Annotated in this window: 50 protein-coding genes (1 of these 50 only partly in view); 24 read left to right on the top strand and 26 right to left on the bottom strand. The window is 71.7% G+C overall.

What is annotated here, in order from left to right; all coding sequences use genetic code 11:
• From G3A44_RS16225 to G3A44_RS16200, 6 genes are all read left to right on the top strand, one after another.
• On the top strand, positions 1-962 hold the 3' portion of the coding sequence (locus tag G3A44_RS16225; protein WP_163458820.1) for a CmpA/NrtA family ABC transporter substrate-binding protein. The gene continues 301 nt to the left of window position 1, outside the view; 962 of the gene's 1,263 nt are visible here — the last part of the coding sequence; its start codon lies off the left edge, out of view; it ends in the stop codon at positions 960-962.
• 33 nt (positions 963-995) lie between these two features.
• A complete protein-coding gene (gene ntrB, locus G3A44_RS16220) occupies positions 996-1,892 on the top strand; it encodes a nitrate ABC transporter permease (protein ID WP_163458790.1) in 897 nt (298 codons plus the stop codon).
• A gap of 234 nt (positions 1,893-2,126) precedes the next feature.
• Complete coding sequence (locus G3A44_RS16215; RefSeq protein ID WP_163458789.1) at positions 2,127-2,927, top strand: ABC transporter ATP-binding protein; 801 nt, start codon at positions 2,127-2,129, stop codon at positions 2,925-2,927.
• A 380-nt stretch (positions 2,928-3,307) separates the two neighbouring features.
• Complete coding sequence (locus G3A44_RS16210) at positions 3,308-5,440, top strand: ATP-binding protein (protein ID WP_163458788.1); 2,133 nt, start codon at positions 3,308-3,310, stop codon at positions 5,438-5,440.
• A gap of 46 nt (positions 5,441-5,486) precedes the next feature.
• Entirely contained in the window at positions 5,487-5,855 is a 369-nt protein-coding gene (locus tag G3A44_RS16205; RefSeq protein ID WP_163458787.1) for a response regulator, read from the top strand.
• 6 nt (positions 5,856-5,861) lie between these two features.
• Complete coding sequence (locus G3A44_RS16200; RefSeq protein ID WP_163458786.1) at positions 5,862-6,320, top strand: chemotaxis protein CheX; 459 nt, start codon at positions 5,862-5,864, stop codon at positions 6,318-6,320.
• Positions 6,321-6,344: 24 nt separating this feature from the next.
• Here the strand turns inward: G3A44_RS16200 and G3A44_RS16195 are convergent, their stop codons facing one another.
• Both G3A44_RS16195 and G3A44_RS16190 read right to left on the bottom strand, forming a co-directional pair.
• Positions 6,345-7,703 carry a type IV pili methyl-accepting chemotaxis transducer N-terminal domain-containing protein gene (locus G3A44_RS16195; RefSeq protein ID WP_163458785.1) on the bottom strand — a complete coding sequence of 453 codons (1,359 nt, stop codon included), beginning with the start codon at positions 7,701-7,703 and terminating at the stop codon, positions 6,345-6,347.
• Positions 7,704-7,775: 72 nt separating this feature from the next.
• On the bottom strand, positions 7,776-9,065 hold the full coding sequence (locus G3A44_RS16190; protein WP_163458784.1) for a type IV pili methyl-accepting chemotaxis transducer N-terminal domain-containing protein: 1,290 nt from the start codon (positions 9,063-9,065) through the stop codon (positions 7,776-7,778).
• Between the two features lie 328 nt (positions 9,066-9,393).
• Here G3A44_RS16190 and G3A44_RS16185 point away from each other — a divergent pair, with 328 nt between their 5' ends.
• Entirely contained in the window at positions 9,394-10,662 is a 1,269-nt protein-coding gene (locus G3A44_RS16185; RefSeq protein ID WP_163458783.1) for an MFS transporter, read from the top strand.
• Between the two features lie 10 nt (positions 10,663-10,672).
• Here the strand turns inward: G3A44_RS16185 and G3A44_RS16180 are convergent, their stop codons facing one another.
• Positions 10,673-12,388 carry a bifunctional protein-serine/threonine kinase/phosphatase gene (locus G3A44_RS16180; protein ID WP_163458782.1) on the bottom strand — a complete coding sequence of 572 codons (1,716 nt, stop codon included), beginning with the start codon at positions 12,386-12,388 and terminating at the stop codon, positions 10,673-10,675.
• Positions 12,389-12,786: 398 nt separating this feature from the next.
• Here G3A44_RS16180 and G3A44_RS16175 point away from each other — a divergent pair, with 398 nt between their 5' ends.
• The 4 genes from G3A44_RS16175 (at position 12,787) to ybiB (ending at position 19,022) form a co-directional block, all read left to right on the top strand.
• Positions 12,787-14,112 (top strand): NAD(P)/FAD-dependent oxidoreductase, encoded by a 1,326-nt coding sequence (locus G3A44_RS16175; RefSeq protein ID WP_163458781.1) that lies wholly within the window; start codon positions 12,787-12,789, stop codon positions 14,110-14,112.
• Positions 14,113-14,242: 130 nt separating this feature from the next.
• On the top strand, positions 14,243-15,070 hold the full coding sequence (locus tag G3A44_RS16170; RefSeq protein WP_239061923.1) for a type IV pili methyl-accepting chemotaxis transducer N-terminal domain-containing protein: 828 nt from the start codon (positions 14,243-14,245) through the stop codon (positions 15,068-15,070).
• Between the two features lie 40 nt (positions 15,071-15,110).
• Positions 15,111-17,987 carry a nitrate reductase gene (locus G3A44_RS16165; protein WP_163458780.1) on the top strand — a complete coding sequence of 959 codons (2,877 nt, stop codon included), beginning with the start codon at positions 15,111-15,113 and terminating at the stop codon, positions 17,985-17,987.
• Between the two features lie 108 nt (positions 17,988-18,095).
• Positions 18,096-19,022: a DNA-binding protein YbiB gene (gene ybiB, locus G3A44_RS16160; RefSeq protein ID WP_163458779.1), complete on the top strand. Its 927-nt coding sequence runs from the start codon at positions 18,096-18,098 to the stop codon at positions 19,020-19,022.
• 53 nt (positions 19,023-19,075) lie between these two features.
• On the opposite strand, the gene G3A44_RS16155 is transcribed toward ybiB, so the two are convergent.
• The 7 genes from G3A44_RS16155 to G3A44_RS16125 form a co-directional block, all read right to left on the bottom strand.
• The gene (locus G3A44_RS16155; protein WP_163458778.1) at positions 19,076-20,116 is read right to left on the bottom strand and encodes a hypothetical protein; all 1,041 of its coding nucleotides are present in this window, start codon (positions 20,114-20,116) and stop codon (positions 19,076-19,078) included.
• A complete protein-coding gene (locus G3A44_RS16150) occupies positions 20,113-21,240 on the bottom strand; it encodes an ABC transporter substrate-binding protein (RefSeq protein WP_163458777.1) in 1,128 nt (375 codons plus the stop codon). Before G3A44_RS16150 ends, G3A44_RS16155 begins: the two co-directional genes overlap by 4 nt.
• A 344-nt stretch (positions 21,241-21,584) precedes the next feature.
• Entirely contained in the window at positions 21,585-21,797 is a 213-nt protein-coding gene (locus tag G3A44_RS16145) for a zinc-finger domain-containing protein (protein WP_163458776.1), read from the bottom strand.
• Positions 21,798-21,829: 32 nt separating this feature from the next.
• Positions 21,830-22,747 (bottom strand): branched-chain amino acid transaminase, encoded by a 918-nt coding sequence (locus G3A44_RS16140; protein WP_203561442.1) that lies wholly within the window; start codon positions 22,745-22,747, stop codon positions 21,830-21,832.
• Between the two features lie 172 nt (positions 22,748-22,919).
• Positions 22,920-23,357 carry a hypothetical protein gene (locus G3A44_RS16135; protein ID WP_163458774.1) on the bottom strand — a complete coding sequence of 146 codons (438 nt, stop codon included), beginning with the start codon at positions 23,355-23,357 and terminating at the stop codon, positions 22,920-22,922.
• A gap of 193 nt (positions 23,358-23,550) precedes the next feature.
• Complete coding sequence (gene radA / locus G3A44_RS16130) at positions 23,551-24,924, bottom strand: DNA repair protein RadA (RefSeq protein WP_163458773.1); 1,374 nt, start codon at positions 24,922-24,924, stop codon at positions 23,551-23,553.
• A 28-nt stretch (positions 24,925-24,952) separates the two neighbouring features.
• Positions 24,953-25,339, bottom strand: coding sequence for a winged helix-turn-helix transcriptional regulator (locus tag G3A44_RS16125; protein ID WP_163458772.1), 387 nt, complete (start codon positions 25,337-25,339; stop codon positions 24,953-24,955).
• Between the two features lie 110 nt (positions 25,340-25,449).
• On the opposite strand from G3A44_RS16125, the gene G3A44_RS16120 reads away from it, so the two are divergent.
• Positions 25,450-25,953 carry a hypothetical protein gene (locus tag G3A44_RS16120; protein ID WP_163458771.1) on the top strand — a complete coding sequence of 168 codons (504 nt, stop codon included), beginning with the start codon at positions 25,450-25,452 and terminating at the stop codon, positions 25,951-25,953.
• A gap of 61 nt (positions 25,954-26,014) precedes the next feature.
• On the top strand, positions 26,015-26,650 hold the full coding sequence (gene rhtB / locus G3A44_RS16115) for a homoserine/homoserine lactone efflux protein (RefSeq protein ID WP_163458770.1): 636 nt from the start codon (positions 26,015-26,017) through the stop codon (positions 26,648-26,650).
• 46 nt (positions 26,651-26,696) lie between these two features.
• Here the strand turns inward: rhtB and G3A44_RS16110 are convergent, their stop codons facing one another.
• The 3 genes from G3A44_RS16110 to G3A44_RS16100 form a co-directional block, all read right to left on the bottom strand.
• Positions 26,697-26,918 carry an HP1242/YdcH family protein gene (locus G3A44_RS16110; RefSeq protein ID WP_163458769.1) on the bottom strand — a complete coding sequence of 74 codons (222 nt, stop codon included), beginning with the start codon at positions 26,916-26,918 and terminating at the stop codon, positions 26,697-26,699.
• A 137-nt stretch (positions 26,919-27,055) separates the two neighbouring features.
• A complete protein-coding gene (locus G3A44_RS16105) occupies positions 27,056-27,865 on the bottom strand; it encodes a DUF4397 domain-containing protein (protein ID WP_163458768.1) in 810 nt (269 codons plus the stop codon).
• 71 nt (positions 27,866-27,936) lie between these two features.
• Positions 27,937-28,158, bottom strand: coding sequence for a DUF2061 domain-containing protein (locus tag G3A44_RS16100; protein WP_163458767.1), 222 nt, complete (start codon positions 28,156-28,158; stop codon positions 27,937-27,939).
• Positions 28,159-28,320: 162 nt separating this feature from the next.
• Between G3A44_RS16100 and G3A44_RS16095 the strand changes: the two genes are divergently transcribed.
• Both G3A44_RS16095 and G3A44_RS16090 read left to right on the top strand, forming a co-directional pair.
• Complete coding sequence (locus G3A44_RS16095; protein ID WP_163458766.1) at positions 28,321-29,019, top strand: Crp/Fnr family transcriptional regulator; 699 nt, start codon at positions 28,321-28,323, stop codon at positions 29,017-29,019.
• 121 nt (positions 29,020-29,140) lie between these two features.
• Positions 29,141-29,335, top strand: a complete 195-nt coding sequence (locus G3A44_RS16090) for a YgaP family membrane protein (RefSeq protein ID WP_163458765.1) — start codon at positions 29,141-29,143, stop codon at positions 29,333-29,335.
• Positions 29,336-29,354: 19 nt separating this feature from the next.
• Here G3A44_RS16090 and G3A44_RS16085 read toward each other — a convergent pair whose 3' ends face one another.
• The 4 genes from G3A44_RS16085 to G3A44_RS24125 all read right to left on the bottom strand — a co-directional run bounded on the left by G3A44_RS16085 (position 29,355) and on the right by G3A44_RS24125 (position 33,804).
• On the bottom strand, positions 29,355-31,481 hold the full coding sequence (locus G3A44_RS16085; protein WP_239061922.1) for a peptidase domain-containing ABC transporter: 2,127 nt from the start codon (positions 31,479-31,481) through the stop codon (positions 29,355-29,357).
• Complete coding sequence (locus tag G3A44_RS16080; RefSeq protein WP_163458764.1) at positions 31,478-32,725, bottom strand: HlyD family secretion protein; 1,248 nt, start codon at positions 32,723-32,725, stop codon at positions 31,478-31,480. The genes G3A44_RS16085 and G3A44_RS16080 overlap by 4 nt, the downstream gene beginning before the upstream one ends.
• Positions 32,726-32,812: 87 nt before the next feature.
• The gene (locus G3A44_RS16075) at positions 32,813-32,980 is read right to left on the bottom strand and encodes a hypothetical protein (RefSeq protein WP_163458763.1); all 168 of its coding nucleotides are present in this window, start codon (positions 32,978-32,980) and stop codon (positions 32,813-32,815) included.
• A 95-nt stretch (positions 32,981-33,075) separates the two neighbouring features.
• Complete coding sequence (locus G3A44_RS24125) at positions 33,076-33,804, bottom strand: helix-turn-helix transcriptional regulator (RefSeq protein WP_163458762.1); 729 nt, start codon at positions 33,802-33,804, stop codon at positions 33,076-33,078.
• 95 nt (positions 33,805-33,899) lie between these two features.
• Here G3A44_RS24125 and G3A44_RS16065 point away from each other — a divergent pair, with 95 nt between their 5' ends.
• Both G3A44_RS16065 and G3A44_RS16060 read left to right on the top strand, forming a co-directional pair.
• Positions 33,900-34,319, top strand: coding sequence for a DUF4902 domain-containing protein (locus tag G3A44_RS16065; protein WP_163458761.1), 420 nt, complete (start codon positions 33,900-33,902; stop codon positions 34,317-34,319).
• 33 nt (positions 34,320-34,352) lie between these two features.
• Positions 34,353-35,306: a Rossmann-like and DUF2520 domain-containing protein gene (locus tag G3A44_RS16060; protein ID WP_163458760.1), complete on the top strand. Its 954-nt coding sequence runs from the start codon at positions 34,353-34,355 to the stop codon at positions 35,304-35,306.
• A 28-nt stretch (positions 35,307-35,334) separates the two neighbouring features.
• On the opposite strand, the gene metK is transcribed toward G3A44_RS16060, so the two are convergent.
• On the bottom strand, positions 35,335-36,516 hold the full coding sequence (gene metK / locus G3A44_RS16055; RefSeq protein WP_163458759.1) for a methionine adenosyltransferase: 1,182 nt from the start codon (positions 36,514-36,516) through the stop codon (positions 35,335-35,337).
• A gap of 202 nt (positions 36,517-36,718) precedes the next feature.
• Between metK and G3A44_RS16050 the strand changes: the two genes are divergently transcribed.
• From G3A44_RS16050 to G3A44_RS16030, 5 genes are read left to right on the top strand one after another with little or no spacing between them, the layout of a single operon-like run.
• Positions 36,719-37,594: a lysophospholipid acyltransferase family protein gene (locus G3A44_RS16050; protein ID WP_163458758.1), complete on the top strand. Its 876-nt coding sequence runs from the start codon at positions 36,719-36,721 to the stop codon at positions 37,592-37,594.
• Entirely contained in the window at positions 37,591-38,505 is a 915-nt protein-coding gene (locus G3A44_RS16045) for a lysophospholipid acyltransferase family protein (RefSeq protein WP_163458757.1), read from the top strand. Before G3A44_RS16050 ends, G3A44_RS16045 begins: the two co-directional genes overlap by 4 nt.
• A gap of 31 nt (positions 38,506-38,536) precedes the next feature.
• Positions 38,537-39,394, top strand: a complete 858-nt coding sequence (gene dapF / locus G3A44_RS16040; protein ID WP_163458756.1) for a diaminopimelate epimerase — start codon at positions 38,537-38,539, stop codon at positions 39,392-39,394.
• Complete coding sequence (locus G3A44_RS16035; RefSeq protein ID WP_310734397.1) at positions 39,391-40,203, top strand: DUF484 family protein; 813 nt, start codon at positions 39,391-39,393, stop codon at positions 40,201-40,203. Before dapF ends, G3A44_RS16035 begins: the two co-directional genes overlap by 4 nt.
• The gene (locus G3A44_RS16030; RefSeq protein WP_203561440.1) at positions 40,200-41,258 is read left to right on the top strand and encodes a tyrosine recombinase XerC; all 1,059 of its coding nucleotides are present in this window, start codon (positions 40,200-40,202) and stop codon (positions 41,256-41,258) included. Before G3A44_RS16035 ends, G3A44_RS16030 begins: the two co-directional genes overlap by 4 nt.
• 30 nt (positions 41,259-41,288) lie before the next feature.
• On the opposite strand, the gene G3A44_RS16025 is transcribed toward G3A44_RS16030, so the two are convergent.
• From G3A44_RS16025 to G3A44_RS16010, 4 genes are read right to left on the bottom strand one after another with little or no spacing between them, the layout of a single operon-like run.
• Positions 41,289-42,506, bottom strand: coding sequence for an FAD-binding domain-containing protein (locus tag G3A44_RS16025; protein ID WP_163458755.1), 1,218 nt, complete (start codon positions 42,504-42,506; stop codon positions 41,289-41,291).
• Entirely contained in the window at positions 42,503-44,218 is a 1,716-nt protein-coding gene (locus G3A44_RS16020; RefSeq protein WP_163458754.1) for a cryptochrome/photolyase family protein, read from the bottom strand. The genes G3A44_RS16025 and G3A44_RS16020 overlap by 4 nt, the downstream gene beginning before the upstream one ends.
• Before the next feature lie 10 nt (positions 44,219-44,228).
• Positions 44,229-44,423, bottom strand: a complete 195-nt coding sequence (locus G3A44_RS16015) for a DUF2256 domain-containing protein (RefSeq protein WP_163458753.1) — start codon at positions 44,421-44,423, stop codon at positions 44,229-44,231.
• A 33-nt stretch (positions 44,424-44,456) separates the two neighbouring features.
• The gene (locus G3A44_RS16010; protein ID WP_163458752.1) at positions 44,457-46,058 is read right to left on the bottom strand and encodes a cryptochrome/deoxyribodipyrimidine photo-lyase family protein; all 1,602 of its coding nucleotides are present in this window, start codon (positions 46,056-46,058) and stop codon (positions 44,457-44,459) included.
• Between the two features lie 91 nt (positions 46,059-46,149).
• On the opposite strand from G3A44_RS16010, the gene G3A44_RS16005 reads away from it, so the two are divergent.
• Positions 46,150-47,253 (top strand): MerR family transcriptional regulator, encoded by a 1,104-nt coding sequence (locus G3A44_RS16005; protein WP_163458751.1) that lies wholly within the window; start codon positions 46,150-46,152, stop codon positions 47,251-47,253.
• Between the two features lie 31 nt (positions 47,254-47,284).
• Here G3A44_RS16005 and G3A44_RS16000 read toward each other — a convergent pair whose 3' ends face one another.
• From G3A44_RS16000 to G3A44_RS15985, 4 genes are all read right to left on the bottom strand, one after another.
• Positions 47,285-48,580, bottom strand: a complete 1,296-nt coding sequence (locus G3A44_RS16000; RefSeq protein ID WP_163458750.1) for an acetyl-CoA hydrolase/transferase family protein — start codon at positions 48,578-48,580, stop codon at positions 47,285-47,287.
• A gap of 124 nt (positions 48,581-48,704) precedes the next feature.
• Entirely contained in the window at positions 48,705-50,339 is a 1,635-nt protein-coding gene (locus G3A44_RS15995) for a SpoVR family protein (protein ID WP_163458749.1), read from the bottom strand.
• Complete coding sequence (locus G3A44_RS15990; protein WP_163458748.1) at positions 50,336-51,625, bottom strand: YeaH/YhbH family protein; 1,290 nt, start codon at positions 51,623-51,625, stop codon at positions 50,336-50,338. Before G3A44_RS15990 ends, G3A44_RS15995 begins: the two co-directional genes overlap by 4 nt.
• 200 nt (positions 51,626-51,825) lie before the next feature.
• Positions 51,826-53,748, bottom strand: coding sequence for a PrkA family serine protein kinase (locus G3A44_RS15985; RefSeq protein WP_163458747.1), 1,923 nt, complete (start codon positions 53,746-53,748; stop codon positions 51,826-51,828).
• 577 nt (positions 53,749-54,325) lie between these two features.
• On the opposite strand from G3A44_RS15985, the gene G3A44_RS15980 reads away from it, so the two are divergent.
• The gene (locus tag G3A44_RS15980; RefSeq protein ID WP_163458746.1) at positions 54,326-54,649 is read left to right on the top strand and encodes a hypothetical protein; all 324 of its coding nucleotides are present in this window, start codon (positions 54,326-54,328) and stop codon (positions 54,647-54,649) included.
• The last annotated feature ends 176 nt before the right edge of the window (positions 54,650-54,825 follow it).

Here is a 54,825-nt window from a genome sequence, read left to right as displayed (position 1 = left end):
TGGACATGGCCCACGTGCTCTACGGCCTGGTCTACGGCGTGCACTTGGGCATCGGCGGGCCCAAGAAGGACATGGCCGTGCTGATGACGCTCAACCACAACGGCCAGGCCATCACCCTGTCCAAGGCCCTGGCCGACAAGGGCGCGGTCGACGGCCCGTCGCTGGCCAAGGTCATGGCCGCCAACCCGCGCGAGTACACCTTTGCCGGCACCTTCCCCACGGGCACCCACGCCATGTGGATGCACTACTGGCTGGCCGCGCACGGCATCAACCCGCTGAGTGGCGCCAAGCTGATCACCGTGCCGCCGCCGCAGATGGTGGCCAACATGCGCGTGGGCAACATGGACGGCTTCTGCGTGGGCGAGCCCTGGAACCACCGCGCCATCCTGGACGGCATCGGCATCACCGCCAACACCACCCAGGACCTCTGGAAGGACCACCCCGAGAAGGTGCTGGGCACCACCGGCGACTTCGTCAAGAAGTACCCCAACACCGCCCGCGCCGTGATGATGGCCGTGCTGGAAGCCAGCAAGTGGATCGACGCCAGCCTGTCCAACAAGATGAAGATGGCCGAGGCGGTGGCGGCCAAGTCCTACATCAACACCAGCGTGGACGCGATCAACCAGCGCATCCTGGGCCGCTACCAGAACGGCCTGGGCAAGACCTGGGACGACCCCAACCACATGAAGTTCTTCAACGACGGCGCGGTCAACTTCCCGTACCTGTCGGACGGCATGTGGTTCCTGACCCAGCACAAGCGCTGGGGCCTGCTGAAAAACCACCCCGACTACCTGGCCGTGGCCAAGCAGATCAACCAGATCGACCTCTACAAGGAAGCCGCTTCGGCCATGAAGGTCAGTGTGCCCAAGGACGTGATGCGCACCAGCAAGCTGATCGACGGCGTGGTCTGGGACGGCAAGGACCCCAAGAAGTACGCCGACGGTTTCAAGATCAAGGCCTGAGCCTGACGGCCGCGCCCCCTCCAGGAGTCCCCCATGGTCAGTGCCGTGTTCCATTCCCCCGCCAGCCCCTCGACCTCGACTGCGGCCGAGGCCGCCAAGGCCCCGTCCACGCCCGCCACCCCGGCGGCCCGGCCCGCGCCGGTGCCCCGCGCGCCCTTTGACTGGGCCGGCCTGGTGCTCAAGGTGCTGCCGCCCCTGGTGGGCCTGGGCCTGCTGATCGGCGTGTGGGCGCTGCTGACCCTCAAGCAGGGCACGGGCTTTCCGACCCCGCTGCAGACCTGGGACGCCGCGGTCAAGCTGTTTGCCGACCCGTTCTACCGCAACGGGCCCAACGACCAGGGCATCGGCTGGAACATCCTGAACTCGCTGCAGCGGGTGGCGCTGGGCTTCGGCCTGGCCGCCCTGGTGGGCATCCCGCTGGGTTTCCTGATCGGCCGCTTCACCTTCTTCAACCGCATGGCCTCGCCGCTGATCAGCCTGCTCAAGCCGGTGTCCCCGCTGGCCTGGCTGCCCATCGGCCTGCTGGTGTTCAAGAGCGCCAACCCGGCGGCCATCTGGACCATCTTCATCTGCTCGATCTGGCCGATGGTGGTCAACACCGCGGTGGGCGTGCAGCGCGTGCCGCAGGACTACCTGAACGTGGCCAAGGTGCTGAACCTCTCCGAGTGGAAGGTCATCACCAAGATCCTGTTCCCCTCGGTCCTGCCCTACCTGCTGACCGGCGTGCGCCTGTCGGTGGGCACGGCCTGGCTGGTGATCGTCGCGGCCGAGATGCTGACCGGCGGCGTGGGCATCGGCTTCTGGGTGTGGGACGAGTGGAACAACCTCAACGTCCAGCACATCATCATCGCCATCTTCGTGATCGGCATCGTCGGCCTGGCGCTGGAGCAGTTCCTCATGCTCATCGCCAAGCGCTTCTCCTACGAGTGAACTGACTGCTCCCGGCGCCGGGGTACCGGCGCCACCCTCCGAGAGGGTGCCTCGGCCGCTTGGGAGCGGCCCGGCGCTGGCCTCGGGGTGACTGCTCCCGGCGCCGGGGTACCGGCGCCACCCTCCGAGAGGGTGCCTCGGCCGCTTGGGAGCGGCCCGGCGCTGGCCTCGGGGTGATGGCTCCCGACGCCGGGAGCCCGGGTACCCGCTCTTCCCCTGATTTGGAGTTTCAAGATGCCCGCCTTCATCGAAGTCCAGCAAGCCAACGTCATCTTCCCCACGCCCAAGGGGCCGTTCCAGGCGCTGCGCGACATCCACCTGCAGATCAACAAGGGCGAGTTCATCACCCTGATCGGCCACTCGGGCTGCGGCAAGTCCACGCTGCTCAACCTGATCGCCGGCCTGCTCAAGACCACCACCGGCGTGCTGCTGTGCGACAACCGCGAGATCAACGCCCCCGGCCCCGAGCGCGCGGTGGTGTTCCAGAACCACTCCCTGCTGCCCTGGCTGACTTGCTTTGACAACGTCTACCTGGCCGTGGAGCGGGTGTTCGGCGCCAAGGAGGGCAAGGCCCAGCTCAAGGCCCGCACCACCGCCGCGCTGGAGCTGGTGAACATGGCCCACGCCATGCACAAGCGCCCGCATGAAGTCTCTGGCGGCATGAAGCAGCGTGTGGGCATTGCCCGCGCCCTGGCCATGGAGCCCAAGGTGCTGCTGATGGACGAGCCCTTCGGCGCGCTCGACGCCCTGACCCGCGCCAAGCTGCAGGACGAGCTGCTCAAGATCGTCGCCCGCACCCAGAGCACCGTGGTCATGGTCACGCACGACGTGGACGAGGCCGTGCTGCTGTCAGACCGCATCGTGATGATGACCAACGGCCCGGCCGCCACCATCGGTGAGATCCACGCCGTCGCCCTGGCCCGCCCGCGCGACCGGGTGGCCCTGGCCGAGGACCCCACCTACGTGGCCGCGCGCAAGGCGGTCATCGACTTCCTCTACACCCGCCACGCCCACGTGGAAAAGCAGGCGGCCTGAACGGCCACCGCCCGGGCGGCGACGCCGGCACCCCAGTCTGGTGCAATTCACCAAACTGAACGGCCGGTGGCAGCCGCCAGGCGGTCCACGCACCGGGCCCGTGCGCCTGCCGGCTTGAGAACGGTCAAGCCGGCGGGACCGCGCGCAGCGCCCGCCCCTGAAGACGGCACACGGATTGCGTTGTGCCCCCTGCCCCCCGGCGCCGGCTCCGGGGGGGCCGGCACCTCCGGCCACGGCACCGCCCACGGGCGGCCCCGGCAAGTCCGCCCTTACCGGGGCGGACCGCTCCCTCTCGGTCGCCCCTGCCCCTTCGGACCGGATCACCGCCCACGGTGACCGGACACGCCCGGCCGCCCCCCCCTCGGCCCCAGGAGAAGTCCATGTCCACCACGCTTGCCGCCGACACCCGCCTGCCCGACGCCGCCGCCCCCGCCCCCGCCCCCGGCGGCGGCGCCCCACGCCACCGTCCCGCCTTCCAGCTGGGCAAGTACCGCGAGATCATCATCGCGGTGGCCTTTTTCCTGCTGTTCGACCTGGGTGTGCTGGTGCTGAATTTCTACACCTCGTTCCAGATCGGCCAGGACGCGGTGGGCATCAACCTGGCGGGCCGCCAGCGCATGCTCTCGCAACGCATGACCAAGGCCCTGCTGTCCTACGAGGCCGGCTACCTGCAGGGCCAGGCCGCGGATGCCGACCGCGAGGAACTGGCCAAGGCCGTGGCGCTGTTCGACACCACGCTGGGTGGCTTCCGCGACGGGGCCCGCGTGCCCGGTGGCGACGGCCAGCCCGTCTGGCTCAACCGCGCCGAGGGCGAGCAGGCCACCGAGATCCTGAATAAGGCCGGCGCCTTGTGGCAGCCCTACAAGGCCCTGGTGGGCAAGCTGCTGGCCCCCGAGGGGCAGGCCTCGGACGTGCAGGCCGCCGTGTCCTACGCCAAGACCCACAACCTCAAGCTGCTGGGCCTGATGAACGAGCTGACCACCGCGCTGGAGGCCAACGCCAGCCAGCGCGCCAGCACCCTGCGGCTGGTGCAGACCGCCGGCATCGTGCTGGCCCTGGTCAACTTCATCTTCATCCTCTTCAAGTTCATCCGCCGCCTGCAGCGCTCGGACGCCGCCACCGACGCCGCCAACCAGGAGACCCGCGAGATCCTGGGCAGCGTGCGCGAGGGCCTGTTCCTCATCACCCCCGAGCTGCGGCTGGGCACCCAGCTCTCGGACTCGCTGCGCGAGCTCTTCGGCCGTCCGGTCAGCCCCGGTGACGACTTCTCGGTGGTGCTGGCCCAATTGGTGCAGCCCAAGGACCTGGAGGACGCCTGCGGCTACATGGAGCTGCTGTTCCAGCCGCACGTCAAGGAGTCGCTGGTGCAGAGCATCAACCCCCTGGCGCAGGTGGCGGTCACGCTGTCCAACCGCCTGGGCGCGCCGGTGCGCCGCACCCTGTCCTTCCAGTTCAACCGCGCCGTGGTCGATGGCGCGGTGCGCCACCTGCTGGTGACGGTGCAGGACGTGACCGCCCTGATCGAGCTGCAGGGCCGCCTGGAGACCGACCGTGCCCGCAGCCAGCGCGAGTTCTCGCTGATGCTGGCGGCCATGGCGGCCGACCCGGTCAGCCTGCGCCAGTTCGTTGAGCGCACCGAGGCCGGCCTGCTGGAGGTCAACGACCTGCTGCGCAGCGCCGGCGGCGGTGGCGAGAGCACCTTCAAGCGCGCCCTGGACGGCGTGGCCCGCCGCATCCACGCCTTCAAGGGCGAGGCGGCCATGATGGCCCTGGAGAGCCTGGCCGAGCAGCTGCACCAGTTCGAGAACGGGCTGCAGACCCTGCGTGAGGCCAGCACCCCGAGCGCCCAGGGTGAGGCCCTGCTGGCCCTGCCCAGCGGGCTGGAGCAGCTGCTGGGCACCGTGGGCGCGCTGCGCCAGGTGTGCCGCCAGCAAGGCGAGGCCGAGGCCACCGAGACGGCCACCGAATCGGTCAACAGCCAGATGGAGCGCCTGATCCAGCAGATGGCCCACGACCAGGGCAAGCGGGTCTTCGCCCGGGTGCGCCTGGGCGGCCTGCTGGACCTGGAGCCCGCCGACCAGGCCCTGCTGCGCGACGTGACCGTGCAGTTGGTGCGCAACGCCGTCAGCCACGGCCTGGAGACGCCGGAGGCCCGCGGCCAGGCCGGCAAGGCCGCCGAAGGCCGCCTGGACGTGGGCCTGCAGTCCCACGACGAAGGCTGGACCCTGACCGTGCGCGACGACGGCCAGGGACTCTCCGCCGACCGAGTGCGCGCACGCCTGCTGGCCCTGGGCTGGTACCAGCAAGAGCAGCTGGAGAGCTTCAGCGAGCGGCAGATCGTCGAGCAGATCTTCAAGCCCGGCTTCTCCACCGCCGACCGCGTCAGCGCCCACGCCGGCCGTGGCGCCGGACTGGACGTGGTGATGGCCAGCGTGCAGCGCCTGGGCGCGCGCATCCGGCTGACCTCCACCCCCGGCCAGTTCACCGAGTTCAAGGTGCGCATGGTGGGCTGAGCCCCCGCTGCGCCCTGCCCCTGCACCGCCTCACGGAGCCCCCGCCATGAGACTCATGATCGTTGACGACTCCACCATGATCCGCTCGCGCATCGCGCGGCTGGTCAGCCACGGGCAGCTGCCCGGCGTGGAGGTGGTCGCCCAGGCCCGCGACGGCGCCGACGCGCTGGCGCAGGCCGGCCTGCACCGGCCCGACATCGCCACGCTGGACCTCACCATGCCCGAGATGGACGGCGTGACCTGCATCCCCGCCCTGCTGCGCCTGCTGCCGGAGCTGCGCATCCTGGTGGTGAGCGCGCTGACCGACAAGTCCACCGCCATCCAGGCCCTGCGCCTGGGGGCGCGCGGCTTTGTGGGCAAGCCCTTTGCCGACGACGAGCTGCGCCTGGCGCTGCTGGACCTGCTGGAGAACTGAACGCCCATGGCCATCCTGACCGAAGACGACCTCAAGCTGTTCGTGGACGCGGTGCGCCACTACTTCAAGGTCACCACGGGCGAAGAGCCCAAGATCACCTCCGCCTTCCTGGCCACCACGCAGGTGGAGGGCCACGAATTCAACGGCATCGTGAGTTTCTCGGGCGAGTACAACGGGCAGGTCATGGTCTCCATGCCCGGCCCGCTGCTGCGTGAGATGCTGCTGCTGCAGGGCGAGACCGATGTGGGCGAATCCAACCTGCTGGACGCCGTGGGCGAGGTGGCCAACACCCTGGCCGGCAATGCCCGCCGCACCCTGGGCTCGGGCCTGGACATTTCGGTGCCGGTCAAGCTCCAGGGCCCCACCGGCGTGCGCGCCAAGGTGCGCCAGCGGCCCTACGCCATCACCCTGCGCTGGGGCCTGCACCCGGCCATGGTCTGCGTGGACCTGGACAAGCGGCGCTGAGCCGGCCGGGCGCCCCCCGCCCCTTCAGCCCATGAGGACCTGCAGGGAGTGCTCATAGGCGGCGGTGAGCTGGTCAAACAGGTCCAGCAGGGCGTCGGCCGAGCCGGCCAGGGCGGCGCGCGGGTCGGTGCCCGGTGAGCCGAAGCCGGCGCCGGTGGTGGTGCGCAGGCCACGCAGCAGGCGCAGCCACTCGTCGCGGGCGGCGGCCAGGCTGTGGCGGATCTCGGCGGAGGACAGGGGCGCGCGCTCCAGCTCCAGCAAGGTGGCCTCGAACTCGTCGAGCAGCGCCACCAGCGCCTCCTGGCGGGCGGGCTCGGCCAGCAGCTCGGCCATGAGGGCCGCCTTGGCCAGACGCTGCACCCGCATGCGCTGGCGGCCGCACAGGTTGACCACCCGCAGGCCGGGCCGGCCGCCATGCTGCTCCAGCGCGCTGGTCAGGGCCTCGGCGGTGGCCAGCAGGGCCTCGGCGTGCTGGTCGGCCAGGGCCAGCAGGGCGGGGCTCTGGCGCTCGGCCAGGGTGTCGCGCAGCGCCGTCCAGGCCTGCAAGGTGGCCTGCAGCCGGGCCTGCAGCGCGGGCACACCGCCTGCGGCCGGGGCGGCCAGCGCCGGCAGGCGGGCCAGGTGGTCCAGGTTGTCCTGGGCGCGCTCGGCAGCCTGGTGCTGCAGGGTGCGGGCACGCCGGCCGTCCACCCCCACCAGGCGCTGGGCGGCCAGCTTGATCAGGCGCTGCGAGAGCATGCGCAGCTGGCCGGCGCGGTTGATGGCCTCGGCCCACTGGGCCGACTCCACCACGGCGCGCGAGACTTCGCCCACCCGCAGACCGCTCTGCATGGCGGCACTGCGCAGCAGGCGGAAGGCCTCATCCTCGCCCTGCAGCCGGCCCGGACCCTGGGTCTGCAACAGCACGCCCTTGGCGCGCTCCACCCATTTGCGCTCGTCCAGCTGCAGCTGGGCCTGGCGCAGGGCGTGGCGGGTGCGGGCCTCGCGGGTCCAGCGGGCCCGGTCGGCGCCCAGAGCGGCGGCCAGGGCGGCGGGCTGGTCGCGCAGGGCCAGGGGCCAGGCGCCGCCCAGGCCGGCCTCCACCCAGGCCGGCAGCTCCGGAGGCGGCCCCTCGGGGCTGAAAAGGCTGAGCGGGCCCGGCGGCTCGCCCTGCCAGGCCTGCAGCAGGGCGGGCAAGGCCTGGCGCAGCGCGTCCAGCGGGCCGCTGAGCACCAGGTGGGCATCGGTCAGGGTCAGGCGGTCCAGGGCCTGGACCTCGGCGGCGGTGGCCACGGCGCAGCGCACGGTGGCCACACCGGCGGCCTGCAGGGCCGCCGACCAGGCGGCCGGGCCGGTGGGGTCGGCCAGGCACAGGATGAGCAGTTCGGCGCCAGGTCGGTTCATGCCCCGGGGATTGCACGGAGCGTGCCCGGCCCGTCCACAGGCCATCCTTCGGATGTCAACGGGCCCCGGCCCTCAGGCCATGATGACCTGCAGCGAGTGCTCGTAGCGGCTGGTGAGCTGCTCGAAGAGGGCCAGCAGGCGATCGGCCGCGCCGCACAGGGCGGCCGGGGCGCTCCCCCCCTCGGGCTGGCGCAGGCCGCGCAGCAGGCGCAGCCACTCGTCGCGGGCGGCGCCCAGGTCCTGCTGGATGTCAGGGCTGCTCAGCGGCGTCTTCTCCAGCTGGCGCAGGCCGTCCTCGAACTCGTCCATCAGCGCCGGCAGCTGGGCCAGGGCGGTGGCCTCCCCCAGCCCGGCCAGCAGGCCCAGCTTGGCCAGGCGCTGCACCCGCATGCGCTGGCGGCCACAGAGGTTGACCACCGACAGGGTGCGGCGCCCAGCGGCAGCCTCCAGGCAGGCCACCAGGGCTTCGGCCCGGGCCAGCAGGGTCTCGCCGGCCTGGTCGGCGGCGGCCAGCATGCCCGGACCCAGGCGCAGGGCCAGGGCGTCCTGCAGCGCCTGCCAGGCCTGGGCGACGGCCGCCAACGCGGCCTGCGCCGGGGCCTCGCCGGCCAGCCAGGGCGCCTGGAGCAGGCCTTGCAGCAGGCTGTCCCCCCGGGCCTGGGCCTGGGTCTGCGCGCCGCGGGCGGCACGCGCCTCCACACCGGCCAGGCGTTGGGCGGCCAGGCGCACCAGACGCTGCGAGAGCATGCGCAGCTGGCCGGCCTGGTTCAGGCCCTCGGCCCATTGGGCCGACTCGGCCACACCGCGTGACATCTCGCCCAGGCGCAGGTTGGCGTGCATGGCGGCCCCCCGCAGCAGGCGGAAGGCCTCGGCCTCGTCTAGGTCGCCGCGGGCGCTCATCAGCACGCCCTTGGCCCGGTCCACCCATTTGCGCTCGTCGAGCTGGGTCTGCAGGCGTTGCAGCTGCTGGTGCTGGGCCTGCCCGGCGGCCCAGCGGGCTTGGGCCTGGGCCAGCAGGGCCGCCAGCGGCGCGGCGGCCTGGGGCGCCGTGCCCGGTGCGGGCCAGACGGCGGCCGGCGCCCAGGCGTCCAGCCCGGCGGCCAGCGCGCGGGCCCAGTCCTGCGGGGGCGGGGCGTCTCCCACCCAGCAGCGCGGGCCGGTGGCCTGCGGTGCCTGGGCGCACCAGGCCCACCAGGCGGCGGCATCGCCCTGCACCAGGGTGGTGAATGGCCCATCCAGCGCCAGCTTGGTGCCTGACGCCTCAGGCTGGTGCACCTCCCAGCCCCAGGGGGCCAGCCGGGCGGCCAGGTCAGGATCGGGCGCACCGGTGAGGCACACATGGAGCAAAAGGGAGCGGGTCATGGCGGCAAGCGGATGCGGGGCGGTGGCAGGGCGCGCCAGCATAGGGCAGACAGGGGCATACGCTGCACGGGTTTGGTTCTTGCTTGCACCGGGATCGGGTGTAACGACGCACCCCCTCCACCTCTCCGACGGGGAGCCGGGCGGCCCTTGCGCCGCGGCGGCGCCCTGCCAGCGGGCCGGCAGCGCCATGCCGCCGCCACCGCCTGGCCCCCTCGTCCTGCCTCGCCCCCCTGGTCCGCCCCCCGCGGCCCCGACGCCCTGCCCGCGTCGGGGCCGCTGCGAACGCGCGTCAGGGGCCCTCCTCCTGCCTTGACACCTTGCAGCCGCCATGTCCGACTTCCGCCAGTTCCTGCGCGCCGGCCACAGCCCCACGCTGTTCGCCGCCTTCTTCTACCTGATGTTCTCCTTCGTCATCTGGGTGCTCAACGGGGCCATGGCGCCCTTCATCAGCGAGCAGTTCCAGCTGACGGCCGCGCAAAAGGGCACGCTGCTCTCCATCCCCATCATCGCGGGCGCGGTGATGCGCTTTCCGCTGGGCCTGCTGGCGCAGTACGTGGGCCGCAAGACGGCCACGCTGGTGGAGCTGAGCCTGATCACCTTCACCATGGCGTTCGGCTACTTCTTCGTCAGCAGCTACGACGACATGATCAAGATGGCCTTCCTGCTGGGGGTGGCCGGGGCCAGCTTTGGCGTGGCCATGTCACTGGGCTCGGGCTGGTTCCCGCCGCAGTACAAGGGCCTGGCCATGGGCCTGGTGGGCGCGGGCAACGGCGGCACGGCACTGGCCGCGCTGCTGGCACCGCCGCTGGCGCAGAAGTTCGGCTGGCAGGCGGTGTACGGCATCGCGGCGCTGGCCTCCTTCGTGCCGATGGCGGTGGTGGCCTTCATGGCCAAGGAGCCGCCCGACCGCGACGAGCACGCCAGCCTGAAGGAACACCTGGCCTGCCTGCTGGAGAAGGACGGCTGGGTGTTCAGCCTGATCTATGTGGTCACGTTTGGTGGCTTCATCGGCATCACCACTTTCCTGCCCACCTACTACCACGACCAGTTCGGCGTCTCCAAGGTGCAGGCCGGCCAGCTGACCATGTTGGCCGCGCTGATGGGCTCGGTGGTGCGCATCTTCGGCGGCTGGATCTCCGACCGCTGGGGCGGTGTGAACACCCTGACGGTGGTGCTGGTGGTGGTGAGCGTGGGCCTGGTGGGCGTGGGCCTGGTGGGCCATTCGCTGGTGCTGACCACGCTGCTGCTCATCGTCTGCTTTGCCGCGCTGGGTGCGGGCAATGGCGCGCTGTTCCAGCTGGTGCCGCTGCGCTGGCCGATGTCCACCGCGGTGGCCGGCTCCATGATTGGTGAGATCGGTGCCCTGGGCGGGGGCCTGGTGCCGCTGCTGATGGGCAACGTCAAGCAGCAGACCGGCAGTTTCCTGCTGGGCTTTGTGGTGCTGGCGGTGTTCTCGGTGCTGATGCTGGCGGTGATGCGCAAGATGCAGCTGCGCTGGACCCGCACCTGGGCCGAGAAGGGCGGGCGCGCCCGCGTGGCGGCCCCCGGTCAGGCGGCGGCGGCGCCCCGTGTGACCGGCGTGCGCCGGGTTTCCTGAGCCGACCGGCTCAACGCCACAGGGCCAGCCACAGCAGCAGCACGGCGTTGAGGGCCAGCGACAGGCCCAGCGCCAGCTGCAAGGCCGCGCGGGGATCGCGCTGCAGCAGGGGCAGGGCGCGGGCGGGCTGCAAGGGCCGCGAAGCCCCGCGCTCCAACGCCAGCAGCAGTTCCTCGGCGGTCTCGAAGCGCTGGCGGGCCTGCGGCGCCAGCGCCTTGGCCAGCACCCGGTCCAGCCAGATGGGCACGTCCGGACGCAGGCGCGAGGCGGGGACCGGCTCGCGCCGGTGCCGCCCCCGCGGGTAGGGCTCCAGCTCGCCAAAGGGCAGACGGCCGGTGAGCCACTGGTAGAGGGTCACCCCCAGGGCAAAGAGGTCGCTGCCCGCATCGGCCTGGCCGCCCTCCTCCCACTGTTCGGGGTTCATGTAGCTGGGCGTGCCGGCGTGCAGCGCCCGCTGCTCGGCGTTCTCCTGTCCGCTCAGGGCCACGCCCAGGTCCAGCAGGCGCCACTGGCCGTCGTCGCCCAGGTGCAGGTTGCCGGGTTTGAGGTCGCGGTGGACCATGCCCAGGCGGTGCAGCCGGGCCAGGGTCCGGGTCCAGGCCAAGGCCGCGGTCAAGGCGTCGGCCACCCGCGGCGGCCCGCCGGGGCCGGCCATCAGCTGCTCCAGGGTGCGGCCCTGGTGCCAGTCGAACAGCAGGTAGAAGGCACTGGCGTGGGCCGGCCGCGGCCACACACGCACCACGCCGGGCACCTCGGCCTCGGTCAGGCGCCGGCCCAGCCAGGCCTCATGCGCCAGCATGTCCCGCTCCTGCGGGTCCGAGGCGCGGCTGGGGTGCAGGGTCTTGAGCGCCCCCAGCGCGCCGTCGGCCGCGCGCACCTGGTACAGCAGGTGCACCCCGGTGTCGGCCACCCGGGCGGTGACGGTCAGGCCATCCAGCGCCTCGCCCACCCGCAGGGGCGACGGCACCGGCAGGGTGCGCCCCCAGGCCTGCTCGTCGTGCAGCTGGCGCGGGTCCAGGCCCTGGACCCGCAGCACCAGCGCGCTGGCGTTGTCCTGCCCACCCGCTTCCAGCGCCGCCTGCACCAGGGCGCGGGCGGCCAGGTCGGCGGTGCCCCAGGCGGCCAGCTCGGCCAGCCGGGTGGGCCGCAGCACACCATGCACGCCGTCGGAGGTGAGCACCAGGGTGTCGCCCACCTGCGCCTCGCCCTGGGCAAAGTCCACGCGCAGCCCGTCGTCCAGCCCCACGGCGCGGGTCAGCCGGCTGCGCTGGTCAGGGTGGTCCAGGGCATGGTCCTGGGTGAGCAGGGACAGCTCCGGCCCCTGCTCGCCCTGGCGCAGCAGCCAGGCCCGGGTGTCGCCCACATGGGCCAGGGTCCAGGTCTGGCCCTGCAGGGCCAGGGCGGTGAGGGTGGTCAGCGCGGCACCTTCGCCGCGGCGGCGGCGGTTGTGGTCGGCCAGCCAGGCGTTCTGGGCGCGGATCAGGCGGTCCAGGGCGACGGTGGGCTCCCAGCCGGGCGGGGTGGCGAAGTAGTCCGACAGCAGGCCCATCACGGTGGTCTGTGCGGCCTCCAGGCCCAGGCCGCCGCCCGAGACCCCATCGGCCACCGCGGCGATCAGGCCCTGGCGCCGGTCGCCCGGCTGGGCCCGCACCGCCCCGGCAAAGTCCTCGTTCAGGTCGCGGGGGCCGCGCCCGCTGGCGTGGCCGATGTCAACGTCAAGGCTCATGCACGGGCATTGTGGGCCCGGCCACCGGCGGGGCCGGACTGCACCAAGGCCGTGCAGCGGGCCGCTTCCGGGTGCATGGCGGACCGGGCCGGGGCATGCACGGGCCGTCTGGCGGGGGGCGGGCGCTGGCACGGGCCTTGCCTTCGAGAGGCACGAGCGCCGCCCGGCGCCATCTCCCCAGCAGGGTGCGCCAACGGCGGCGGCGCCCGCGTCTCATCGGCTCAGGCCGCATCCCCCCTTCCTCCCCACGGTCGCGCCCTGCACGGCTGTCCCCTTGCGGGACGGCGGTCGTGCCCGCTGCGCGCGCCGCTGGCGGCCCGCTCCCCCTGCCCCGATGAGCCCCTGCTGCGGCGATGGCGTTTGCCGGCCTGCACCGGACCCGCATTCCACCGCCCACCATGACAACCACCCGCCTCGTGATCATCGGCAACGGCATGGCCGGCCTGCGCACGCTTGAAGAGCTGCTGCCGCTGCGCCCGCCCGGCCTGTCGGTGACGGTGTTCGGCGCCGAAGACCGCCCCGCATACAACCGCATCCAGCTCTCGCCCGTGCTGGCCGGCGAGATGGACCTGGACGAGGTGGCGCTGCGGCCCGCGTCCTGGTACGCCGAGCAGGGGGTGACGCTGCACCTGGACCAGACCGTCGTGGAGGTGGACCGTCAGCACCGCGAGGTGCGCTGCGCCAGCGGCCTGCGCGCCGGTTACGACCGCCTGGTGCTGGCCACCGGCTCCCTGCCCTTCATGCCGCCGCTGCCCGGCCGCGAGCTGGCCGGCGTGATGGCCTACCGTGACGTGGCCGACACCCAGGCCATGATCGCCGCGGCCCAGGCGTACCGCCAGGCGGTGGTCATCGGCGGCGGCCTGCTGGGCCTGGAGGCCGCCTGCGGCCTGGCCCGGCGCGGCATGGCGGTGACCGTGGTGCACCTGGCCCCCTGGCTGATGGAGCGGCAGCTGGACCGGCCGGCCGGCGCCCTGCTGGCGGCGGCGCTGGGCCGGCGTGGCCTGCACTTTGCGCTGGGCGCGCCCACCGAGGCGCTGCTGGGCGACGCCGCGGGACGGGTGCGTGCGGTGCGCCTGAAAGACGGCCGCGAGCTGCCGGCGTCGCTGGTGGTGGTGGCCGCGGGCATCCGGCCCCGCACCGAGCTGGCCCAGGCCATGGGCCTGCAGTGCGACCACGGCGGCCGCGGTGGTGTGCGGGTGACCGACACCCTGCAGAGCGTGACCGATCCGCGGGTCTATGCGGTGGGCGAATGCGCCAGCCACCGCGGCACGGCCTACGGCCTGGTGGCCCCGGCCTACGAGCAGGCCCGGGTGTGCGCCAACCACCTGGCCGGCCTGGGGGTGGCGCGCTACCCCGGCAGCCAGACCAGCACCCAGCTCAAGGTCAGCGGCATCGCGCTGTTCTCCGCCGGCGACTTCATGGGCGGCGAAGGCTGCGAGGAGATCGTGCTGGACGACCCCGCCGCCGGCGTGTACCGCAAGCTGGTGCTGCGCGAGGGCCGCCTGGTGGGCGCCTGCCTGTACGGCGACACCCAGGACGGCCCGGACCTGCTGCGCCTGATCCGTGCCGGCACGCCGGTGACCACCGGCCGCGACGCCCTGATGTTCGACCCCGCCGGGGTGTTGGCGGCTGGCACGGAAGCGTCCGGCGCCCCGCCGCCAACCCGCCCGGCCCGCCTGGCCGCCGGCACCGCGCTTGACGCACATCAAGCCCTCCCCGCCTGAAGGGGCCGCCAGGCCCACTGTGCACAAAACTTGAAGCTGATTAAGGGCAAACCCTGGTCCACTGGCCATAACTTGGGATGAGAGGGGCACCCCCCATCCCAAGCCTGACCACACCGACAAGGACAACGCCATGACTCGCCTGCCCAACCTCCTGACCTCCGCCACCGCCGCCACCCTGCGCCGCCGCCACATGCTGGCCGCCGGGGCGCTGCTGGCCATGCCCGCACTCCATGGGCAGGCCGCGGTGGCCGACCTCAACGACGCCATCAACAAGGCCGGCCGCCAGCGCATGCTCAGCCAGCGCCTGTCCAAGGCCTGGCTGGCCCTGGGCCAGCAGATCGAGCCCAAGCGCGCCGAGCGCGTGCTCGAGGAGTCAATGGCCACCTTTGACCGTCAGCTCATCGAGCTCAAGGTCTTTGCCCCCACGCCCGAGATCCGCACCACCTACACCCAGCTCGAAGGGGCCTGGAGCGAATACAAGGGCGTGCTGGTGGGCAGCCAACCCACCGCCGCCGCCACCACCCGCCTGATGAGCCTGGACGCCCAGGTGCTGCAGCTGGCCCACCAGGGCACCCAGCAGCTGGAACAGCACGCGGCCAAGCCCTTGAGCCAGCTGGTCAACCTGGCCGGTCGCCAGCGCATGCTCAGCCAGCGCATGGCCAAGTTCCACCTGGCCCTGGCCTGGAAGGCGCCCACCACCGAAGCCGCCCAGCAGATCGACGCCGCCCGCACCGAATTCGTCGCCGGGCTGGACAAGCTGGGCGGCGCCAAGCACACCAGCCCGGCCATCCAGGAACAGCTCAACCTGGCCCGCCAGCAATGGCTGTTCTTTGACGCGGCCCTGGGCCGCGGTGCCGCCCCGGCCCGCAAGGATGCCGAGAACGTCTTCGTCGCCAGCGAGAACATCTTGCAGGTGATGGACAACATCACCGGCCTGTACTCCCGGCTGGCGACCTGATCGCCCGCCGGCGCGCAGGCCGCGCCACCCCTCCGACCCGATGACCCAGACCACCACCACGCGCTCCACCTGTCCCTACTGCGGCGTCGGCTGCGGGGTGCTCATCCAGACCCAAGCCGGCCGCATCACCGGTGTGCAGGGCGACCCGGACCACCCGGCCAACCTCGGCCGACTGTGCTCCAAGGGCAGCACCCTGCACCTGACCGCGGCCGAGCATGTGACGCGCCAGACCCGGCTGCTGCAGCCGCTGCGCCGGCCGCAGCGCGGGGCCGAACCGGTGGCCGTGGGCTGGGACGCCGCGCTGGACGAGGCGGCGCAGCGCTTGGCGGCCCTCCACCAGGCGCATGGGCCGGACGCCATCGGGGTCTACGTCTCGGGCCAACTGCTCACCGAGGACTACTACGTCTTCAACAAGCTGGTGAAGGGCCTGCTGGGCAGCAACCACATCGACACCAACTCCCGGCTGTGCATGTCCAGCGCCGTGGCGGGCTACAAGGCCACGCTGGGCGCCGACGCCCCGCCGTGCAGCTACACCGACCTGGCCCTGGCGCAGACCGTGTTCATCACCGGCAGCAACATGGCCTGGGCCCACCCCATCCTGTTCCGCCGGCTGGAAGATGCGCGCCGCGCCAACCCGGCGCAGAAGTGGATCGTGGCCGACCCGCGCCGCACCGAGACCGCCGCCGCCGCGGTGGAAGCCGGTGGCCTGCACCTGGCCCTGCGCCCGGGCAGCGACATCGCGCTGTACCACGGCCTGCTGCACCTGCTGCTGTGGGAGGGCTTCGCCAACGCCGCCTTCATCGCCGAGCACACCCGCGGCTTTGACGCCCTCAAAGACCGGGTGCGCGACTTCACCCCGCGCCGCACCGCCGAACTGACCGGCCTGCGCGAGGAGGACCTGCTCACCGCCGCGCGCTGGTTCGGCGGCGCCACGCCCACGCTCAGCCTGTACTGCCAGGGCCTGAACCAGAGCCGCGAAGGCACGGCCAAGAACGCCGCGCTCATCAACCTGCACCTGGCCACCGGCCAAATCGGCCTGCCCGGCGCCGGCCCCTTCAGCCTGACCGGCCAGCCCAACGCCATGGGCGGACGCGAGGTGGGCGGCCTGGCCAACCTGCTGTCGGCCCACCGCGACCTGGCCAACCCCGAGCACCGCGCCGAGGTGGCCCGCCTGTGGGGCGTGCCCGAGGTGCCCGCCCGGCCCGGGCTGACGGCGGTGGAAATGTTCCAGGCCGCCGCCGACGGCCAGCTCAAGGCCCTGTGGATCGCCTGCACCAACCCCGCGCAGAGCCTGCCCGACCAGGCCACCGTGCGCCGCGCGCTGGAGCGCGCCGAGTTCGTGATCGTGCAGGAGGCCTTTGCCACCACCGCCACCGCGGCCTACGCCGACCTGCTGCTGCCCGCGACCACCTGGGGAGAGAAGGACGGCACCGTCACCAACAGCGAGCGGCGCATCAGCCGGGTGCGCCCGGCCCTGCCCGCCGCCGGCCAGGCCCGGCACGACTGGGCCATCGCCGCCGACCTGGCGCGCCGCCTGGCCCGGCACATCGCCCCCGAGCGCGTGGCGATGTTCGACTACCCCACGCCGGAAGCGGTATGGCGTGAGCACCGTGAAAGCACCCGAGGCCGGGACCTCGACATCACCGGACTGAGCTACGCCATGCTGGAACAGAACGGACCGCAGCAATGGCCCCTGCGCGAGGGCCAGCACCAGGGCACCGAACGCCTGTACGAGGACGGCCACTTCGCCACCCCCGACGGCCGCGCCCGCTTTGCCGACGTGCCCTTCCTGGGCCTGGCCGAGCCCGTGGACGCCGACTACCCGGTGAGCCTGCTCACCGGACGCCTGCGTGACCAGTGGCACGGCATGAGCCGCACCGGCACCCTGGCGCGGCTGTTCGGCCATGAAGGCGAGCCGGTGGTGGACCTGCACCCGCAGACGCTGAGCCGCCTGGGGCTGGAGGAAGGGGCGTTGGTGCGGGTGGTCTCGCGCCGCGGCCAGCTGGTGCTGCCCGCCCGCGCCCAGGAGGGGGTGGCCCCCGACCAGGCCTTCATCGCCATGCACTGGGGGCAGGAGGTGCTGGGCGGCGCCACCGAGAACGGCCAGGCCCTGCTGGGCGTCAACGGCCTGACCACGCCGGCCTTCTGCGACCGCAGCAAGCAGCCTGAGCTCAAGCACTGCGCCGTGCGCCTGGAGCCCGCCGCCCTGCCCTGGCGCCTGACCGCCATGGCCTGGCTGCCGGCCACCCGCGCCCTGGCCCTGCGCGAGCGGCTCAAGCGGGCCATGCCCGACTTTGGCTGGATGAGCCTGGTGCCCTTCGGCCGGGAGCCCGATGCCGCCGCCACCGACCCCGACGCCGCCCGCGTAGGCCTGCTGCTGCGTGCCGGCGCCCACCGCCCGGTGGGCGAGGCCCTGCTGGCCACCCTGCGCCAGGCCCTGGCCCTGGACCAGCCCGACGTGCTGGCCTACCGCGACCCGCAGCGCCCCGGCCAGCCCGCCGAACGCCTGCTGCGCCTGGGCCGCGACGCCGGCGGCCACGAGCACCTGCAAGCCTTCTGGGTGGCCGGCGATGCCAGTGGCGAGGCCTGGCTGCGCGCCCTGCTGCAGGCCGACGAGGCCCTGCCGCTGCCCGGCCGCAGCCTGCTGGCCCCCCAGGCCCAGCGGCTGCTGGGTCAGGGCGCGACGGTGCGCAGCCCGCAGGTCTGCACCTGCTTTGACGTGCGCGAGGACCGCATCACCGCCCAGCTGGCCCAGTGCGCCGGCGACCCGGCGCAGCGCCTGGCGCAGCTGCAGACGGCGCTGCGCTGCGGCACCAACTGCGGCTCCTGCCTGCCCACCCTGCGAGGCCTGGTGCAGCGGGTGCCGGCGGCGGTGGGGCTGACACCTGCGAAGAGCAGCACGGCCACGCGGTCATGAGGCCGGGCGGCGGTGGCCACCGCGCCGCACGCCGACAATCGGTGCTCCCCTGACCCTGCGCCCGCCGCCCGGGCGCACCGCCCCGGGGCCCGACGGGCCCCCACGCCCATGAGCATCGCCCCCTACCTCAAAGAAATCGGCCGCGGCAAGGACGGGGCACGCGCCCTGAGCCGTGCCCAGGCCGCCGACCTGATGGCCCGCCTGCTGGACGGCCAGCTGAGCGATCTGGAAAAGGGCGGCTTCGCCCTGGCCATGCGCATCAAGGGCGAGACGCCCGAGGAACTGGCCGGCTTCATGGACGCGGTGCAGCCCCGCACCCTGGCGCTGACGGCACCGCCCACGCCGGTGGTGCTGCCCAGCTACAACGGCTCGCGCAAACTGCCCAACCTGACCCCCCTGCTGGCCCTGCTGCTGGCCCGGGAAGGGGTGGCGGTACTGGTGCACGGCTTCGAGGAAGACCCCACCCGCGTGACCTCGGCCCAGGTGTTCGAGGCCCTGGGGCTGCCCGCCGTGACCGAGGCTGCAGCGGCACAGGCCCGCTGGGCCGACGGCCAGCCGGTGTTCATGCCCCTGCAGCGCCTGCACCCCAGCCTGGCAGCACTGCTGCAGCTGCGCGCCGTGCTGGGCCTGCGCAACCCCGGCCACACCCTGGCCAAGCTGCTGCCGGCCCTGCCCGGCAGCCTGCGGGTGGTCAACCACACCCACCCGGAGTACGCCGTCTCGCTGGCGGCCTTCCTCACCCTCACCGGGGCCGACGCGCTGCTGCTGCGCGGCACCGAAGGCGAGCCGGTGGCCGACGCCCGGCGCCTGCCGGCGCTCAAGGCCTTTGTGCGTGGCCAGGCCGAGGAAACGCTCTCGGTGCCGGCACAGGCCGGCTCCCTGGCCCAGCTCCCCAGCCTGCCTGGCGAGGCCAGTGCCCCCGCCACCGCGGACTACATCCGCCAGGTGCTGGCCGGCGCCCTGCCGGTGCCGGCCCCCATCGCCACCCAGGTCAGCACCCTGCTGGCGCTGCGCCGGGCCCTGGGCCCGGCCTGAGCGAACGCGGTCCCCTCCCGGGGCCCGCGCCCGCCCACAGCGGCCACCGTCCGTCAGCGGGCGGCGGCCTGCGGCCGGCTGCCTTCCCACTGGCGGGCCAGCTGCAGCACCTTCTCAAAGGCCTCGCCGTCCTCCAGCAGCGCCGCCTTGGTCTTGGCGTCCAGCGGCTGGGCGATGCCGAACTCGTCACGCGGCATGCGGTCCTCGCGCACCGACTTCAGCAGGCGGCCGATCTCGCCGGCGGCGTGGGCCGGGGTCTGCAGCAGCACCAGGCGCTTGGAGCTGTCGGGGTTGTTGGGCACGTGGCACTCGTTGCACTGGCCGTCGCGCAGGCGCAGGGCCAGCTTGCGGTAGGCCGCGTCCACCTGCGGCGCATACGGGTTCTGGCGGTGCAGCACGCCGTCAAACAGCGTGGCCTTGGGCTGGGCCTGCCCCTGTGCGTCGGTCCACATCCACTGGCCATCAAAGGCATGCGCCACCTTGTCGTGCGGCTGCAGCGGCGCCAGCTCGGTCTTGGCGGTGAACTGGGCCACCGTCACCTTGTCGCGCTGCGGGCTCCACCAGAAGATGATCTCGGCCGCGTTCTCGTAGGTGGACCACTTGTCCTCCTCATGCCAGAACGGGTACGGGAACTGGCCCGGCGCCAGGCGGTTGCGGAAGGCGGTGCGCAGCCGCAGCTGGAACAGCTTCTCCTTCTCGTGCCAGACCACCCGCTGCTCCCCGCTGAACATGAACAGCGGCAGGTACATGCCGGTGATCACGTCGGGCGCGAACTGGGTCAGGTTGGTGTCCTTGAGGGTGCGCGCCGGGTCCTTCTGGCGGCCCCACAGCACAAAGTCCGGCAGCAGCGAACGCAGCACCGGGGTGCGGAACATGCCTTCGCGGCAGGCGTCGAACGCCGCTTGGTCTCCCGCCGGTTTGATGGGGCAGACACTCGCCAGCTCAGTGGCAATGCGCTTGGCGTGCTGCTCGGCGCGGGCCTGCGCCTCAGGCGCCGGCACCGCCGCCAGGGCGGCCCCGGCGGTCATGCCGGCCCACAGGGCCCACCCGCGGAATGCGGCCCGGGTCCAGGCGCTTGCGGCAGTCTTCTTCATCCGATCATCCTTCCTTCTCTGTCCACACTGACGATGTCCACGAAATCGCTGCCATGGCGACCCTGGGTGTAATCCACCACATGGCCACCCAGGTCCAGGCGCAGGCCGTGCAGGGCCTCGGCCAGCGCCTGACGGCTGGGCACGGCCCCGGCACGCGGCGCGGCGGCCAGCGCCGCGGCCGCGGTCACCCGGCCGGTGATGTAACCCTCCAGCACCGTCAGGCCGACGCGCGCCTGCGGATCAATCGCCTGCAGGTCCTCGATGCAATGCTTGACCACGGCGTGCTGCAGACGGGTAGGCCGGGGCACCACGGTGCTCAGGATGAAGGTGCGCCGCATGGCGGCGATGCCCTCCACCACCTCCTGCCCGGCAAATGAGGAGGACAGCACCAGCCCGCGGAAGCCCGCCAGGTCCAGGCGCTGCACCATGGCCAGCACCGGCGCGGCGTTGGTGGTGAAGACCACCGCATCCGGCTTGGCCGCCAGCACCTGGGCCGCCGGCGCGGCGAAATCCTGGGTGTTGCGGTCCAGGGCCACCTGCACCACCGGCTCAATGCGCTCCTGCGCCAGCGCCTCGGTCATGGCGCGGGCATTGGCCCCCGAGGTGTCACGCAGATTGACCAGGGCCACCCGCTTGAGGCCATAGGTGGTCAGGTAGGTGAGCATGCGGCGGTATTCCACGTCGTAGCCCGCCCGCACATGGAACACGCCACGCACGCCTTGCCGGATACCCATGTTGCCGCTGGCCACACCCACCAGGGGCACTCCCGCCGCGGTGACGGCATGGAGCACCGACTCCGCCCCGGCACCGCTGGTCAGCCCCACCAGGGCCTCCACGCCGCGGTCCAGCAGTTCCTGCACATTGGCCTGGACCTTGTCACGCTTGCCACCATCGTCCAGGGTGATCAACTCAAAGCTCAGTCCGCGAGCCTTTGCCTGGGAATTGACGTGGTGCAACGCTGCCCGCAGCCCCAATTGCACATCCTTGCCATAGCGGGCCTGCCCACCAGACAGCGAGGCGCTCTGCCCCAGCCGCACGACCCCGTTGGCCGCCCGGGCCCCGGCGCCGAACGCCCAGGCCACCCCCCCCACACTGCACTGGCCCAGCCAGTCACGCCGATTCATGGGCACCTACTGCCTCCCATTTCTGCGAATTCCAACGTCGCTTCACATCCCGTGAAACTTGATTCACATCAAGGCTATCAGGCGCTCCAGGATCTGGCGCAGCGCAATTGTTGCAAGAAGCAACCCATCCGTTCAGTGGCGCCTCACAGCCGATGAGCGGCGTGAAAACCGGGCGTGACCGGTGTTTTCCCTAGGCGCATAAAAGCATCACAAGATGAGCCTGTGAGCCCAATCCAGGTCATGCCACAGGCCGCGGACGGCCATGAAAAAAGCCCGCCAAGGCGGGCTTTGTGGTGGGGCGGGTGGGGCGCCGCGGCAGGTTTGACCGGGTGGCGCCGCCGGCCTCAGTGGCCGTGGGCGATCTTCTCGCCGGCCTTCAGGCGGTACACCGTGCCGCAGTAGGGGCACTTGCCCTGGCCGTCGTGGCTCAGGTCCACATAGACCTTGGGGTGGCTGCTCCACTGGGTCATCTTGGGGTTGGGACAGAAGACCACGCCCGGGCCGTGCAGGTCCTGGGCGGTGACTTCGACGACGGCGGCGGCTTGGGGGCTGCTCATGACGGATCTCCTGGCGCAGGTGCTGGCCGGTCTCAGACCGGGCTCAGCCAGTGGGCGTACTTCGGGTTGCGGCCGAAGACGATGTCAAAGAAGGCCGACTGGATCTTCTCGGTGATGGGGCCGCGGGCACCGCAGCCGAGCTGCACACGGTCCAGCTCACGGATGGGCGTGACCTCGGCGGCGGTGCCGGTGAAGAAGGCCTCGTCGCAGATGTAGACCTCGTCACGGGTGATGCGCTTTTGCACCAGCTCGATGCCCAGATCCTTGCAGATGTGGAAGATGGTGTTGCGGGTGATGCCGTTGAGCGCGCCGGCCGACAGGTCGGGGGTGTAGACCACGCCGTCCTTGATCACGAAGATGTTCTCGCCCGCCCCCTCGGAGACGAAGCCGGCGGAGTCCAGCAGCAGGGCCTCGTCGTAGCCGTCGTCCGTGGCCTCCATGTTGGCCAGGATGGAGTTGGTGTAGTTGGACACCGTCTTGGCCTGCGTCATCGTGATGTTGACGTGGTGGCGGGTGTAGCTGGAGGTCTTGACGCGGATGCCACGCTTCATGCCTTCCTCGCCCAGGTAGGCGCCCCAGGGCCAGGCAGCGACCATGGCGTGCACGGTGTTGCCCTTGGGGCTGACGCCCAGCTTCTCCGAGCCGATCCAGATCAGCGGACGCAGGTAGCCGCTTTCCAGCTGGTTCTCGCGCACCACGGCCTTCTGGGCCTCTTCCAGCTCCTCCAGGCCAAAGCGCATCGGCATGCGCAGGATCTTGGCCGAGTTCAGCAGGCGTTGGGTGTGCTCGCGCAGGCGGAAGATGGCGGTGCCTTCAGCGGTCTTGTAGGCGCGCACGCCCTCGAAGGCGCCACAGCCGTAGTGCAGGGTGTGGGTCAGCACGTGGATCTTCGCGTCGCGCCAATCCACCAGCTGGCCGTCCATCCAGATCTTGCCGTCGCGATCGTCCATGCCCATGGCCTGTGTTCCTTGTCTCAGAGTGGAGGGATTCCAACAAAACCCGACATTTTAGGCCGGGCCTCTGACAGGCGGGCATGTCGAACGGCGATGTAAGAGGCGCGGGCCTGCGCCGCCCTTCACCAGCTCCCGCCCACCCGGCGGAGAACCGGCCGCCGCCGCCGCTTCAGGCCTGCGCCGGGGCAGGCGCCACACCCACGGCATCGTCGTCCAGGACCGACTCGCGGCTGAGCGTCCACTCGGCCAGCCGGCCGCCCATGAGGGTGAGGGTGAGGCGGGCGCCGGACTCGTCGTCCCACACGAAGCGCTCGGCCCGCGGGGGATGGCCCTGCACCTCCTGGGCCTGGCCCAGACTGCCGGTGAGCGGCAGGATCTGCACCAGGGTCAAGCCCTTGCGCAGCTTGGCATGCACCATGACGGCGCTGCCCACACGGCCCTTGGGGGCCACGGCCGCCTTGCGCAGCACCCGCAGCACGCGGCTGAACTGCAGCACCAGCCAGAAGACCACCACCGTGACCGCCAGGACCACGCCTGGCCAGCCGCCCTGCCACCAGCCCACGCCCAGCGCCAGCATGGCCAGGGCCCAGCCCCAGCGTGCATCCATCGTCACCACTCCTGAGAAAGCCGCCCGAGCCGCCGGCCCTCCGGCAGTCTGCAACTTTCTGAAACACAGTTGCGCATGCTACGACGCAGGCATGCCCCCTGGCACTGTGGGGATCCCTTGCCCGTGACTTTGAGTGGCGTGGGGTGGCCCGACTTGACGCCACTCGCCATTCTGCGGCAGGGCCAGTCCGGGCTCAGGCGTCAGCCAGGCTGCGCAGCAGGTCGATGGCCTGCTCGATGCGCTCCACCGGGTGGATCGTCAGGCCTTCGATGGGCTTCTTGGGCAGGTTGGCCTGCGGCACCACCGCCACACTGAAGCCCAGCTTGGCGGCCTCCTTCAGGCGCTCCTGGCCGCGCGGTGCCGGCCGGACCTCACCCGCCAGCCCCACCTCACCAAAGGCGAAGAAGCCACGCGGCAGGGCGCGGCCGCGCAGGCTGCTCTGGATGGCCAGCAGCACGGCCAGGTCGGCCGCCGGCTCGCTGATGCGCACGCCGCCCACGGCGTTGACGAAGACGTCCTGGTCGGCGCAGGCCACGCCGCCGTGGCGGTGCAGCACCGCCAGCAGCATGGCCAGGCGATCGCGCTCCAGGCCCACCGACAGGCGCCGCGGGCTGGGCCCGCCGTCGTCCACCAGGGCCTGGATCTCCACCAGCAGCGGCCGCGTGCCCTCCAGCGTGACCAGCACGCAGGCGCCCGGCACCGGCTCGGTGTGGGTGGACAGGAAGATGGCGCTGGGGTTGGTGACGCCGCGCAGCCCGCGCTCGGTCATGGCGAACACGCCGATCTCGTTGACCGCGCCAAAGCGGTTCTTGATGGCCCGCACCAGGCGGTAGGCGCTGTGGGTGTCCCCCTCGAAGTACAGCACCGTGTCCACGATGTGCTCGAGCACGCGCGGCCCGGCCAGCGCGCCTTCCTTGGTGACATGGCCCACCAGCACCAGCGCGCAGCCGGTGGCCTTGGCGGTGCGGGTGAGCTGGGCCGCGCATTCACGCACCTGGGCCACCGAGCCCGGGGCGGAGCTGAGCTGCTCGGAATACAGCGTCTGGATGGAGTCGATCACGCAGAAGGCGGGCTTCTCGGCGGCCAGCGTGGCCTGGATCTTCTCCAGGCTGATCTCGGCCAGCACACGCACGGCCGTGCCCGGCAGGTCCAGCCGCCGGGCGCGCAGCGCCACCTGCGCGGTGGACTCCTCTCCTGTCACATAGAGCACCTTGACCCGGCTGGACAGCGCGTCCACCGCCTGCAGCAGCAGGGTGGATTTGCCGATGCCCGGGTCGCCGCCGATGAGCACCACGCCGCCTTCGACGATGCCGCCGCCCAGCACCCGGTCCAACTCAGCCAGGCCGGTGGGCGTGCGCGCCACATCACCGGCCTCGATCTCACTGAGCGTGGCCACGGGCTGCGAGGCCGCCAGGGCCTGGAAGCGGTTCTTGCCGACGGCCGGCGCAGCCTCGACCACGGTCTCCTCCAACGTGTTCCAGGCCTTGCACTGCGGGCACTGGCCCAGCCAGCGGGCGCTGGTGCCGCCACATTCGGAACAGGTGTACTGGGTCTTGGCCTTGGACATGGCGGCGATTGTGGCGGCTGGCCGCGGGTCAGTCCGCCTCGCCAGCCGTCGCCTGCGGCCCGGTCAGGCCGGTGAGCTGCGCACCAAAGGCGGCCATGGCGGCGATCACCCCGCGCAGCTGCTGGCCCAAGGGGGTGAGGGTGTACTCGGTGCGCGGTGGCACCTCGGCAAAGACGGTGCGCACCAGCACGCCGTGGCGCTCCAGCAGGCGCAGGCGCTCGGCCAGCACCTTGGGGCTGATGCCCGGCAAGCCGGCCAGCAGCTCGGAGTAGCGGCGCGTGCCGGGCAGCAGGTCACGCACGATCTGCGTGGTCCATTTGCCCTCGATGAGCTGCGCGCAGCGGCGCACGGGGCAGTCGTCGGCGCAAGCCGGCGGCGCCGGGTCCTGACGGGGGTCAGAGGGGCTGAGGTTCATGTCGCCATGGTGCCATGGTTACCAAAAAGTGCTTACTTCCTAAAAGGAAGTATTGAGCCTAGCATGACTGCATTCCTCCACTGCACCCCCCTTCGCGGGGCCTGACCTCCATGACCCTCGAGTACTCCTTCAAAGCCACCACCCCACCCGTGCAGACCGCGCAGCCGGCGGCTGCGGCCACCTCAACGGCCGCATCGGCCGCCCTCCCGGCGACGGGCTGGCTGCGCGGCACGCTGTGGTTCATCGCCGTGGTGCAGTTCGTGCTGGGTGCCGGCTTCACGCTGGCCCCCGCCCAAATGGCGCAGAGCCTGGGGCTGCCGCCGGTGCCGGGCTGGGCCCACTGGATGTTCGCCATGATGGGCGCACGCTTTCTGGCGGTGGGCGCGGGCATGCTGTTGGCGGCCCGCGACCCTTGGCGCCACCGCGCCTGGCTGGGCGCGATGATCGGCATCCAGGCCATCGACGGCCTGGCCACCTGGGCCTACCTGTGGGCCGGCACGGTGACGCTGGCCCAGGTCAGCACGGCGTCCTTCCTGCCGGTGGTGTTCATCGCCCTGCTCTGGCGCGGCTGGCCCCGCCCGCCCCTTGGCGGGCAGGCCGGCGCGGGGGCATGATCGGGGGTTCACCGCCGCGCCTGCGGACGCGGCGTCCTCGACGATCTGCAGGACCTCCGACATGGACTTCTCCACCTGGCTGCCCTTCTTCATCGCCACCGTGGCGATCAGCCTCTCGCCCGGGCCGGGCGCCATCGCCGCCATGGGGGCGGGCCTGAACCACGGCTTTCGCCAGGGCCAGACCATCGCCTTCGGCCTGGCACTGGGCGTGTGCACCCAGCTGGCGGTGGTGGGGGTGGGCCTGGGCGCGCTGCTGGCCACCTCGGAGCTGGCCTTCGCGGTGGTGAAGTGGCTGGGCGCGGCGTATCTGGTGTGGCTGGGCATCCAGCAGTGGCGCTCGCCGGCCAGCCCCATTCAGGCGCCCGCCGGCGCGGGCGCCGAGCCCGATCCGCACCTGCGCCGCCACCTGCTGCTGCGCGGCTGGACGGTGAACGCCCTCAACCCCAAGGGCACGGTGTTCCTGCTGGCGGTGATGCCGCAGTTCCTGGACCTGGCCCGGCCGCTGCTGGCGCAGTACCTGACCATCGGCGTCACCTTCGGCTTGGTGGAGTTCTGCGTGATGACCGGCTATGTGGGCCTGGCCTCCCGGGTACTGGGCCTGCTGCGCTCGCCGCGCCACATCCAGTGGATGAACCGCACCTTCGGCGGCCTGTTCGTGGCGGCCGGCGCGGTGCTGGCCACCTTCAAGCGGGCCTGAGCGGCCTGCGCCGGCCGGGGCCCGGTGTCACCGGGCTCCTGGCCGCTCAGACGGCGGCTGCGGCCTTGCGCAGCACGGTGTAGAGCTGGTCCTTGAGTGCCAGCTTCTCCTTCTTGAGCACCTCAATCTCCTCCGGGGTGCCGCCCACGATGTGGGCTTCCATGTTCTTGATGCGCTGGTCGAGCTCGTTGTGGCGGTCGAACAGGTGCACGAAGTGCTGGTCGCTGGTCTTGAGCTGGGTGATCAGGTCGCGGTATTCGGGGAACATCGTGTCGTGCCTTTCTGAGTGGTCCCGGGGGTATCCGGTGGCGGACCTGCCTGGGCCCGCAAATCCACTCTACGCCCGGGCCTGCACCTGAACCTGAACCTACATCAAGACAGCACGCCGGATTGCCAAGCCGCGGCTCAGGCGTAGTTGGCCAGCACCAGCGAGCTGGACTGCTGCACCAGCACGCCCACCGTGGGCCCGGGCGGTGCCACCACCAGCGTCACCACACTGCCACCGCCCAGGCTGAAGCCGTCGACATGAGAGGCAAACAGCAGGGTGCCGTCCTCGCTGGTCACCCAGACCCGCCAAAGCGTGCCGGCGTCCACACTGCTGAAACCGCCCAGACTGCCCATGGCCTCCAGCACGGTGGTGTCGGCCAGGGGGTCCAGGTCGGCCAGGTCGGACGCGCTGGCCTCGGTGTCGGTCAGGTAGACGTTCAGCGGCCCCTGCCCGCCGCAGGCGTGCAGGGCGCGCACCTTCACCAGGCCCGAGGCCGGGGCGCTGGTGGTCTCCGGCAGGTACTTGAAGGTCAGGGCATCGGTGCTGCTGCCCAGGCTGCCCAGGGCCACCAGCGTGGTGCTGCTGTCGCTGTCGTAGCTGTGGCTGCTGCTGAACTTGTCGCTGCTGCCGCCGGCAGCGCGCAGGCTGACCTGCACATCGCCGGCCTCCACCTCCAGCCAGGCCGAGGCGGTACCGCCCTGCGACAGCGAGGACACGGCCAAGGAGCCTTCCACCCAGAAGTCGGCCGTGGTGTAGTTGGTGGTGGCATTGACCACCCGCAGCCAGGCGGTTTCGGTGGTGGCGGTCTCGCAACCCGCCAACCCGCCCATCGACAGGCCCAGACCGCCCAGCAGCCAGCGCAGGCTGTCACGGCGGTTGAGCTTGGGCGAGACCGGGAGGTCTGTGGGCTGGGCCTGAGGCCCGGAAAAGCGGCGGAGCAGGGACATGACGCGCATGCTGGCCGGGCCGCGCAAGGCCCGCATGCCTGCGGCGTGAAGAAGCGTGAACGGCCGTGCGCTCAGGCAGGCTGCGGGGCCGGCACCGGTGCCGGCGTGGTTGCGGGGCCGGCGGCCGGCTGGCGGCGCTCCCACCAGCGGTCGAAGAAGTAGTGGGCCACGGTGTTGCACAGGGGCTCGACCAGGGTGATGGCCCCCGCGATGGCCAGGTTGCCGGTGAGCGCGTAGCCCACCCCAAAGGACGTGCCCAGATGCACAACACCGAAAGCGGCGGATTTGGCCATGGAAGTTCTCCTGCAAACGTCGGGGGAATGGGGTGGGGAGGGGCGGTTGGTGCGGCAGTGTGCGCCGAGGCGAAGAATTGATCCAATCGATTGAATCTCATTCATTGATAGTCTTTCTTGTTTGACGCCGCTGTTCCCCCCCATCGCCCTACACTGCGCTGCATGTCGGAGCCCACCGCCCCCGCCCCGCTGGCCAACGCCGCCCCCCTGGCCGAACGGCTTTGCGCGCGCTATCCCGCCGTGGCCGCCCTGCCGGCACCACTGCGCAACGGGGTGCTGGCGCACCAGGCCTTGCACCTGCGGGTGCCCGCGGGCACGGCGCTGTTTGAGGAGGGCGTGCCCTGCCAGGGTTTCCCCATGGTGCTGGAGGGCGAGGTGCGGGTGGCCCGCGGTCACGCCACCGGCCGCAGCCTGGAGCTCTACCGGGTCAGCCCGGGCGAGCTGTGCGTGGCCTCCACCTCCTGCCTGTTCGGTCAGAGCCTGCTGAGCGCCCACGGCCGCAGCACCCTGGCCTCGGAGCTGGTGGTGCTCAGCCCGGCGGGCTTTGAACGTTGGACGGACGACCCGGGTTTCCGCCGCTTTGTCTTCGGCATCTTCGCCGACCGGCTGGCCGACCTGATGGCCCTGGCCGAGGCGGTGGCCTTCCAGCGGCTGGATCAGCGTCTGGCCGGTGCGCTGCTGGGCCATGGGGCGGTGCTGAGCTGCACCCACCAGGCCCTGGCCGACGAGCTGGGCACGGTGCGCGAGATCGTGACCCGACTGCTCAAGCGCTTCGAGCGCAGCGGCTGGCTGCGCCTGGGCCGTGAGCGCATCGAGCTGCTGGACGCCGCGGCCCTGCGCCGCCTGGCCCAGGGCGGCTGAAGACGCCCCCCCGCCGCTGAAGACGCTGGGTGACTGCGGTCACAGACGAGGCCGCCCGGCCGGCGCACCATGCGGACATGCCGCGAGGGCGGCAACCCTCCCAACCACAAGGAGCACGCGCATGAAACTCAACGTCGGCGGCATCGACCGCATGGCCCGCATCCTGGTCGGCCTGGCGCTGGTGGCCCTGGCGGCCACAGGCACGGTCGGCGTCTGGGGCTGGATCGGCCTGGTGCCGCTGGGCACCGGCCTGGCGGGCTTCTGCCCGCTCTACCCGCTGATCGGCCTGAACACCTGCCCGATGAAGAAGGGCTGAGGTCCGGCGCCGCAGGGCTTCAGGCGCGCGGGCGGCGCTCGTCGCGCACCACCCGGCCCTCGCGCAGTTCGATGACCCGGTCGGCCGAGGCGATGGTCTGCGGCCGGTGCGCCACGATGACGCGGGTCAGGGCCAGACGCTGCACCGCGGCGTTGACCAGGCGCTCGCCTTCCACGTCCAGGGCGCTGGTGGCCTCATCCAGCACCAGCAGGCGTGGCTGCCGGTAAAGCGCGCGGGCCAGCAGCAGGCGCTGGCGTTGTCCGCCCGACAGGGCGGTGCCCATGTCGCCCACCAGGCTGGCGTAGCCCATGGGCAGGGCCTCAATGTCGGCGTCCAGGGCCGCCATCCGGGCGCACTCGCGCAACCGCGCCTCGTCGGGCTCGGGCGAGAAGCAGACGATGTTGTCGGCGATGGAGCCGGCAAACAGCGCATCCTCCTGCAGCACCGTGCCCAACTGCGCCCGCCAGGCGCGGTGGCCCCAGCGGGCCAGCGGCACCCCGTCCAGCAGCACCTCGCCCGCCTGCGGGGCATGCACCCCCAGCAGCAACTTGACCAGGGTGGTCTTGCCGCAGCCCGAGGCACCGACGATGGCCACCGACTCCCCAGGCGTCAGCTCCAGGTCCACCCCATCCAACACCCAGGGCTCCAGGTCTGAATAGCGGAAGCGCAGTCCACACAGCGCCAGCGCGGCCGGCCCCGGCGACGCACGCGGCGGGGCCACCGCCTGCGCCTCCTCCGGCGGGGTCATGACGATGTCGGCCAGACGCTCGGCCTGCAGGCGCAGCAGCCGCCATTCACCCCATTTGTCCACCAGCGCGCTGGTGCGGGTGGCGAACTGCTCCTGGTAAGCCAGAAAGGCAAACAGCATGCCAGTGGACAGGCGCTGGTCCAGCACCAGGCCAGCCCCCAGGCCCACCACCAGCACCCGCTCCAACCCGAACAGCAGGCGGTGGCCGGTGGCCAGCAGCATCTCCAGGCGGCGGGCGTCCAAGCCGGCGTTGAGCTCGTCGACCATCAGGTTCATGAACCGCGACTGGCGCAGGCCCTCGGCGTTGAAGAGCTTGAGCGTGGCCATGCCGCGCAGGCTCTCCAGGAAGTGGCTGGTGCGCCGGGCCCGGTGCACCAGGGCCTCCTCGGTGGCCTCGCGCAGACGGGCATCCACACCGGCACGCAGCAGGGCGTAGAGCGCCACCGCGGCAGCGGCCACCCCCGCCAGCAACGGGCTGTAGAGCAGCATCAGGCCCAGGGTCAGCAGCACCATCAGGCCGTCGATCACCGCTTCGGCAAAGCGCTGGGTGAGCTGGTTCTGGATGGCCTGCACCGCCTCGAAGCGCGACCAGACATCCCCGGTGTGCCGCCGCTCGAACCAGGCCAGCGGCAAGCGCAGCAGGTGGGCGAAGACATGGCCCACCCATTGCAGCTGCAGGCTGGCGCTGATGTGCAGCAAGGCCCAGCCCCGGGCCCAGGCGGTGGCCGCCTGCAGCAAGACCAGCCCGCCAAAGCCCACCCCCAGGGTGAGCAGCAACTCCCGCTCACCGCTGACCAGCACCTGGTCCACCACCCACTGCAGGAAGAAGGGCGAGAGCATCACAAAGAGCTCCAGCGCCAGCGCCAGCACCAGCACCTGGGCCAGGGCCCGACGCAAGCCGGTGACCCGCCCCATCAAGGCGGTCATGGTGATGCGCTGGCGGTCCAGGCCCGGTCGGAAGGCCGCCCCCGGCGCCAACTCCAGCACCACCCCGGTGAAATGCCCCGACAGCTCGGCCAGGGCCATGCGCCGCAGGCCGCGGGCGGGATCGTGCACCACCGCCTGGCCAGACTTGACGGCGACCAGCACCACAAAATGGTTGAGGTCCCAGTGCAGGATGCAGGGCAGGCGCAGCTGCGCCAGGTGCTCGGGCTCGGCCCGCAGCGCGCGCGGCACCAGCCCCAAGGCGGCCCCCATGTCGCAGACGTCGGCGGCGGTCGCCCCCTTGAGCGAGAGCTGGAACCGCCGGCGCAGGGTGGGCAGATCGGTGTGCAGGCCGTGCGCCCCGGCCACCATGGCCAGGCAGGCCAGGCCGCACTCGGCGGCCTCGGTCTGCAGGATCACCGGCACCCGGTGGCGCGGCGCGCCCAGGGCCTTCATCGTCTCTTCAGAGGTCATCGGCGCCACCAGGCCAGCAGGGGCTCGGCCATCCATTCCATCAGGCGGCGCTGCTCCAGCACCACGTCGGCCTCCAGGCGCATGCCCGGCAGCAGCGGGCGCTCGGTGGCGGCCAGGGCGGCTGGATCCAGCGTGACGACCACCCGGTAGAGCGGCTCCGGCACCGCGGCGGGCAACACCCAGGGCGGCAGGGCTGCCGCGGGCTGGGGTGAGCGCGCCACCCGCTGCACCGTGCCGGCCACCCAGCCAAACTTCTGGTACGGATAGGCTTGCACCCGCAGCCGCACGGGCTGACCGGCCTGCAGAAAGCCCACGGCCCGGGAGGGCGCATACAGCCAGGCCTGCAGCGGCTGACCGGCCGGCCACAGGCTCAGCACCGTCTGCCCCGCCTGCACGGGTTGCCCGGGCTCGAGCGCGCGCAAGGCCACCTGCCCCGCCACGGGGGCGAGCGCGCGCTGTTCACGGGGGCTGGCCGCCAGGGTCTCGCGGGCGGCCAACTCGGCCACCTCCGCGCCTTCCCGGCGCAGGAGCTCTTCGTCGCGACGGCGGTCCAGCTCGACACCGCGCAGCTCGGCCTGCAGGGTGCGGAGCTCGCGCTGCAGCGTCAACCGCTGCCGCGCCAGTCCCGCCCCTTCGGCTCTTAAACCCAACACGTCCTCTGTCTTGCCGTGGACCTGCGCCTCGGAGGCGAATTGCCCCTGCCGCAGGTCCTGCAGGCGCGCAAGCGCCTGCTCTGCCAACACCAGGCGTTCCTGGTGCCACCGAATCTGGCTGTCCAGCTGGGTCAGCTCCAGGGTCAGCGCTTGCTGACGCGCCTGCAGCTCGGCCTGCCGGATCTCCTGCCGCCGCCGGTTGTCGCGCGCCGCATCGGCCACGCTGCGCGAGCGGGTGTCAAACGTCTCCTGCAAGGCCGCCCGGGCACCCGCTCCCGGCACCTCGGCCTCCACCTGCACCTCAAAGAGTGCCTGCCCGGGCTGCACGCGATCGCCTTCGGCAGCGTGCACCGCCAACAGGCGGCCGGGCCGGCCCGCCGGCAGGTCCAGCAGGCCCGATTCGGGCATGACCACGCCCTCCAGCCGGGCGCGGCGTCCTGTCTCCGCCCAAAAAAGAAAGGTGCTGACGGCGACAAGCGCCGCCAGCACCCCGAAGGTCAGCCATAACAACCGGGCGGGCTGCATCACGTGGATGGCGCCCAACCAGGATTGACGCTGGCTGTGGAGGGATTCAGGACGGAACAGGTTCATGTACCCGTTCCCAGGTTCTGGCCGGCCCGTCCGGTGGACGGCCGGCCGCAGGCTGCGCCCCGCATCAGCGGGCAGCGCCGCCGGGGATCACCATTCGGTCTTGGGCGACTGGGTGCTGCCGTTGCCGCCAGCCACCGCACGCAGGGCGGCACGGTCGAGCTCCACCACGGCCGGCAGGTCACGCTGGCCAACGGGCTGTGCAGCCTGGAGGGGTTGGGCGACGACACGGATGAGACGGGTGAAGAGGTTCGACATGACTGCTGCTCCTGGTGAGGCGTGCGCCTTGTTTGCGCATGGCCTCATTGAAGCAAGCCGACGTTTTTTCAGACACTGTCAACTCTTACAGGGTCTCACTGAATCAGGCCGAGGCGCAGGGCCTTGAGCACCGCCTGGTGCTTGTTGACGGCGTCCAGCTTCTTCATGGCGTTCTGCAGGTGCAGCACCGTGGTGCGCTCGGTGATCTGCAGGATGACGCCCACCTCCCAGGCGGTCTTGCCCTCCATGGTCCAGGTCAGCACTTCCACCTCGCGTCGCGTCAGATGGGGGCGCTCCTCTTGTCGGACCAGGGGCACGAACAGCCGTTTTGCGGCGTTTTCGGCATGCACCGCGAACAGCTGCAGGTGGGCCACGATGCGGGTCAGGTCCCGCGCATCGGCCGGCAGGGCCTTGGGTCGGTCGATGCCCAGCATGAAATGCCGCCCGTCACCGGCATGGATGGCCACCGCCACCCCGTTGCGGTAGCCGAAGGCGGCCTGGTCCTCCCACATGCCGCCGAGCTGGCGCTGCACGTAGGTGGACTGGTTCCAGACGATGGGCACGCTGGCACGCTTGCAGTGCTGCATCACCGGGTCCCGCTGGCCGGGTCGTCCCTGGCCCTGGAGGGCCTGGAGCATGTCGGCGGGCCGGTTGTCCACGTTGATGAACTCTGAGCGCTCCAGGCTCAGGTCCACCACCGTCATGGCCGAGACAAAGTCGAACTCCATGTCGTGGGCAAAGCGCACGATCTCCTGGCGGAAATCCTCGGACGACTCGGCGTTCATGACCGCGTCCAGGCTGCCACCGAGCAGTTCCTGGCTCATCGAACGCTCCACCTCGGGTGCGACGGCGCCGCGGCGGGCGCCCTGACAGGTCTTACAGCTAGCTGCGACAGCATGACAACTCCAGACTGAAGGCCATGCTGAAGCACACCATGACCCCTTCAATGCACCGTGCAAGCCTCCACGCCAGCCGCGCTCCGTGGTCGATCTACGCCTGGCCGGCGGTATTTTGTCAGGCCGACAGCAGACAGGCACACCGTTTCGTCCACCTGGGCACGCGGGTCGTCCACGCCGGCGACGCCGACCGGGCGCCCTTTGGCCAGACCCTATGGGGCGACCGCACCCCCGACAGCGAGACCGGACTGGCCTGGGACTGGGTGCAGGTCTGCAGCGGCGTGGTGGCCATGGCCGACCCCTTGAGCGTGGTCACCAACATGCGCCTGCTGAGCGCGCGTGGCCGGGTGCTGACCGCGCGGGAGGCCGCCCTGCACCTCAACCGCCTGGTGCACCAGCTGCCTTGGCAGGACGAGGTGCAGCTGGCGCTGCAGCTGGAGTAGCGGCCAGCGGTGGCGGCGCACAATCCTGGCGCCATGGACACCCAGGATTGCACTCCCCACCCGCCGGCTGCGCCGGATGCCGCCCCCTGCGACCCCAGCGGCCACACCGCCCGCCCGCGGCTGAACGTGGTGGGGGCAGGCCGCGTCGGACTGGCCCTGGCACGGCTGTGGCAGGTGGCAGGCGGCCCGCTGCAGGTGCAGGCGCTGTGCAATCCGGGTGCCGCACGGCGCGCCCAGGCGCAGGCCCTGCTGGGCCCGGCCGTGGCGGTGGAAGAGACGCTGGCAGCGCTGCCGCCGGCCGAGGTGTGGCTGCTGGCCGTGCCGGACACCCGCATCGCCGAGGTGGCCGGCGCGCTGGCCGTCCAGAGGGCGGGCACGGCGCCGGCGCAGGCCTGGCACTGCAGCGGCTTTCTCACCGCCGCGGAGCTGGCGCCATTGCAGGCCCAGGGCTGGTCCGTGGCCAGTGTGCACCCGGCGCTGAGCTTCACCACGCCGGATCGGGCGATGGCGCAGTTTGCCGGCACCGTCTGCGCGCTGGAGGGCGATGCCCCGGCGCGGGCGCTGGCGCGGCAGGCCTTCGGCGCTCTGGGGGGGCACTGCCTGGAGCTGGCGGCGGCCGACAAGCCGCTCTACCACGGGGCCGCGGTGTGGGCCAGCAACTTCCTGCCAGTGCTGGCCGCCACCGCCCAGCGCTTGTGGGAGGACAGCGGCGTGCCCCCGGCGCTGGCCGTGGCGCTGCGGGACGGCTTTGTGCGCCGCGCAGCCGACAACCTGCTGGCCCTGGGCCCGGCGGCGGCCCTGACAGGACCGGCCGCGCGGGGCGACACCCGGGTGCTGCAGCTGCAGGGCCAGGCCATGGCTGCACGGGATGCCAGCCTGGGCCAGGCCTATGCGGCCCTGAGCGATCTGGCGGGCCGCCTGGCACGCGATCCGGCCGGCTGGCTGGACCGCCCCACCGGGTCGGGCCCGGCGACGGACGGCGCCTGAGGCCGGCGGCCCCGGGCGCCGTACGGCATCAGAGGCCGGCGGCGGCGCGCAGCGCCTGGGCCTTGTCCACGCGCTCCCAGCTGAACTCCGGCTCCTCGCGGCCAAAGTGGCCGTAGGCGGCGGTCTTGCTGTAGATCGGACGCAGCAGGTCCAGCATCTGGATGATGCCCTTGGGGCGCAGGTCGAAATGGGCCTCCACCAGCTTGGCGATCTGCTCGTCAGGGATGACGCCCGTGCCCTCGGTGTAGACGGTGATGTTCATCGGCTTGGCCACGCCGATGGCATAGGCCACCTGCACCTGGCACTGCTTGGCCAGGCCGGCGGCCACCACGTTCTTGGCCACGTAGCGGGCGGCGTAGGCGGCCGAACGGTCGACCTTGGACGGGTCCTTGCCGGAGAACGCGCCACCCCCGTGCGGGCAGGCGCCGCCGTAGGTGTCGACGATGATCTTGCGGCCGGTCAGGCCGCAGTCGCCCTGCGGGCCGCCGATGACAAAACGGCCGGTCGGGTTGATCAGGTAGCGGGTGTTCTGCAGCCATTCCTTGGGCAGCACCGGCTTGATGATCTCCTCGATCACCGCCTCGATGAAGCTGTCCTTCATCTTGGTGGCGGTTTCGGACTGATCGGGGCTGTGCTGGGTGGAGAGCACCACGGTGTCGATGCTGTGGGGCTTGCCATCCACGTAGCGCATGGTCACCTGGCTCTTGGCGTCCGGGCGCAGGAAGGGCAGACGGCCGTCCTTGCGCAGCTGGGCCTGGCGCTCCACCAAGCGGTGCGCATAGTGGATCGGCGCGGGCATCAGCTCGGGCGTCTCGTCGCAGGCGTAGCCGAACATCAGGCCCTGGTCGCCGGCACCGATGTTGAGGTGGTCGTCGGAGGCATGGTCCACGCCCTGGGCGATGTCGTTGGACTGCTTGTCGTAGCAGACCATGACGGCGCAGCCCTTGTGATCGATGCCGTACTCGGTGTTGTCGTAGCCGATGCGCTTGATGGTGTCACGCGCGACCTGGATGTAGTCGACGTGGGCGTTGGTCGTGATCTCGCCGGCCAGCACCACCAGACCGGTGTTGGTCAGGGTCTCGGCGGCCACGCGACTGCGCGGGTCCTGCGCGAAGATCGCGTCGAGGATCGCGTCGGAGATCTGGTCAGCCACCTTGTCCGGGTGACCTTCCGAGACCGACTCGGAGGTGAAGAGATAATCGTTCGCCATGAAAGCTCTGCCTGAGGTTGCGTGTTGCGAAGGCGTCGTCCGGCTCGGCAACCCAGTAGAGCGGCGAACGCTTTAGCGGCATTTGGACGGCTGGCATTCTGGAGAGTGCCCCCCGGTGGGGATGCCGGGAAAAGCACCCCACGTCGCCCCGCAAGTTGTCCTGTTAACTCGGCGACTTCACCGTGAAGTTTAGCGAAACGGAATGATCCGGTTGTTGAAATGGGTGGGCCGCTGGCCTTTGCGCGCGGTGCATGCCGTGGGCGGCATGGTGGGCTGGGCCGTCTGGCTGGGCTCGGCCGGCTACCGGCGGCGGCTGGCCGCGCACGCGGCCCAGGCCGGCCTGGACCCGGCCACGCGGCGCGCCAGCGTAGCCGAGGTCGGCCGCATGTTCGTCGAGGTGCCCTGGATGTGGTTTCGCGACCGCGACCAGCCGCGCACCCGTCACGTGCTGCGCTGGGAGGGGGCCGAGTACGTGGAGCAGGCCCTGGCCGCCGGCAAGGGCCTGATCGTGCTGACGCCGCACCTGGGCAACTTCGAGCTCAACGGCGTGGCCTATGCCGAGCGCTGGGGCCACCTCAAGCCCATCACCTGTCTGTACCGGCCGGCCCGCCAGGACTGGCTGGCACGCCTGCAGGTGGGCGCGCGTGACGGCCCGGGCATGCGCACCGCGCCGGCCAGCCTGAGCGGGGTGCGCCAGATGATCCGCGCCCTGCGCCAGGGCGAGACCCTGGGCATCCTGCCCGACCAGGTGCCGCCGGACGGCCAGGGCGTCTGGGCCGAGTTCTTCGGCCGGCGGGCCTACACCATGACCCTGGCCGCCCGCCTGGTGCACCAGACCGGCTGCGCCGTACTGCTGACCTGGTGCGAACGCCTGCCGGGGGCCCGGGGCTACGTGATGCACTACGCGCCGCTGTCCCTGCCGCCGGTGGAAGCCGGCGAGGCCGCCGCGGCGCAGGCGGTCAACGAGGGCATGGCCTGGGTCATCCGCCAGGCGCCTGCCCAGTACCTCTGGGGCTACAACCGCTACAAGGGGCCCCGGCGCACACCGGCCGAGCCCGCCGCCGGGAGCCCGACATGAGCCGGACCGTGGGCCGTGGCGCCCGCTGGGGCGCCCGCGTCGCCCTGGCGCTGTTCTGGCTGCTGCACTGGCTGCCCCTGCCGGTGCTGGCCGCCGCGGGCTGGCTGCTGGGCACCCTGGCCTGGCCGCTGGCGCGCTCGCGCCGGCGCATCGCCCTGATCAACCTGCGCCAGTGCTTTCCGCAGTGGAGCGAGGCCCAGCGCCGCGCCCTGGCGCGCGACCACCTGCGCTGGCTGGTGCGCAGCTTGCTCGAGCGCAGCCTGCTGCTGTTTGCCTCCTCGGCGCGGCTGCAGCGCCTGATCCGGGTGGAGGGCGACCTGCAGCGGGCCGAGCGCACCGGCCAGCCCACCATGTGGCTGCTGCCGCACTTCGTGGCGCTGGAGTTCATCGGCCCGGTGGCCCTGCTGGGCCAGCGCCGCCCGGTGGTGGACGTCTACCAGGCCCAGCCCAATCCGGTGTTTGACGCGGCGCTGCTGCGCGCACGCTCGCGGCACAACCCGACCCAGGCCATCCTGGTCGAACGCGCCGAGGGTGTGCGCCCGGTGCTGCGCGCCATGCAGAAGGACGGGGCCATCTTCTGCAACGCCCCCGACATGGACTTCGGCCGCAAGGACTCGGCCTTTGTGCCCTTCTTCGGCGTGCCCGCGTGCACCCTGGTCTCGCCAGCGCGCATGGCGCGCAGCATGGGCCTGCAGGTGCAGACCGTGGTCATGGAGATCCTGCCCTGGGGCCGGGGCTATGTGGCCCGGCTGGGCGAGGCGCCCGAGGGCTTTGACGACCCCGACCCGAGCGCCGCCGCCGCCGCCTGGAACCGCTGGCTGGAGGCCCGCATCCTGGAGCGGCCGGGCCAGTACCTGTGGGTCCACCGCCGCTTCAAGAACCGCCCCGACGGTCTGCCCCGGCTGTACTGAGGCCGCGCCCCGGCCTTCATAATCCCGGGCCATGCGACTGCGATTCACCAAGATGCATGGCGCGGGCAACGACTTCGTGGTGATCGACGCCACGGCCGCGCCCCTTGCGCTCAGCCCCGCCCAGCTGCGCCACCTCGGCGACCGCCGCTTCGGCGTCGGCGCCGACCAGATCCTCGTGGTGGAGCGGCCCCACCGCGACGACGTGGATTTCCGCTACCGCATCTTCAACGGCGCCACCGGCGACGAGGTCGAGCAATGCGGCAACGGCTCGCGCTGCTTCGTGCGCTACGTCCACGACCACGGCTTGTCCACCCGCAACCCGCTGCGGGTGGAGACGGTGAACAACCTGCTGGAGTTGCGTGCACAACCCGATGGCCGGGTCACCGTCAACATGAACCAGCCGGTCTTCGAGGCCGCACGCCTGCCCTTCGACCCCAGCGGCCTGCAGCCGACGCCGGTCAATGGCTTTGACTTCTGGCCCCTGGCCCTGGCCGACGGCGTCAGCGTCGAGGTGGGCGTGGTCTCCATGGGCAACCCCCATGCGGTGCAGCGGGTGGAGCGGGCCGACACCGCCCCGGTGGACCTGCTGGGCCCGCAGGTCGAGGCCCATGCGCGCTTCCCCCGCAAGGTCAATGCCGGCTTCATGGAGGTGCGCAGCCGCCGTGAGATCGCCCTGCGCGTCTTCGAGCGCGACGCGGGCGAGACCCTGGCCTGCGGCACCGGTGCCTGCGCCGCGGTGGTGGTGGGCATCCGGGCCGGTTGGCTGGACGACACCGTGGACGTGCACACCCGCGGCGGCCTGCTCACCATCCACTGGGCCGGCCTGGGCCACCCGGTGATGATGACCGGGCCGGCCGTCACCGTCTTTGAAGGAGAGATCGAGCTGTGAGCGGCGAGCACCAACCCCTGCAAGGCGCCCTGGCGGGCATCACCGAGACCGACATCGCCCACTACCTGGCGGCCACGCCGGAGTTCTTCGAGCGCCATGCCGGCCTGCTGGCCAGCCTGCAGCTGGTGAGCCCGCACAGCCACCGCACCGTCTCGCTGCAGGAGCGGCAGATGGAGCTGCTGCGCGAACGCATCAAGGGGCTGGAGCGCAAGATCATGGACATGATCCGCGCCGGCCAGGAGAACATGGTGCTGTCCGACCGCATGCACCGCTGGACCCGGGCCCTCATGCTGGCGCGCAGCGCCTCGCTGCTGGGCCAGGTGCTCATCGAGCAGCTGCGCCACGAGTTCATGGTGCCGCAGGTGGCGCTGCGGGTCTGGCGCTATGCCCCCGAGCATGCCCACCTGCCCTGGGCCCAGCCCGTCAGCGAGGACCTCAAGACCTTTGCCGCCAGCCTGTCGCAGCCCTACTGCGGCGCCAACATGGACTTCGAGGCCGCCCGCTGGTTCGAGGACGGCGGCGAGCACACCCAGTCCATGGCCATGGTGCCGCTGCGCCTGGGCCGTGCCGGCGGCGAGTGCTACGGCCTGCTGGTGCTGGGCTCGCCCGACGTCACCCGCTACCAGGCCGACATGGGCGTGGAGTTCCTGGAGCAGCTGGGCGAGATCGCCAGCGCCGCCCTGGGCCGCCTGATGGTGAGCGAACGCGCGGCCCTGCAGCCGCAAGACCCCGAGCGGCCCAGCGGTTTCACCCCCAGCCGCCTGCCGGTGCTGCAGGCGGTGGACCTCTCGGACGGTCCCTCGCTCTGAGCCCGGCCCCGCCGGGGCCGGCCGACCGGCCCGCCCCCCTGCCCGACCCGCTGCCCGCCTACCTCACCCACCTGCGGGTGGAGCGCCGCCTGGCGGCGCGCTCCCTGGCCCTGTATGCCCAGGCCCTGGCGCGTCTGGCCCAGGGCGTGGCGCAGCACGGCCTCTCCCTGGACCGGCTGGGCCCGGCCACCGCCCGGCGCCTGATGGCTCAGGCCCATGCCCAGGGACTGGGGCCACGCAGCCTGGCCCTGATGCTCGCGTCCTGGCGTGGCCTGTACCGCTGGTGGTGCCGCGGCGGCGCCCCCGGGGCACCGCGGGCCAATCCCATCGAGGGCCTGCGGCCGCCCCGCGCGCCCCAGCCCCTGCCCAAGGCCCTGGGTGTGGACGACGCCGTGCGCCTGGCCGAAGCCCCGGGAGCCCACCCGCACCCCGCCGCCCAGGCCCGCGACCGGGCCCTGGTGGAACTGCTGTACGGCGCCGGGCTGCGGGTGGCCGAGCTGGTGGGCCTGGACCTGCATGCCCACCCCGGCGCCGCCGGTTGGCTGGACCTGGAGGAGGCCTGCGTGCAGGTGCTGGGCAAGGGCAGCCGGCGGCGCAGCGCCCCGCTGGGGGCCGCCGCACTGCAGGCCCTGCGCGAATGGCTGGACCACCGCGCCAGCCTGGCAGCCCCGCAGGAGACCGCGCTGTTCGTCGGCCAGCGGGGCCGGCGCCTGAGCGCCGACCAGGTGCGCCAGCGGGTGCGTGCCCAGGGCCGGCAGGCGGGGCTGGACGTGCCGGTGCATCCGCACATGCTGCGCCACAGCTACGCCTCGCACCTGCTGCAGTCCAGCGGTGACCTGCGCGGTGTGCAGGAACTGCTGGGGCACGCCAGCATCCGCAGCACCCAGGTCTACACCCGGCTGGACTTCCAGCACCTGGCCCAGGTGTACGACCAAGCCCATCCGCGCGCGCACCGCCGCACGCCTGCCGGCCCCGCACCGGCCGACCCACAGGGACCGGCCGCAGCGTCGTCCCCCGCCGGCCCCCTCACCGGCCCCGACACCCCCAAGGCCTGAGCCCCGTCTGGCCCCAGGCGCCGGCGGGCTTCAATCGGCGCTCACCCGGGACCACCAGTCGGAGAAGGAGCGGCAGCGGCGGCCCGGGTCGGCAAAGGCCGCGGGCGGCGGGCGCAGGCCCCAGCGGGCATTGAGGTCGCCCAGGTGCGGATCGGCCCAGCCGTGCACCCGGCCGGCGGCGCCCAAGGCCTGGCTGAGGGCTGCGGCGGTATCCCACCAGCCCTGCGGCGCCAGTTGCCCCATGCGCCGCAGCACGAAGTCCCAGCGGCGGGCGCTCCAGGGCCAGCGCGCATGCCAGTCGGCCACCCCCACCGGCAGCACCAGCGCCCCGACCGGGCAGCCCGGCGGGGGCTCGCCCAGGGCCCAGGCATGCACCAGCCAGACCTCGCGGCCGGCCACGGCCTGAGGGTCGGCAGGGGTCAAGCGCAAGGGCGCGCCCGGAGGTGGCGCCGGCCAGCACGGGGGCTCGCCGGGCGGGTCTGCGTCAAGGGTCGCCGTGGGGGCCGCTGTCGGGGCCGAAACCGGGGCCGAAACCGGGGCCGTCTCCCCCCGGGCCCAAGCGGCCAGCGTGTCGTAGTCGGTGTCCAGCACACTGCCGTCCACCCACCAGGCGGGCGGCGCAAAGCGGCGCACGTTCTCGGCGTTGAAGAGGTAGGGCTTGGCGCTGCCGGTGCCGGCCACCCACTGCCAGGAGAGGTGGTTGCTGGCCAGGTCCCCATCGAGCAGGTGGCGGAACATCCAGTCTGCCCCCACCCGCCAGTGCACCCCACGCCCATGCACCACATATGAGGCCAGCCACAGCCGGGCGTGGTTGTGCAGCCAGCCCTGGCCGTGCAGCGCGCGCACCGCCTGGTCGACCACCGCCAGGCCGGTGCGCGCCTGCAGCAGGTCCGCCGGCAGTTGGCGGGCGTAGGCGGCCTCGGGCCGCGGACCGGCGTGCAGGGATCGCAGGATGCCCGCCCCCTCGTGCTGCCAGACGTGGCGGAACCAGGCCCGCCAGCCCAGCTCAGCCACCAGCTTGTGGCGGGGCGGCAGGTTGTGGGCCGCCTGCAGATGCGCCAGCACCTGGGCCGGCTGCAGCAGCCCGTGGGTCAGGTAGGGCGAGAGCCGGGTGACGGCGCCGTCCAGGTGGTTGCGGCTGCGGGCGTAGTCGCCGGGGCGCACGGCCTGCAGGCGCAGCCGGGCCGCCGCCAGGGTGGGCGCAAAGGCCTGATCCGTCGCGCCGCTCGTCTGGGGGGTCGCGCTCATGGCAGGTCGAACAGCGTGGCCTGGGGGTCGGGCGCGGCGGCAGGCACGCCGGGGGCCGGGGGTACGCCGGCCCCCGGCGGCTCGGCCCAGGGTCCGGCCGCGGCCTCGGCCCGCGAGCGCTCACGCCAGGCCTGGGCCTGGGTGGCGATGGCCTGGCGCTCAGCCGGAGCGATGCGGGCCAGGTTGCGCACCTGCATCACGGTGCGCGGGTTGGCGGCCAGCCGGGCCTCGTGGCGCATCAGAAAGTCCCAGTACAGGGTGGTGAAGGGGCAGGCCTGCGGGCCCACCCGCTCGCCCGGCCGGTAGCGGCAGCCGGCGCACAAGCGGCCGGCGCTCTGGCGCTCGATGTAGCGGCCGCTGGCGATATAGGGCTTGCTGGCCATCACGCCGCCGTCGGCATGCTGGCTCATGCCCAGGGTGTTGGGCAGCTCCACCCATTCCACCGCGTCCACGTACACCGCCAGATACCAGCGGTGCACGGCCTGCGGCCGCACGCCCAGCAGCAGGGCGTACAGGCCGGTCACCATCAGGCGCTGGATGTGGTGGGCGTAGCCATGCGCCAGGGTCTGGCCAATGGCGTCGGCCAGGCAGGCCATGGGGGTCTGGCCGGTCCAGTAGAAGGCGGGCAGCGGCTCCTGCGCATCCAGGGCGTTGAGCTGGCCGTAGGCGGGCATGCGGGTCCAGTACAGGCCACGCACGTACTCGCGCCAGCCCAGGATCTGGCGGATGAAGCCCTCCACGCTGGCCAGCGGGGCGTGGCCGGCGCGGTAGGCGGCCTCGGTGGCGGCCACCACCTCGGCCGGGTGCAGCAGCTTGAGGTTGAGCGCGGCCGAGAGCTGCGAATGCCACAGTACCGGCTGGTCCGGCCACAGCGCGTCTTGCCAGCGGCCAAAGTCGGGCAGGCGCTGGGCGATGAAGGCCTGCAGCGCCTGCAGGGCCTGCCCGCGCGTAACCGGCCAGGCAAACGAGGCGAGCTCGCCTGGGTGGTGGCCAAAGCGGCGGGCCACCAGCGCCAGCACCTCCCGGGTGATGGCGTCGGGCGCAAAGGCCGGCGGCACCGGCACCGGCGGCGGGCCGCTGGCAGGGAAGGCCTCGCGGTTCTCGGGGTCAAAGTTCCAGCGGCCGCCGCTGGGCTGGGTGGGCGGGCCGTCGGGGTCGCCGGGCGCCGGATCCATCAACACCCGGTACCGCTGGCGCAGCTCGCGGTAGAACCATTCCAGCCGCAGCTGGCGCCGGCTCCGGGCGTGACGCGCAAAGTCGCGCACGCTGCACAAGAAATGCCGGTCCTCGCGCACGTCCAGGTCCAGGCCGGCGGCCTGCGCCTGGGCGCGCAGCGCGGCCAGCACCCGGGCCTCACCGGGGGCGGTCATCACCAGGGCCCGGGGGCGCAAGCGGGCCAGCGCCCGGGCCAGCTGGGTGGCCAGGGTGTCGGGCGGGGCGGCGGGGTCGCGGTGCGGCATCAGCCGGGTGTAGTGCACCGTGCGACCGCGCAAGGCCTGCGCGCGGGCAAAGTGCCGCATGGCCGCCAGGAACAGGGCAATGCGCGGCTGGCTGGAGGGCACATGGGTGGACTCCTCCTCCACCTCGGCCATCCACACCGCGTCCTGGGCGGGGTCGAAACCGTCGAAGGCGGCGGCCTCCGGATCCAGCTGGTCGCCCAGCACCAGCACCAGATGGCGCAGCGGAGGCGGGGCGGCGGCAGGCGAGGTCATGGGGTGGCGGTCAACGGTGATCGCGGCGGGCCTGGGCGCGGCAAGCCTCGGAGCAGTGGCGCACCTCGTCCCAGCAGCGGGCCCAGGCCCGGCGCCAGGCCATGGGACGGCCGCAGTGAGCGCAGGGCTTGACCGGCAGCCGGGCCTTGAGGCCCTTGGCCCCGGCAAAGTGCGGAGCGGCGGTGGAACGGTTGGCTCGGGACATGGGGCAGGCTCGGCAGCGGGTCGACGTGTGGGGTCAGGAGAGCGGGTCAAACAGCGTGAGCTGCTGCGCGGGCTCGGGTGCGGGTGCGGCGCGGCGGCGGGCGCCCCGGGCCGCCCGCCCGCTGGGGGGCAGGCCGCTCTTGCGCGAGCCGTGGCGGTCCTGCAGCGCATCGGCCTCGGCCTGCGCCTCGGGCTGGCGGCGGGCCTGCCACAGGCGGGCCTTGATGTCGGCCAGGGCGCGGGCCTCGTCCACCACCGGTGGCGGGTAGTCGGGCGTGCCCCAGTCGGGCAGCCAGCGACGGCGGTACACGCCCTGGGGGTCGTGGTCCTGCGCCTGCTTGGCGGGCGAGTACAGCCGCAAGGTGTTGATGCCGGTGGTGCCGGACTGCATCTGCATCTGCGACCAGTGGATGCCGGGCTCGAAGTCCAGGAACTGCCGCGCCAGGAACAGCCCCGGCGCCCGCCAGTGCAGCCCCAGGTGGTAGGCGGCAAAGCTCACCAGCAAGGCCCGCATGCGGAAGTTGAGCCAACCGGTGGCGCGCAGCTGGCGCATGCAGGCGTCGACCATGGGAAAGCCGGTGCGACCGGCGCACCAGGCGGCAAAACGCTCGGCAGCCTGCGGGTCGGCCGGCCGGCCCCGGGCGTCCAGCCGCTCGTCGCGCAGGCCATCCAGGCTGCGGGCCAGGTTGCGCAGCTCCAGGTCAGGCTGGTCCTCCAGCTTCTGCATGAAGTGGCAATGCCAGCGCAGCCGGCTGGCAAAGCCCTGCAGGTGGTAGGCCCAACGGCGGTGGGCAGCGGCGGCGTCCTGCACGTCCAGGCCGCTGCCGTCGGCCTCGGCCAGCAGGCCGCTGGCGTCCTCGGCCTGGGTGCGCAGCTGCTGCAGCCGGGCCTCGGTGGCCTGGTGCACCTGGCGCATGGACAAGCTGCCAAAGGCCAGGTGGGCCGACAGGCGCGAGCAGCCATGGGCTGCGCTCAAGGGGCTGGAGAGGTCGTGCCGGTAGTGCCCGCCGCGGCGGGTCAGAAAGTCCTGCAGCACCGCCTGCCCGGCGGCTGGGCCGGCCGGCGGCAGCGGGCGGGCGGGCGGCCAGCCGCAGTGCGCTGGCGTGGGCACCTCGCCGCCGGCCGCCCCGGGCAGGCCGCGCAGGCCCTGCGGCAGCGGCCAAGCGGGCGCGTCCATGCGCGCCTGCCAGCGCGCCGCCCAGCCGTTGCGCTGGCGCAGGCGGCGCACCACGCCGGTCTGCGGCCACTCCTGCCACACCACGCCCTGGGCACGGCACCAGGCGGCCACGCGCCGGTCGCGCGTCCAGCTCCAAAACGGCCCGGTCTCCTCATGGCTGAACAGGTGGGTGATGCCCCAGTCGGCGTGCAGGCGAGCCAGCACCTCGGGCATGGCCCCCACGGCCACCCGCAGCGGCAGGCCCCAGGGCTGCAGCGCGGCGCGCAGGGCCTGCACCGACGCCCCCAGCCAGGCCAGGTGCTGGGGGTCGCACTCGGGGCTGTCCATCCATTCGGGCTCCACCACCACCAGGCCCAGGGCGTGGTCGCAGGCGGCGGCCGCACACAGCGCCGCATGGTCTTGCACGCGCAGATCGCGCTTGAACCACACCAGGGCGCAGGTGCTGGGGAGGGATGCCATGGCCACACTGTAGTCATTGACGCGTCAATACCCGGCCAAGCCGGGTCAACCCCGGGGGAAGCGCCGCACTTTTCGAGGTCAAATCAGGGTCATGTCAAAGCCTGAACCTTCTGCCGCCCGTTTTCGCAGCCAGGCTGTGGCACAGCTGGTGGACATGCCCGTGGCCACCCTAAGGGTGTGGGAGCGGCGCTACGGTCTGGGTTGCGCCGGCCGCAGCCCCGCCGGCCACCGCCTGTACACGGCCGAGGACGTGCAACGCATCGCCTTGATGAAGCAGCTGACCCGCCAGGGTCACGCCATCGGCACCCTCACCGACCTGCCCCTGGCCCAGTTGCTGGCGCTGCAGCAGGCCCGCCAGCCCTTGCCGGCGTCGTCGAGCCCTTACGCGACGCCGGCCACCATCGCGCCCACGGACCCGGCGCCCTCCCGTCCCTGGCGGCTGGTGGTGGTGGGCAGCGCCCTGGCCCAGCGCCTGCGCCGCCTGCACCTGCCGGGCGGCTGGCAGCTGCTGGGCCCGTTTGAGCAGGCTGAGCAGGCCCTGCACGCCGCGCAGCAGGCCCAGGCCCAGCCGCTGGGCCGGCTGGCCAGTGCCCTGGCTGACCGCGCTCCCCCGGCGGCCCCGCCCGTGGACTGGCTGCTGGCCCTGCACCCCCTGCTGCCCGGGCCCCCCGATCCCGCGCTGCAGGCCGCCGCCCAGGCCTGGGGCGCCACCCGGGTGGGCGTGGTCTATGGCTACGGCCACCCCGCCGCCCGCCAGGCGCACGCCCAAGCCGGCATCCCCTTGCTGCGCGACGGCAGCGACGACGCCGCCTGGGTGGACTGGCTCACCCAAGGCCAGACCGCCCCGGGCCACCCGCACCACACGACACCGGGGGACGCCTCAGCCGCTGCGGCGGCCGCCCCCGATGCCCCGCCCGCCCTGCCGCCGCCACCGCGCTTTGACGAGCTGACCCTGAGCGCCCTGGCGGCCGAGCCCGCCCGCCTGAGCTGCGAATGCCCGCGCCACGTGGCCGACCTGCTGCTGCAGCTCAGCCGCTTTGAGGCCTACAGCGCGCAGTGCGCCCACCGCGACACGGCCGACGCCGCCCTGCACGCCGAACTGGGCCGGCGAGCGGGCCATGCCCGGGTGCTGATGGAGCAGGCGCTGCAGGCGCTGGCCCACCATGAAGGCCTGGCGCTGCCCGGCGCGGGCTGACGGTGGTGGCCATGGCACCCGCAGCGCGGCCTCACAGCAGCCGCAGCTTGCGCGCCTCCTCGGTCAGCTCGTCGCGGAACTTGGGGTGGGCGATGGCGATGAGGGCGGCGGCGCGCTGCTTGGCGGACAGGCCGCGCAGGCAGGCCACGCCGTACTCGGTGACCACCTGATCCACCTCGTTCTTGCCGGTGCTGACGTGGGTGCCCGGGGTGAGCACCGGGGCGATGCGCGAGATGGTGTCGTTCTTGGCGGTGGAGGGCAGGACGATGAAGCTCTGCCCGCCTTCGCTGCGGTTGGCGGCGCGCACAAAGTCGGCCTGGCCGCCAGTGCCCGAGTAAGGCACGGGGCCCATGCTCTCGCTGCCGCACTGGCCCAGCAGGTCCACCTGCAGGGTGGCGTTGATGGACACCAGCTTGTCGTTGCGGGCGGCGCTGTAGGGGTCGTTGGTGAAGTCCACCGGGTGCATCTCCATGGCCGGGTTGCGATGGAGGAAGCGGTAGAGCCGCTGGGAGCCCAGCGCGAACGTGGCCACCATCTTGCCGGGCATGAAGTTCTTGCGGCGGTTGGTGACGGCGCCGCTTTCCAGCAGGGTGAGGATGCCGTCGCCAATCATCTCGGTGTGGATGCCCAGGTCGCGCTTGGCGGTGAGCTGCATGACCACGGCATCCGGAATGCCGCCGTAGCCGATCTGCAAGGTGGAGCCGTCTTCAATGCGCTCGGCCACATAGGCGCCGATGGCCTGCTGCACGGGGCCCACCACGGGCAGGCCCACCTCCTTGATGGGGGTCTCGCTTTCCACCAGGGCTGCCACCTGCGAGATGTGCACATGGCAGGCGCCAAAGGCGAAGGGCACGTGGGGGTTGACCTCCAGCACCACGGCACGGGCCTTGGCGATGGCGGCCATGGTGTAGTCGGCCGTCAGGCCCAGGGCCATGTAGCCGTGCTCATCCATGGGTGAGGCCAGCGCGAACACCACATCGGCCGGCATGCGCCCGCGGCGGATGAGGCTGGGCATCTCGGAGAAATGGCTGGGGATGAAATCCGTCCAGCCGGCCTGGCCGCCGGGACGCGAGGCGCCGCCGAAGAAGTAGGCCACGTGCCGCACATGGTGCTGGGTGGTGGGGTCGAAGTAGCCAAAGGGCTGCACCGGCAGGATCTGGCCGACCTTCACATCCTGGAAGCGGCGGCGCTGGTCGGACAGCGCGGTGAGCAGGGCCGGCGGCTCGCCCACGCCGGTGGGCACGACGATGAAGTCGCCATCGCGCAGGTGGTTCAGGGCATCGTCGGCGCTGCCACGGCGGGCGCGGTAGAGGTCTTGGACGTTCATGCCCGTACTCTAGGCAGCCCGGCCCTGCACCAGCCTGACAGCGGCCGGGGCGTGGCCGCCCCACCCCCGGCCGGCAGACGCCCTGGCGACAGGGCCTGTGGCCCGGCCGCGACGCGGGCGGGATTCAGTGGCCGTTCTGCGGCGGCGCCGGCACGCTCCAGCGCTTGCTCACCTCGCCATTGCCATTGACGCTTTCGAGGTTGACGCCAAAACCCCAGAGCCGGGCCACGTGCTTGAGCACCTCTTGCGCACCGTCGTCCAGCGGCCGGTTGTTGTGCTGGGTGTGGCGCAGGGTGAGGCTGCGGTCGCCGCGCAGGTTGACGTTCCAGACCTGGATGTTGGGCTCGCGCTGGCCCAGGTCGTACTGGCGGGAGAGGGCCTCGCGCAGTTCGCGGTAGCCGGATTCGTCGTGGATGGCGCGCACCACCAGGTCCTTGTCCTTGTCGTCGTCGCGGATGGCAAAGAGGCGGAAGTCACGCATCAGCTTGGGGCTGAGGTACTGGCCGATGAAGCTCTCGTCCTTGAAGTTGCGCATGGCCTGGTCCAGCGCCGGCAGCCAGGGGGTGCCGGCGAGGTCGGGGAACCAGCGGCGGTCTTCCTCAGTGGGGTGCTCGCAGATGCGCTGGATGTCGGTGTACATCGCAAAACCCAGCGCGTAGGGGTTCAGGCCGCTGTAGCCGCGGTCGCCCACCTTGGGCTGGTAGACCACGTTGGTGTGGCTCTTGAGCCATTCGATCATGACGCCGTCGGTGAGGTGGCCGTCGTCGTACATGGTGTTGAGCAGCTTGTGGTGCCAGAAGGTGGCCCAGCCCTCGTTCATCACCTGGGTCTGGCGCTGCGGGTAGAAGTACTGCGCCACCTTGCGCACGATGCGCACGATCTCGCGCTGCCAGGGCTCCAGCAGGGGGGCATTCTTCTCGATGAAATAGAGCAGGTTCTCCTCGGGCTCGGCCGGGAAGCGCCGGGCCTGAGGGCTGCCTTCGGCCAGGTCGTCCTCGGCACGGCGCGGCAGGGTGCGCCACAGCTCGTTGACCTGCCGCTGGGCGTACTCCTCGCGCTCGCGGCGCAGGCGCAGCTCCTCGGACAGGGGCTTCTTGCTGGGGCGGCGGTAGCGGTCCACACCGTGGTTCTGCAGGGCGTGGCAGGAGTCGAGGAACTCCTCCACCGCGTCGATGCCGTGGCGCTGCTCGCATTCGGCCACGTAGTGCTTGGCGTAGACCAGGTAGTCGATGATGGCCGAGGCGTCGGTCCACATCCGGAACAGGTAGTTGCCCTTGAAGAAGCTGTTGTGGCCGTAGGCGGCGTGGGCGATCACCAGGGCCTGCATGGCCAGGGTGTTCTCCTCCATCAGGTAGCTGATGCAGGGGTTGGAGTTGATGACGATCTCGTAGGCCAGGCCCATGTGGCCGCGGCGGTAACTCTTCTCGGTGGCGATGAACTCCTTGCCGTAACTCCAGTGGCGGTAGTTCACGGGCATGCCCACGCTGGCATAGGCGTCCATCATCTGCTCGGCGGTGATGATCTCGAGCTGGTTGGGGTAGGTGTCCAGGCCGAAGCGCCGGGCGGTGGCGGCGATGACCGTGTGGTACTGGTCGATCAGCTCGAAGGTCCAATCGCTGGGGCTGGGCAGCGGCTGCCCGGGACGGTCGGCCAGCGGCAGGGGCTCGGTCAGCGCGGCCCGCAGGCGGCGGCGATCGCCGCCGGGCGGGATCTTGCTGCGGTCGTCATGCCAGCGGCGGTCCTGTGAAAACTCGGTCATGCGGCTACCGCTCCTTCCTTCTTGAACAGATCACGGAAGACGGGATAGATCTGCGAGGCCTCCACCGCCTTGCGCATGGCGAACTGCGGCGTGGTCTCGGCGACCCGGTGGTATTCCTGCCAGAGGGTCTGCTCCTCCTCGGCCACCTGCACATAGGCGTAGTAGCGGCAGGCGGGCAGGATCTTGGATGTGAGCAGCTCGCGGCAGCGGCCGCTGTCGTGGTGCCAGTTGTCACCGTCGCTGGCCTGGGCGCCGTAGATGTTCCACTCCGCCGGGTTGTAGCGGTCGCGGATGATCTGGTCCATCAGCTCCAGCGCGCTGCTGACCACGGTGCCGCCGGTCTCCCGGGCGTGGAAGAAGTCGTGCTCGTTGACCTCCTGCGCCTGGGTGTGGTGGCGGATGAAGACCAGGTCGATCTTCTCGTAGTGCTTGGTCAGGAACAGGTAGAGCAGGATGAAGAAGCGCTTGGAGAGCTCCTTGCGCGCCTCGTCCATGGAGCCCGAGACGTCCATCAGGCAGAACATGACGGCCTTGGCGCTGGGCACAGGCACCCGCACCCGGCTGCGAAAACGCAGGTCGATGGGGTCCAGGAAGGGGATGCGCTCCAGGCGGGCGCGCAGGGCATGGATGCGCTCGGTCAGGTCCAGGCGCTCGCGCTCGGTCACGGCGTCGCCGCCGGGCTGCAGGCGCAGGGTGTCCAGGCGCTCTTCCAGGGCGTGCAGCTCGCGCCGGCTCTCGGTGCCCAGGGCGATGCGCCGGCCCAGGGCCCCGCGCATGCTACGCACCACATGCAGGTTGTTGGGGGTGCCGTCGCTGGTGAAGCCGGCGCGGTGGGTCTTGTACTCGGGCACCTCGGCCAGCTGGGTGCGCACCAGGTGGGGCAGGGCCAGGTCCTCGAAGAAGACCTGCATGAACTCCTCTTTGCTGAGCGCGAAGACGAAGTCGTCCTCCCCCTCGCCCTGGTCGCTGGGCTGGCCCTTGCCGCCGCCCTGCCCTTGCCCGCCCTGCGGGGGACGTTGGATGCGGTCGCCGGTCAGGTACTCCTGGTTGCCGGGGTGCACCATGTCGCGCTGGCCGCCCTGGCCATGGTGGAAGACCGGCTGGCTCAGGTCCTTCTTGGGGATACGGACCTCCTCGCCGCGCTCCAGGTCACGGATGCCACGGCCGTCCACCGCCCGGCGCACGGCATCACGGATCTGGTCCTTGTAGCGGCGCAGAAAGCGCTCGCGGTTGCCGATGGACTTGTTCTTGCCAGCCAATCGACGGTCGATGATCTGTTGGAGCATCTCAATTCACCTTGTTGCTGAGGACTGGCGGGAGGTCGTTGGCGCTGGCGAGGACGGGGACGCGGCAGGGTGGGGATCAGGCCGAAGGGAGCCGGGCCGCTGAGGCTCATGCTGGGAACCAGAAGGCCCCAACGGCCCGGCCCCCTTCGACCGTTGACCTGCCCGGATCCGCCACGGGTGGGCGGCCGCGCAGGCGTGCCTCAGCTCGACTTGCGCACCCGCAGGTACCACTCGCACAGCAGGCGCACCTGCTTGGCGGTGTAGCCCTTGCCGACCATGCGCTGCACAAAGTCGTCGTGCTTCTTGGCCTCGTCGGCGCTGGCCTTGGCGTTGAAGCTGATGACCGGCAGCAGCTCCTCGGTGTTGGAGAACATCTTCTTCTCGATCACCGAGCGCAGCTTCTCGTAGCTGGTCCACACCGGGTTCTTGCCCTGGTTGTTGGCCCGGGCCCGCAGCACGAAGTTGACGATCTCGTTGCGGAAGTCCTTGGGGTTGGCGATGCCCGCGGGCTTCTCGATCTTCTCCAGCTCGGCGTTGAGCGACTGGCGGTCGAAGACCTCTCCGGTGTCGGTGTCGCGGTACTCCTGGTCCTGGATCCAGTAGTCGGCGTAGGTGACGTAACGGTCGAAGATGTTCTGCCCGTACTCGGAGTAGCTCTCCAGGTAGGCGGTCTGGATCTCCTTGCCGATGAACTCGGCGTAGCGCGGGGCCAGCTGCTCCTTGATGAAGGCGACGTACTTCTCCTCGGTCTCCTTGGGGAACTGCTCGCGCTCGATCTGCTGCTCCAGCACATACATCAGGTGCACCGGATTGGCCGCCACCTCCTGGCTGTCGAAGTTGAAGACCTTGGACAGGATCTTGTAGGCAAAGCGGGTGGAGATGCCGCTCATGCCTTCATCCACACCCGCGTAGTCGCGGTACTCCTGGTAGCTCTTGGCGCGCGGGTCGGTGTCCTTGAGGTTCTCGCCGTCGTAGACCATCATCTTGCTGAACAGGCTGGAGTTCTCCGGCTCCTTCAGGCGGGTGAGGATGGCGAACTGGCTCATCATCTTGAGCGTGCCCGGCGCGCAGGCCGCCGCGCCCAGGCTGCTGCCCTTGATGAGCTTCTCGTAGATCTTGATCTCCTCGCTCACGCGCAGGCAGTACGGCACCTTGACGATGTAGATGCGGTCGAGGAAGGCCTCATTGTTCTTGTTGTTGCGGAAGGCCTTCCACTCGCTCTCGTTGCTGTGGGCCAGCACCACGCCGTCAAACGGGATGGCGCCAAAGCCCTCGGTGCCCTTGAAGTTGCCTTCCTGGGTGGCCGTCAGCAGCGGGTGCAGCACCTTGATGGGCGCCTTGAACATCTCCACGAATTCCAGCAGGCCCTGGTTGGCCAGGCACAGGCCGCCCGAGTAGCTGTAGGCGTCCGGGTCGTCCTGGGCGTAGGTCTCCAGCTTGCGGATGTCGACCTTGCCCACCAGCGAGCTGATGTCCTGGTTGTTCTCGTCGCCAGGCTCGGTCTTGGCAATGCCCACCTGCTTGAGGATGCTGGGGTGGCGCTTGACCACGCGGAACTTGCGGATGTCGCCGCCAAACTCCTCCAGGCGCTTGACCGCCCAGGGGCTCATGATGCGCTGCAGGTAGCGGCGGGGAATGCCGAACTCGCTCTCCAGGATCGGGCCGTCCTCGATCACATCGAACAGGCCCAGGGGCGACTCGTTCACCGGGCTGCCCTTGATGGCATAGAACGGCACCTCCTGCATCAGCGCCTTCAGGCGCTCGGCAATGCTGCTCTTGCCGCCGCCCACCGGGCCCAGCAGGTAGAGGATCTGCTTCTTCTCCTCCAGCCCCTGCGCGGCATGGCGGAAGTAGCTCACCACCTGCTCAATGGCCTCCTCCATGCCGTAGAACTCGGCAAAGGCCGGGTAGACCTTGATCACCTTGTTGGCGAACAGGCGGGACAGGCGCGGGTCGTTACGGGTGTCCACCATTTGCGGCTCGCCGATGGCGCGCAGCATGCGCTCGGCGGCGGTGGCATAGGCCAGCGGGTTGCGCTTGCATTCCTGGAGGTACTCCTCCAGAGACATTTCCTCTTCCCGGGTGCGTTCGTACCGGGCGGCAAAGTGGCTGATCACGTCCATGACGACCTCCGTGAGACCCAGGCGGGCTGGTGGATGAACCCCCCGGCATGGCATCCGGGGACAGGTTCAGGAAAGTTCTGATGGAGTCCCGGCTTGACTGGGCCCAGGCGCCATCAGAGCGTTCCGGTCACATGTTTTGTGTCCGTGGTCGGCGGCGGTAAGTGGCTTCAGGATGCGCCGCCTGCAGAGCCCCCAAACCGGCGATTAGGAGGGCAGTTGCCCCGCAATCCCGGCCTTGGCCCCTTCTGCGGTGTTCAACGCGGCAGCGGGGCGGTGGGCTGACATGGACCCAGATTAGCGAGGCCCGTGCCAGCCCGGTGCCGGACCGCCCGCTAGCCCCTGTCCGCGGCGCGGACACCTGCCGCCCCTCGTGCAGCCCAGGCTCCCGGCACGCACCATGGTGGGTGATCCCGGGCGGTGGCGCCAACCGCGCCGCCAATACCGGGCCCGAGGGCACCAAACCGGTGCCCCGGGGCGCGGCGTGCCGCCCTCCCGGGCCCCTCGTCCGGTGGTCAGGGGACGGGCGCGGGGGCGTCCTGGCATAGACTGCGCAGGCACCTTGCATTGAGGATCCACCATGAGACTTCTGGCTCTGGGCGCGGGCTTGGCCAGCGCCGTGACGCTGAGCGGCTGCGCCTGGTTCCTGTCGGAGCCCCCGCCCCCACCGCCCCCGCCGCCGCCGGCCCCGGTGGTGGACAGCGGCCCGCCGCCCCAGCGCAGCCCCTGGACCTACGAGGCCGAGCGCGCCGCCCTGCTCGCCGGCTGCCAGGGCCCGGCCGGCATGCGCCCGGTGGCCACCGTGATCAAGCGCTACGCCACCCTGGACTGGTTTGACGTGGCCTGTGTCTCGGGCACCATCCGCGTGCGCTGCGAGATGGGCATGTGCACCCAGATCCGCTGAGGCCACGCCCCTGAGCCGGCGCTCCTGCGCCGGCGTCCTTGACAGGTCCCGGGCGGCTCAGGGCGCCGTCAGCGCCTGCCAAGCGGGCCGCAGCGCCGGCGCCACCCCCTGGCTGCCGGCGGCCTCGCGCCACAAGGCCCGGGCCTGGGCCTGCAGCGCGGCGTCGGGCCGCCCCA

This window comes from Ideonella livida (assembly GCF_010499455.1).
Lineage (GTDB): Bacteria > Pseudomonadota > Gammaproteobacteria > Burkholderiales > Burkholderiaceae_C > Ideonella > Ideonella livida.
Note: the sequence above shows the minus strand (reverse complement) of the source record. Positions and strands in the feature narration are given on the sequence as shown.

Excerpts from the sequence above, each read along its gene's own strand:
- G3A44_RS15995 (WP_163458749.1), bottom strand. The coding sequence starts at position 50,339 with ATGACCGAGTTTTCACAGGACCGCCGCTGGCATGACGACCGCAGCAAG.
- rhtB (WP_163458770.1), top strand. The coding sequence starts at position 26,015 with ATGGACTTCTCCACCTGGCTGCCCTTCTTCATCGCCACCGTGGCGATC.
- G3A44_RS16010 (WP_163458752.1), bottom strand. The coding sequence starts at position 46,058 with ATGGCATCCCTCCCCAGCACCTGCGCCCTGGTGTGGTTCAAGCGCGAT.
- G3A44_RS16140 (WP_203561442.1), bottom strand. The coding sequence starts at position 22,747 with ATGGACGATCGCGACGGCAAGATCTGGATGGACGGCCAGCTGGTGGAT.
- G3A44_RS16195 (WP_163458785.1), bottom strand. The coding sequence starts at position 7,703 with ATGAACCGACCTGGCGCCGAACTGCTCATCCTGTGCCTGGCCGACCCC.
- metK (WP_163458759.1), bottom strand. The coding sequence starts at position 36,516 with ATGGCGAACGATTATCTCTTCACCTCCGAGTCGGTCTCGGAAGGTCAC.
- G3A44_RS16185 (WP_163458783.1), top strand. The coding sequence starts at position 9,394 with ATGTCCGACTTCCGCCAGTTCCTGCGCGCCGGCCACAGCCCCACGCTG.
- G3A44_RS16100 (WP_163458767.1), bottom strand. The coding sequence starts at position 28,158 with ATGGCCAAATCCGCCGCTTTCGGTGTTGTGCATCTGGGCACGTCCTTT.
- G3A44_RS16190 (WP_163458784.1), bottom strand. The coding sequence starts at position 9,065 with ATGACCCGCTCCCTTTTGCTCCATGTGTGCCTCACCGGTGCGCCCGAT.
- G3A44_RS16000 (WP_163458750.1), bottom strand. The coding sequence starts at position 48,580 with ATGAACGTCCAAGACCTCTACCGCGCCCGCCGTGGCAGCGCCGACGAT.
- G3A44_RS16015 (WP_163458753.1), bottom strand. The coding sequence starts at position 44,423 with ATGTCCCGAGCCAACCGTTCCACCGCCGCTCCGCACTTTGCCGGGGCC.
- G3A44_RS16080 (WP_163458764.1), bottom strand. The coding sequence starts at position 32,725 with ATGAACCTGTTCCGTCCTGAATCCCTCCACAGCCAGCGTCAATCCTGG.
- ntrB (WP_163458790.1), top strand. The coding sequence starts at position 996 with ATGGTCAGTGCCGTGTTCCATTCCCCCGCCAGCCCCTCGACCTCGACT.
- radA (WP_163458773.1), bottom strand. The coding sequence starts at position 24,924 with ATGTCCAAGGCCAAGACCCAGTACACCTGTTCCGAATGTGGCGGCACC.
- G3A44_RS16215 (WP_163458789.1), top strand. The coding sequence starts at position 2,127 with ATGCCCGCCTTCATCGAAGTCCAGCAAGCCAACGTCATCTTCCCCACG.
- G3A44_RS16085 (WP_239061922.1), bottom strand. The coding sequence starts at position 31,481 with ATGACCTCTGAAGAGACGATGAAGGCCCTGGGCGCGCCGCGCCACCGG.
- G3A44_RS16205 (WP_163458787.1), top strand. The coding sequence starts at position 5,487 with ATGAGACTCATGATCGTTGACGACTCCACCATGATCCGCTCGCGCATC.
- G3A44_RS16005 (WP_163458751.1), top strand. The coding sequence starts at position 46,150 with ATGTCAAAGCCTGAACCTTCTGCCGCCCGTTTTCGCAGCCAGGCTGTG.
- G3A44_RS16060 (WP_163458760.1), top strand. The coding sequence starts at position 34,353 with ATGGACACCCAGGATTGCACTCCCCACCCGCCGGCTGCGCCGGATGCC.
- G3A44_RS15985 (WP_163458747.1), bottom strand. The coding sequence starts at position 53,748 with ATGGACGTGATCAGCCACTTTGCCGCCCGGTACGAACGCACCCGGGAA.
- G3A44_RS16065 (WP_163458761.1), top strand. The coding sequence starts at position 33,900 with ATGCTGAAGCACACCATGACCCCTTCAATGCACCGTGCAAGCCTCCAC.
- G3A44_RS16135 (WP_163458774.1), bottom strand. The coding sequence starts at position 23,357 with ATGGATGCACGCTGGGGCTGGGCCCTGGCCATGCTGGCGCTGGGCGTG.
- G3A44_RS16095 (WP_163458766.1), top strand. The coding sequence starts at position 28,321 with ATGTCGGAGCCCACCGCCCCCGCCCCGCTGGCCAACGCCGCCCCCCTG.
- G3A44_RS16050 (WP_163458758.1), top strand. The coding sequence starts at position 36,719 with ATGATCCGGTTGTTGAAATGGGTGGGCCGCTGGCCTTTGCGCGCGGTG.
- G3A44_RS16105 (WP_163458768.1), bottom strand. The coding sequence starts at position 27,865 with ATGTCCCTGCTCCGCCGCTTTTCCGGGCCTCAGGCCCAGCCCACAGAC.
- G3A44_RS16170 (WP_239061923.1), top strand. The coding sequence starts at position 14,243 with ATGACTCGCCTGCCCAACCTCCTGACCTCCGCCACCGCCGCCACCCTG.
- ybiB (WP_163458779.1), top strand. The coding sequence starts at position 18,096 with ATGAGCATCGCCCCCTACCTCAAAGAAATCGGCCGCGGCAAGGACGGG.
- G3A44_RS16125 (WP_163458772.1), bottom strand. The coding sequence starts at position 25,339 with ATGAACCTCAGCCCCTCTGACCCCCGTCAGGACCCGGCGCCGCCGGCT.
- dapF (WP_163458756.1), top strand. The coding sequence starts at position 38,537 with ATGCGACTGCGATTCACCAAGATGCATGGCGCGGGCAACGACTTCGTG.
- G3A44_RS16155 (WP_163458778.1), bottom strand. The coding sequence starts at position 20,116 with ATGAAGAAGACTGCCGCAAGCGCCTGGACCCGGGCCGCATTCCGCGGG.
- G3A44_RS16120 (WP_163458771.1), top strand. The coding sequence starts at position 25,450 with ATGACCCTCGAGTACTCCTTCAAAGCCACCACCCCACCCGTGCAGACC.
- G3A44_RS16045 (WP_163458757.1), top strand. The coding sequence starts at position 37,591 with ATGAGCCGGACCGTGGGCCGTGGCGCCCGCTGGGGCGCCCGCGTCGCC.
- G3A44_RS16075 (WP_163458763.1), bottom strand. The coding sequence starts at position 32,980 with ATGTCGAACCTCTTCACCCGTCTCATCCGTGTCGTCGCCCAACCCCTC.
- G3A44_RS16090 (WP_163458765.1), top strand. The coding sequence starts at position 29,141 with ATGAAACTCAACGTCGGCGGCATCGACCGCATGGCCCGCATCCTGGTC.
- G3A44_RS16175 (WP_163458781.1), top strand. The coding sequence starts at position 12,787 with ATGACAACCACCCGCCTCGTGATCATCGGCAACGGCATGGCCGGCCTG.
- G3A44_RS16180 (WP_163458782.1), bottom strand. The coding sequence starts at position 12,388 with ATGAGCCTTGACGTTGACATCGGCCACGCCAGCGGGCGCGGCCCCCGC.
- G3A44_RS24125 (WP_163458762.1), bottom strand. The coding sequence starts at position 33,804 with ATGAGCCAGGAACTGCTCGGTGGCAGCCTGGACGCGGTCATGAACGCC.
- G3A44_RS16145 (WP_163458776.1), bottom strand. The coding sequence starts at position 21,797 with ATGAGCAGCCCCCAAGCCGCCGCCGTCGTCGAAGTCACCGCCCAGGAC.
- G3A44_RS16020 (WP_163458754.1), bottom strand. The coding sequence starts at position 44,218 with ATGACCTCGCCTGCCGCCGCCCCGCCTCCGCTGCGCCATCTGGTGCTG.
- G3A44_RS16025 (WP_163458755.1), bottom strand. The coding sequence starts at position 42,506 with ATGAGCGCGACCCCCCAGACGAGCGGCGCGACGGATCAGGCCTTTGCG.
- G3A44_RS15980 (WP_163458746.1), top strand. The coding sequence starts at position 54,326 with ATGAGACTTCTGGCTCTGGGCGCGGGCTTGGCCAGCGCCGTGACGCTG.
- G3A44_RS16150 (WP_163458777.1), bottom strand. The coding sequence starts at position 21,240 with ATGAATCGGCGTGACTGGCTGGGCCAGTGCAGTGTGGGGGGGGTGGCC.
- G3A44_RS16200 (WP_163458786.1), top strand. The coding sequence starts at position 5,862 with ATGGCCATCCTGACCGAAGACGACCTCAAGCTGTTCGTGGACGCGGTG.
- G3A44_RS16110 (WP_163458769.1), bottom strand. The coding sequence starts at position 26,918 with ATGTTCCCCGAATACCGCGACCTGATCACCCAGCTCAAGACCAGCGAC.
- G3A44_RS16210 (WP_163458788.1), top strand. The coding sequence starts at position 3,308 with ATGTCCACCACGCTTGCCGCCGACACCCGCCTGCCCGACGCCGCCGCC.
- G3A44_RS15990 (WP_163458748.1), bottom strand. The coding sequence starts at position 51,625 with ATGCTCCAACAGATCATCGACCGTCGATTGGCTGGCAAGAACAAGTCC.
- G3A44_RS16165 (WP_163458780.1), top strand. The coding sequence starts at position 15,111 with ATGACCCAGACCACCACCACGCGCTCCACCTGTCCCTACTGCGGCGTC.